This is a genomic window from Vibrio intestinalis, assembly GCF_025195085.2.
GTDB lineage: Bacteria > Pseudomonadota > Gammaproteobacteria > Enterobacterales > Vibrionaceae > Vibrio > Vibrio intestinalis.
This window is the reverse complement of sequence record NZ_JANAVY020000001.1, coordinates 749,731-807,401: the sequence shown is the minus strand read 5'-3', so window position 1 is coordinate 807,401 and position 57,671 is coordinate 749,731. Positions and strand designations below refer to the sequence as shown.

The following is a 57,671-nucleotide window of genomic DNA, read 5'->3' as shown; positions in this document are numbered from 1 at the left end:
TAGTTTCACAATTTCAAAGGATTTAGAATATTATTTCAAAGAAACACCACTGTCACATAATCAAATATTAACAGAAAATAGTGAAAGTATCAGAGTTCACGCATCAGTTGTTAGAACCAAATACTTAGATCAGTGGTTGAAAGGGTTTGGTGATAAAGTTTGGGATGTGGAAATACATTGTTGTGAATATGAAAAGAGTAATATTAATTGATGAAAGAAAGTAATAAACTATCTATATTGCCAGAAAGACCAAAATATAATATTGATGAACATTTGATTTTATCAAAAAATACATATTTATCATTGCAGGAGTGCATTGCTAAGTTGAAATTTCACAAGAAAATATATGAAGAGTGGGATTTTAAGTCAGTAGATCCAAATGGTTCATCATTAATAATTAATTTTTATGGGGAACCAGGAACAGGAAAAACATTAGCAGCTGAATCTTTTGCAGGGACATTGGGTAGACCTATTATTAAAATTGGTATCGCTGATATCGAAAGTAAATATATGGGTGACAGTGCTAAAAACATTCAATCAGTGTTTGAGTTAGCAAATGAAGAGCAAGCAGTATTATTTTTTGATGAAGCTGACACCATGCTCGGTAAACGATTATCGAATGTTACTCAAGGTACAGATAATGAGGTGAACTCCGTTAGAACTACCTTACTTATTGAATTAGAAAAGTTTGATGGAATAGTGATATTTGCAACAAATTTCATTAAGAACTATGACTCTGCATTTATCAGTAGAATCGGTTATCAGATTGAGTTTGAACTCCCTGATTTTGGAGCTAGAAAGTTGCTTTGGAATAAATTTTTAGTTCCAAAAATCCCTTTGGATGGAGTTAGAGAGAACATAATTGAAGAGCTTGCGAGCAATAGTGAAAATTTCTCTGGTCGGGACATCAGAAAGTGTTTACGTATTTCTTTACCTAAAGTTTTCCAAAGACAAGATAGTGAATTTAAAATTAATAGAGATATTTTAATGGCATCTTTATTTGAAGTGAAAAGTGCGAAAAACCTACAAGAGGTTAGACGTAGAAAAGTAAATGATGACAGCTCGATTGATAAAGCGGTGTCAATTTTAGGTATTAAACAAGATAAAAACGAGGAGACTAAGTGATGGGGTGGTTTAGCAGTTTTTGTAGTGGAGTAAGCCGTGCGGTTAGCTCAACTGTTAGTGCGGTAAAGTCTGGTGTGTCTAAAGCATGGGAAGCTACTAAATCAGTAGCGACTAAAGCTGTAAGTTGGATGGCAGAAAAAGCTGAAACGGTTGTAAATTCAGCAAAAAAGGTTTGGAAAACAGTCAAACCATACATACCAGTAGTACGAAGTGTTTTAAAAAAAGCTGCTGAATCGGCTCCTTGGCCTTGGTTAAAAGGTGGGTTGAACTTACTTGAGAAAGGCTTGCTTTTTATCGAAAATTTTGAAAATACAAAACTTGGCAAGAGAATAAGTAAAGCTATTGATCAAGTTATAAAATTCGCAAAAGATCTTCATAAAAACTTCTTTAATGACCAAGAATTAAAAGAAGCGAAAGAACGAGAAGACCTATTTAAAGAGGCTGAAGCTGCCGCACAAGGAAACTCCGAGGCAGAAAAAACCATAGCACTTGCAAAAATGTTAAATGCTTACGGAATTGTCAATCGAGAAGTTCATGACCTTTTAATTGAGAAAAGTGAACTACTTAGCTTTGAACATTATTTAAGGCTTCGTGCAACTCAAAAATTGTTACTTGAAATTGAAGATACGCTCAGAACAAGTCAAAGAATCGAAAACATTACGGAAGATGATATTTTCTTGATTGAAATCGCTAACGAGTTTTTATCAGAAACCCCTACACTGAGTGAACAGCAGGGGATAAAACTTGACGAGATTATTTATCAAAGAAAGAAAAAACGCCTGCTGCCATTTGTTTTTGAAGAAATGATAGCTGCTTGGTATAAAACGATTGAAGAGCTTGAAACTGATTGGAAAGAAAAGTCTAAAGAAGTTAGCAAGTTAAAAATTGAGCTTAAGCGATTGACAAACCAAAAAATAATTAGCGAGTTAGACCAACAAGAAATGACTCGTTTGAAAGAGCTTCAGGCTTTAGTACCAAATGAAGTTTCACGAGTAGATTTATTGGCAAAACGAAAAAGAGAGAGAGCGAGCTATGTTTATGCTGCTGAAGGGTTAATGCAGACCATAGAGAAGTCAGTTGAGGAGCTAGAAGCGGAGGAGCTAGAATTCTTAGTTGAAGATAGTGCTGAAATTGGCAAGCTACTTATTGATTGCTTGCAACATGGCGTTCAATGGGAAGAGCTAGAACAAGAACAAAAAGATATGATTCTTGATTATGCAAACATTTTTGAAGAAGCATGCAAAGAGCGAACCCAGAGTTTGCTTAAGGTAACAGCATAATGAATTTTTTAGAGTTTTTTATCCCAGATTTTAGTGAACCATTGCAAAAATTTTTTTCGTTTGGAATATTCGGCCTCCTTTTAATTACGGTTACATTGTTATTTATAAATGCTAAATCAAAAAATTGGGAAAAGAATTGGAACGGTAATCTAAGTTCTGATGACTCTTTATTAGGTTCAGAGCAGGGAACAATTTATGATATAAGTGAAGCTGTAGCTACTAAGTCTGAAAAAATATCGGAATCTATGCCAAGTTTTTTATTAATGATTGGATTGTTAGGTACATTTCTTGGTCTCGGTATCGCACTGAATGATGCTTCAGAAATCATTGGTGGTAAAGGTGGTTTATCTGGTCAAAATTACGATGATATTATGACCAAACTTAATGGCATGATGACTGGCTTAGGGACGAAGTTTAAAGCTTCTATCTGGGGCATTTCAGGCTTTATCATATTAAGAGTAATCAATGGGGCTTCTCAAGTAGATAAGAAGCGCCTTGATTGGTGTGCTGCAAAGATTAAAGAAGACAATGCAATTAAAAATAATTTGCGAAGTAAACACGAATCTCTACGCTTAGACCAAACGATTACAGCATCTGAAAAACTAGGTGATAACATTAATTCCGTCTTACTTGATGGTTTTGAAAAACAGGCTTTGGTTATGAAGCAAAACCTTGAAGTTATTGAAAAAATGCACCTACAAAATATAGAGCTAGGTTCAGAGTTCAAGCAATTGAGCGCTTTATTATCTAATGTTTTTAGTAACCTTAGCCATTTAAATGAAAAATTAGTTCAAGAGTCTGAAACTAACAATGAAAAATTAGATGATCTTGTATCAGGTTTATTCGAATTTAAATCTGAATGTTTAGATATGCAAAAGCAGAATGCTATAACTAGCCATAAAGTTGTTTCTGAGATTGTAAACCTAGAGAAAAGTTTAGTTACAAATGGCAAAGAGCACGTAGATTCTGTTAATCAAGGCTTCCAAGATATTTCACAGTGCTTATCAGGTATAGGAGTTGCCTCCCGAGAATCTTCAGAAAAAATAGTAGTCCAACTTAAGGGTTCTAGTGAAAAAACAGAAGCAAATCTACAAAAAATTAGCAAAGACTTTGAACGAGTAGCTTCAGCAACACAAGAAAGTTCAAAACAGATGAAAGAGTTCTCTCAATCAACTAAATCGAGTTTAACGACTTTAGGTGTTTCTAGTGAACGAATGGAAAAAGCTTCTGTTGGAATACAACAAGGTGCTAGCAAATTATCATCTGCTGTAGGTAATTTTGAAAATAATATCCGTAAGGTTATGAATAAAGTGTCTACCGATCTCGATGGAACAATCTCAAACATGAGTAATACTTTTACGGACTCGATGTCTACTATGGCGCAAGATATGAGTAGTTCAACACATGAGATTTCTAACGCTGTAAAAAGTAATGCTAAAAGTGTTGAGGCCACAATGGCGACAGTCAAATCCTCAATCAGTGACTCATTGAAGATTCAACAAAAATCCAGCGCTGAGTTCCAGTTATCAAGCCAAACATTGAATGAAACTATGGAAGAAGTAACAGCATTAGTTACCGACTTGAAAGAAAGCATTCAAAGTGGACTTAGTGCTGTGTCGAGAAGTGGTAAAGAGGTTAAATCTCTAAATCAAGCATATAAATCAATAAGCTCAACGGTTACTGAATCCTATGAACAAAATAAGTTGCTATTGTCAGAATTAAATGCGATTTGTTCTGAAATCAAAAGAAACAATGATACTAGTAATGTTCTAAAGTCATCTCTAGAAAATGGTCAGAAGCAATCCCTTGAAAAAATTTCAGTTCTAATTGGTTTGTTGAGAGATAGTAATGAAAATAAATCTGAACTGAATGAAATTAAGGAATTAAGAAAATCTGTTAGTGATTATTACAAAATGGCAAATGAAGAACGTAGATTACAACCAACCAAAATTAAAGAGGCTCTTTCATCGATCAACTCTCTAGAAAAAATATCCAACGATCTTGTATTAAATAATAGAGAGTTAAGGGGGATGAGTGATTCTTTACAATCTATATCCTTAAACATCGAAGAGTTATCGACAAAAAATATTAGAAATGATGTTGTACCAGCATGAAAGATAAGCCAAATGAATGGGTAGCAATTTCTGACTTGATGTCTGGCGTTATGGCTGTAGTTATGCTGTTTTTCATAGTTTCTTCAATAAAAGCGGCTATCGATAAAACGGTCATGAATCGTGAGATCAGTGATTTAAAAAGTCAAATCGAAGAGCAAGTAAAGACCGAGAATAGATTAAAGTCGTTAATTTCTGAAAACATGGAACAACTTCATGAATTTGACATTCTCGATAAAGCAGCCAAGTTAAGTGCTGAGCAAGAAAGAAAGCTCGATGAAATGCTTTATGAGCTAAAGGGAACCATTATCTCTAAAGATTCTAGACGATTTTTGAACTTTGACGTTGAAGAATCCAAGATAACTCTGAAAGATGGGGTCTTTTCAAGCGGAAGCGCATGTATTAACAGAAAAGCAAGTAATATTTTGCCTGAGTTAAATAAGGCTATAGAAGTTTTTTTTGTTAAATTCCCTTCTGGAAGGGTATATATTGAGGGGCATACGGATAATCAGCCTGTTAAGAATCCAGTTCTCGATATAGATAAGTTTTGCACTGTTTATGATGATAATTATACTTTGTCCGCTGCACGAGCTAGGGAAGCGAGAAAGTTATTGTTGAGTGGTAGTGACAACGATAATGAGAATAGAATTGTAGTTGCTGGCTTTGGTTCATCAACACCGATTGATGTGTTAAATCCATCAAGTTCAAAAAATAGGCGAGTTGAGGTGAGATTCATTTTAGACAATGTAAATTAATCAACTCTTACACAATAACATTTAATAGCCTCCTCAAGGAGGCTATTAATTATTTTTACTAACTATCGATGAATGGATAAACAGGGTCACCCCACAGCTCTTGGCTATTATCCATCATAATCATGATGATTGTAGGAATAATTTGTTCAAGTAGAGATGTGCAGTCTTTTAATTGTTGGCGGTTTGCAGAGCTGCCATAGGTTGCACCACCATGAATTATCTGGTTCCGCAGAGTGTAAAGTCGTGAAAACACGATTGATAGAACTAAAGCGGTATCATTCTTTCCAAGTGCTACGTTAGCTGTGACTTTAGCTTTGCTACGTACTTCTTTCCATTGATCTTCTGTAATTCTACCTGACTGGTAACTCCAATAGCTTTCGAGAATAAACTCATTCCCGAGGACTACTCGGATTGCACCTGAAAAGTTTTCCCATACGATTTTGTCTAATAGCTTCTCTGAATCAAGTTCAACAAGTTTTGCCAAGAATTCTTGGTAAAGCCCACGCTCTCCATAGTTGTTTTTTTGCTCGAAGTCTTGTGCATACGCTGAGTTAAAAGCGATCCATAAAAATGTAAACTTAGAATCGTCATCAGAACATTCTTCTGCTTTTTTTAGCCAGCTCAACGCTCGGTGAGTTCTTAAAGCCAATGCTGATGGGTAATTATCACGCTCGTCACGATGGCGTTGCTTTAATGCTGAAAATGTATTCATTGTATGATCCGATACTAATTTTTTGTCTTATTATGCAGAGCATCATACCACGATATCATGTTCACGATTAAGCACAGATGCCGACATGTGACACATGGTGTCGTACAGGCTGTTATAGTGATGTTAAAGCACAAACATAATAGGAAATGAGCATGATGATGAAAGTAAAAACATTGCTAGGGGCTGTGATTATTGCCTCATCGGTAAATGTGTATGCTGATGATATTTTGGACATCGATTGGACTGAAGTGACGAGGGCAGTGCTTATCAAAAGTTATTAGATGGAGTCCCTGTGTATGCTACTCAGCATAAAGAGTTAGATCAGCCATTGACTGTCGTAGATATTATGAAAATGTGAATTTAGTCTTATCGCACCGACCTAATGTTGATAGCGATATTTTTACTATGAGGCAACACTCATCTGAAGGGGAATTTCGTCAATCTCAGGTCACATATCTCGTTAAGCCGAATTCAGCAGGTAATCAGGAAATTGTGTTTGATGCATCCGTTTCGCTGTTTTCCAATGGTAGAAGAGCGGAAACTAAAAGCTTTAAGATCGATATTTCTACTTCAATAGAGGGTGCGATGCAAATGGCAGTAGAAGTGGACTCGGGAGCGTAGAAGTGCTTTAGTCAAGATATTGCTAATGAGCTTTCACTGAATTGTGTTGATACAGAAGGGCAGTATGTTGGTTATTTAGAATGGGGCAATATTCAATCACTGATGAATCGTTTCCATGCACAACAATGTGAGGCAAGGACTTTGACGGATTGGTATTTTGAGTTCGCTAATTTGAAAGTTCTTTAGTCATTACCAGGTAAAGAGTAGTAAGGACATCAAAGCTGGCAGCAGCTTTGATGTTTTCTACCACAGCAACTTAGTTGTACTAGTTTAGACCTGATCTGACAGTTACCCACTTTTCGACTCGGTGCCTGTCAGATTATATCTGGGCTAGATTCTTTTCAGTCCAGATTGACTTCCCATCCTCTAATGTTTCTATTGGCGTTCGACCACAGCACATTTTTCCTTGATGAGTACGATGATTGTTGTAGTAGTCCATCCATTCGTCCAGATCTTTCTGTAACTCTTCCATTGAACCATACAGTTTCTTTCTGAATGTCACTTGGTAGAACTCATTTAATATGGTCTTGTGGAAGCGTTCGCAGATACCATTTGTCTGTGGCGACATCGCTTTAGTTTTCGTGTGGTCGATATCATTGATGGCAAGATAGAGTTGGTAATCGTGCTGTTCAACACGACCACAGTATTCAGTACCTCGGTCAGTCAAGATTTGCAGCATTGGCAGCTAATGCGCTTCGAAGAACGGTAGAACCTTATCGTTCAACATGTCCGCTGCGGTGATTGGTGTTTTTGTCGTGTAGAGCTTAGCGAAGGCGACTTTGCTGTAGGTATCAACGAACGTCTGCTGATAGATGCGTCCAACACCTTTAAGGTTGCCAACATAAAACGTGTCTTGAGAGCCGAGATAGCCTGGGTGCGCGGTTTCTATCTCACCACAAGCCTCGTCATCATGTTTCTTGCGCTCAAGGGCTGCAACTTGCTCGTCCGTTAGAATGATACCGTTTTCAGCGACCTGTCTTTCTAAGGCAATAAGGCGCTTTTTGAAGTTTTCTAAGTCATTACGAAGCCAGATTGAACGCACGCCACTTGGAGAGATAAATATACTGAGTTTACGTAGCTCGTTGCTTGTTCTAACTTGCCCGTGAGCTGGGAAGTCGATGGCGTACTTGAGAACGGCTTGTTCTGTTTCACTATCGACACGATTCTTCAGGTTTGGTGTTCTTCGACTTTGATTAATCAGAGCATCAATACCGCCAATTTCGACTAGCTCTTGATAGCGGTAGAAAGTGTCTCTAGAGACACCCATAACCTTACAGGCTTTTGATACGTTGCCGAGTTCTTCTGCAAGATTGAGAAGGCCAGCTTTGTGTTTGATGATTGGATTGCTAGTATGAAGCATGAGAGTTACCTCTTATTGTCTTTGATTACAGATTCAGCACCTTTAATCAAAGTGGGTAACTCTCTTCTTTTCAAATTGAAGTGTCAGACCTAGTCGGAACTAATACAACTCATAGTTAAACCGCTTGCTCAGCAATGACATCGGTGAGGTGCAATTGGGTGATTTGTGACTCTCGAAGTCTGACTTTTAAGCGCTCACATATACTGAGCAAGTCACTAACTTTTTCTGTGATACGGACTTGTTCATTTAGAGGAGGAAGGGGTAAGTGCATTTCACCAACATCACTCAACCTAAAGCTATTTTTAATACCTCGTTGTGGAGCATCAAACTGATATTTAGCTAGTGGAGATCTCATAAAATCAGGGAAGTATTTTCCTTGGCATTCTGGCATAAATCGTAATAAGCACGTATGTTGGTTTATGTATGCTTCACCAAACTCTTCAGGAATTAATCCCAAGTTACCGACATCACCTGTTATGGAAATTAATAGATCTCGCGCCTCCAATTTAGTTCGAGAGCCTTCGCTCCCTTTAGGTGGGCGTACAAACCTTAAATTGTCTAAACGCAGCTCGTAGCTGCCTCGGGATAAATTGCCCATGGTGACAAATAGAGCACCAGAGTCAGAGTAATATTTAGCCCAATCTCGAGAACCCGATGTAGTAAATAGAGCTACATCTTGAATTCGACACCACTCCCAACCATTCGGCAGCTCAAACGGTTTTTCATCTTCACTAATCGGTGGCAACACTTTTTGTTTTTTGATTTTCTTCTCTTTGACTAACTGTGCTTTTTCTTCCGCAATTCTTTTCAGTAACTTAGCAGCAGGTTCATCGCTTGGATCTTGCGGAACCAACTTCCCCATCACTGCCAGTTGTAGGATGGTTTGCTTGAGCTGGTCGATGCTTTCTTCAGTAGTGAATAAAGTATCGAAATGCTCACTGATTCGCGCCCAGTTTTTCATTAACTCGTCAGCATCGGCAGAGTTGGTGAGTGTGTCCAACAGTGTTGTTACCAGCACTTGATGCGCTTCGATACTGGTTTCGGTTTGTTGCTCTAGCTGGTCGCAGAGCGCCATTAGCTCATCGACTTTGGCTACGATACGGTGTTGTTCGCTCGTCGGAGGAATGGCAATGATCGTTTCTCTAACCTTATCAGCATTCAAGTTCATTACAACGGCTCCTGCTGCGCTATCTTTGAATGAACTAACAATGAAAGGAGAAGATAATAAATTGTATAAATAGTCTTTGTTCAATGATACTGGTGGGCTAATGCGGAGCCATCCATCGTGGATACAGCCTTCGATTTGGGTGATATAAGGGCGTCCAAAACTCATGGAGTTAGTAAGTAAGAAATCACCAGGGAAAACCTTTCTTGTCTTAGATAACCCTTCAGGGCGTATCTTTTCTGCTGCATGAGTAATATATTTTCCACCAATTTGGGTATCACCAATTTTTATCCAATTCAACCCATTAGGCGAGTCTGTCAGAAACGATTTAATAGGTCGTGGTGAACCACCTCTTTCTATTTGACAAACACTTCCAAGAAATGACCAGCTCCAACCGATTGGCAAGAGAAAAGGTTTTTCAACATCGCTAATATCAGGAAGGTTCTTTTCCTTTCGAATTTTTTTTTCTTTAACTAATTGTTCTTTTTCTTCTGCAATGCTCTCAAGCAACACTGAAGCAGGCTCATCATTAGGATCTTGAGGAACAAGCTGGCCTCGAACCGCTAACTCCAGAATTAGCTCACGCAGCTTTTTAACGCCATACAGTTCTAGCTTCTTACTGCTGCCTCTACCAGAGGTCGATCTGGTCTTAACTGCTGAAGTCCAAATATCAATATGCTCGGTGATCAGGTTTTCTACAGCCATTATTGTTCTCCACCTTGCTTTTTACCTTGAATGGTAGAGCTAAGAGCATCACCGAGAATGTCTTTCAGTTGGTCACGCAGTGCTTTAATGTCTTGCTGTTGCTGCTGATAGTTTGCCAGCAACTCTTCAGGGTCATGGCTGACGACTTCGTCTTGATACGGGTTTTTAATATCAAGGTTAAAATTGCGCTCGATAATATCCTCAATCGACACTTTCCAAGCTTGCTTGGTCTCGATGCGGCTAGCGAATCCATCTGCCTCGTTACCCCACCAATCGATCTCTTGCTGGAACTCTTCAAACTTCATCGGTTTGGTTTTGCTGTAGTTCTTCACGCCTTCTGGGTAAGGGTGCTCATAGAACCACACTTCTTTGGTCGGTTGGCCTTTGGTAAAGAACAGAATGTTGGTCTTAATACCTGTGTATGGATTGAACACGCCATTAGGTAAGCGAACAATCGTGTGCAGGTTACACTCTTCTGTCAGCATCTTTTTAATTTTGGTTTTTACACCTTCACCAAACAAGGTGCCATCAGGCAACACCACACCAGCGCGACCATCTTTATCCAATACTTCCACAATAAGCTGCAAGAACAGATCGGCGGTTTCACGAGTTTGCATTTCGGCAGGGAAGTTCTTTTCAATCCCGTCTTCTTCTGTGCCGCCAAACGGTGGGTTAGTCGCAATCACATTGATATTGCTGTCCCAGTTTGAAAGCGGCTTGTTAAGCGTGTTGCCATGCTTGATTTGCACAGGGACTTCGATGCCGTGGAGCATCATATTGGTGATGCACAGCAAATGTGGAAGTTGTTTCTTCTCTACACCATGGATTTGTTTTTGCAGCGTTTGGTGGTCGGCCGTGCTTGTCACGTAGTTCTCTTTGACGTGATCGAACGCGCAAGCCAAGAAACCGCCCGTACCGCAGGCGGGATCCATAATTTGTTCGCCTAGCTTTGGATCCAGTCTGTTGACGATAAAACGAGTCACCGCGCGAGGGGTGTAGAACTCACCCGCATTACCTGCGCTTTGTAGGTCACGGAGGATTTGCTCGTAGATGTCACCGAACAGGTGGCGTTCTTTAGAGTCAGTAAAGTCGATCTCGTTGAGCTTGTTAATCACTTGGCGCAGCAGTGTGCCATTTTTCATGTAGTTGAAGGCATCACTAAAGGCTTCTTTCACCACGAAACCGCGTGGGTTGGTGTCTTTGGGCGCAGTAAGGTTTTTTAACGTCGGGAATAGGTCATCATTGATGAATTCCAGCAGCTCATCACCTGTAATGCCTTGGTTATCTGCCGCCCAGTTACGCCATAGGTACTTGGCTGGGATGGGTTCGCGGTAATCATCTAACTCGAACTCTAGCTCTTCCTCTTGAGCATCAAACACTTTAAGGAATAAAAGCCACGACATTTGACCTAGACGCTGCGCGTCACCATCAACACCTGCATCTTTACGCATGATGTCTTGAATTGACTTGATAACTGAACTGATTGACATGGAGTTCTACTACTAACTGACTGAAAAAATTGGGGCTGATTATAGCAGAAATGGATCGAAGAAAATGAACTTATCGCTATGAAACTATGTTTGTAATTGTGGTTTAATAATGAATCAGTGATATAAATGAAATAATAAAAAATATAACCAGGTTGTCTAGAAAATGAAGGTTGAGTGTCCCCATTGTCACACTGACAATGTTATTGAATATGCAGAGAATATCTCGTGTGAGAAGTGTGAAAAAAGCTTCAAAGGCTTTAAATTTAGTAAACGGAAACTGGTGTCTGCCAGTACGGCATTGGTCGTGGGCGTGGTTGGTGGTTATAAGGTGAATGGTGCTTTTGATGAAGAGCGTTACCCATTAGAAGTAGAGTATGCCATCGTCGATACCTGCATAAACTCGTCAAAAAACATGGTGTCGGTGAGTTGGTATGAGAGTAAGCGAGAAACGTGTTTATGCGCTCTTTCACAAACGGAAAAGTCTGTGCCGTATTCCGATTACAAATCTGATCAAAACTTGTTTTTGAGTAACTTCAAGCTGAATGCAAGAAGTTGTTCATAATAGAAAAATGAGGCAGCTAGACTGCCTCATTTATATCTAATGTGCTTAGCGTTTAGGTGTGTTGCCACGCCCTTTGCCTGAAGGCTTGCCAGTTGTGCTAGGGTAGTTTGGATTACCTTTCGGCGCAGTCTTTGGTGCAGAACTTGGTTTTGCCATGATGGTTACTCCTATTTACCTTGTTTTTGGTTGTTGGCAGCAGCGCGTTGAGCGCGAGCCGCGAATGAATCTTTAGAGACTTGTCCGCCATTTTGTTTTGCTTGATTCGCTTGAATACGAGCAGCGGCTTCAGGGGTCATTGGTGCTTTGTTTTTAGACATAATATTTTCCTTTTCGTTTATGAATGATTGTCTCCGCTGAGACCATTGCATAGTAACTAGTAGGGTAGGGACAAATGGGGACAGCCCAAAAACAAAATCAAATTCGAACCATGTTGGATGCCTTAGGCTGGAGCCATAAGCAACTGGCCGATGTTCTTTACGAAGAACTTCAGTGTTCTGAATATGAAGACATAGAAGATGCTTCCCCTCAGGAAATTCGGAAGTTTAGAGAGGCTCTCAAGAAGCATTTGCAAAGAGAATCAACACCAGAGAGTCGGCTAGAACAGTATGTGAAAATCATTTCGGAACATCCAGATTTTGTTGCATTGGGGTTGGATGTCGTGGTTCCAAAATACGTTAACCATAGATGCTTGAATGAGGATTCGCTTGTAGGGTTAGCAGAGATATCCAGTTGGCTGGATGAAGATAAGAGCCGTTAAAGACGGATGCGTTTGACGTAGAATTATTCTTTCTGACTTTACTAATAAATTATCGTTATTAAGAGGAGCGCAGGATGTACAAGGGGCATTGGTATGATGTTGTAGGGAAAGAGAGGACAGATCTTCGAGCAATGAGTCTCGACTTCGACTCATTAAAGTCGGCTGTCGATGAAGCAATGAGCGTTTTGCCTGATACACGATTGATCGTAATTAATGAGAATTTAGACTGGGGTCTTATCTCTATCGAGGAAACCAAGCGGATGCTAATTTGTAAGGACTAGAAAGTTACCTTGCTATGCAGCTAAAACGAACTTTGTTGCTTTCCTCACTGTTTGATTTATAAGCAGCCCGTATCATAAAGCGTCTATGATACTTAAAGAGGTGCTTTGCATGACTTGCAGTTGTTGTAACAAACGTTTGAACGTAGGAATGATACACAAGAGAGATCCCCACACGGGCCAAAAATTTAAGTCCTGCCCCCATTGCTCTGATGCAAATGGAGGAGAGCATGTTTTTCATCCCTACCCATCGTCCTTTGGCAAAACTCCTGCTAGAGTGACGGCTAGGAACCCCGAAGGCTACCAGAGCTACTGTATCGATTGTCGCCGCCTAAATAAAGGTGAGCTATCTCATACATATATGAATGGAAAAACGTGCAGTAGTCTTGTTTAGGAATCGAATGAATTTATCCCAAGATGATGCAGTAAACTGGCTATCAATGCTCGATTCTGCGAGCGTTGATTTGCTAATAACAGATCCTCCTTATGAATCTCTAGAGAAACACCGAAAGATCGGTACGACAACAAGACTTAAAGTCAGTAAGTCCTCAAGCAATCAATGGTTTGAGATATTCCCAAATGCAAGATTTGAAGAGCTACTGCGTGAAGTTTATCGTGTGCTCAAGAAGAATGCACATTTCTATCTTTTCTGCGATCAAGAAACGATGTTCGTCATTAAACCGATTGCGGAAAAAGTCGGTTTTAAATTCTGGAAACCAATTATTTGGGATAAGGTTAGTATTGGTATGGGTTACCATTACCGTGCTCGACACGAATACATACTGTTTTTTGAAAAGGGCAAGAGGAAGCTTAATGATTTGAGTATACCTGACATATTGACTCATAAACGGGTCTATAGAGGGTATCCAACTGAAAAGCCAGTAAGTCTTTTAGAAGTTCTGGTCGCTCAAAGTAGCAGAGAAGGCGAGCTAGTTGTTGATCCGTTTTTTGGCTCTGGCTCGACCTTGGTTGCAGCTAAGAACTTGAATCGTCAGTGCAAAGGAAACGATATTTCCTCGTCTGCCCATGAGCATATTCGTCAGCGTTCGGATTTGGAACCTAAAAGGCGAATACAGTTAACGGCTACCTGAAGGTAGCCGAGTAGCAATGTGGGGTTGTGGGGATTAGGCTGATTGATAAATTTCAGCTTCCAATTCAGAAATTGCTTCTAAATACTGCTCTTTTCCGCCAAAGCACTTTTTGACGATTTCAGCAGGGCGTCCCATCTCGTCAAAAGGCTTAACTTTGAGTACATGAATATTCTCAATCTCTTGAACGCCTTCGTCTGCGTACTTGTCTAGTAGGTTGCTCAACACCTGCTGAGCCGTTTCACCATACTTAGTGAAGTAGTTGCGCTTTTTGACATTCTCAGCACGTTCTTTCCTGGTGAGTGCAGGTTGGTCATACACGACATGACAAATCATGTCGAATGGGTCGAGGTCTTTGCCGACTTCTAGCTCTAACGCTTCCCAGATGATGCCTTCCTCTGCCAGTTCATCAATGATTGCTTGCTTTTTATCGGCATCTTGCCAGCGCTTAACAAAGTCATCCATTGAGATGAACTGTTTTGCCATCGTCTTACGGGTATAGTCTTTGAACGATTCGGTTACGAGTTTACCGTCGGCATCGTAGTATTGAACACGTTCGGCAATGGCTTTCACCGTTACACCGTTGACATGGAACTTTCTAACTCGGTTTTCATCCTGCCAATCATCATCGGAATTGCTAGCACCTGAAGGAGATGAACTAGAGTCGTATGGAGCTTCTGGTTCTTGGATGCTTTCAGGGTCGATATCTTCCCCTTCAAATGGATCATCTTGTTCAAGTTCATCCTCACCATCGATGATCTCATCGAGTCCTTCATCGGTTTCAAAGTCTTCTGGTTTTGTCTCTTTAACTCGCTCAGGGACACCATCAAAGCGCTCATCAGCGAACAGTTCTGTCGCTTTTTTAAAGTCGAGAATGGTAAACCATAGCTTTCCGTAACGATCATCAATACGAGTACCACGACCGATGATCTGCTTAAACTTGGTCATCGACTGAATGCCCTGGTCAAGAACAACCAGTTTGCAAGTTTTTGCATCGACACCTGTTGTCATGAGTTCTGAGGTGGTCGCGATAACAGGGTAAGCCTTTTTGGGGTTGATGAAGTTATCAAGCTGAGCTTTGCCGATTTCATCATCACCTGTAATTTTCATTACGTATTTTTCATTCTTAGCAACTTGCTCAGGGTTGCAGTTAATTAGCGCTCGACGCATACGCTCTGCATGGTCAATATCATTACAGAACACAATGGTCTTAGCCATAGGGTCGGTACGCTTGAGGTAGCTGGTTATGGTCTTTGCAACAAGCTCTGTTCGCTCATCGATGACCATGGTTCTGTCGAAGTCTTTCTGGTTGTAGATCCTGTCTTCGATAACTTCACCATGTTTATCGACTTGCCCTTTGGTTGGTCGCCAACCTTGTAAATCTACATCGATATCCACGCGCACAACTTTGTAAGGGGCTAAGAAACCGTCTTCAATGCCTTGCTTTAGAGAGTAGGTATAAATGGCGTCGCCAAAGTACTCGGTGTTAGACACGATATCGGTTTCTTTCGGTGTCGCGGTTAGTCCTATTTGAGTCGCTGAACCGAAATACTCAAGAATCTCGCGCCATGCGCTGTCCTCAGCGGCACTACCACGATGGCACTCGTCAACGACAATAAGGTCAAAGAAATCTGGATCGACTTGTTTGTATGCTTTTTGGTGCTCTTCTGGGCCAGTCAGAGCTTGATACAGCGCTAGGTGGATTTCGTAAGCGGGATCGACGCTTCTCCCTGTGACTTTGGTCATAGCGGTGCCAAACGGTTGGAAGTCGTTGGTCTTGGTTTGATCGACCAGAATGTTTCTGTCCGCCAAAAACAGGATGCGTTTTTTGGCTCGGGACTTCCATAGTCGCCAAATAATCTGGAATGCAGTGTAAGTTTTGCCCGTACCCGTTGCCATAACCAAGAGTACACGGTTTTGTCCTGCTGCGACCGCCTCCACAGTTTTGTTTATCGCCTGTAGCTGATAGTAGCGCGGAGACTTACCGCTACCATCATCATGGTAATCTTGAGTAATAACTGGAAGGTGCTCGGTTTTGTAGCCTTTCCAAACGCAGTACTTGTCCCATAGTTGCTGAGGTGTCGGGAAGTCTTCAAGTCGAATTTCAGTTTCGAGTTGAGCTGGGTTGGTCTTGTCGTGGAAGATAAAACCGTCGCCATTTGAGGCAAAGACAAAAGGGACTTCAAGTAGGCTGGCGTAATCTAGACCTTGTTGCATACCTTTGCCGATTTCATGCTTATTCGCTTTTGCTTCGACAACGGCTAGAGGCATGCTCGGCTTATGGTAAAGGACGATGTCCGCAGACTTAACTTTTTTCCTCGCTGCTGCCTGACCACGAACAATGACTTTACCGTCACGTAGTTTTACCTCTTGACGGATTTGAGACATATCATCCCATCCTGCATCTTTGATAGCGGGAAGAATGAATTTCGTGATGATGTCGGTTTCAGATAGCTTTGATTTATTGATTGTCGATTCCATGCGATTAGCCAGCTCAGTACAAATGCATTTCATGACTATACCAAAGGATGCATAAAAGCAGAAAAGATACTGACTTATCAGTGAAGTGGATGGTGTTTTTCTAAAATAGGCAAAGAAACTACACAGGTAGAAATCTACACTGCGAGAGCAGTGTAGTTTTTCGTGAAAAAGCTTAAGGGCTTAAGCCTCATCTATTCTAACAAGTCTGGACGGTCTACTGGTAAAAGATCAGTTACCTCACAATCGAGAACTCGAGCTAGCTGATAAAGCTTTTCAACTGTGATTCGAACGCCACCTCTTTCTACCTTACCTAAATAACCGCGACTAAAGCCCGCCTTGATACTTGCATCGGAGCTGGATAGTCCGATTTTAGTTCGTTTATCAATGATATTTTGAGCTATTTCTTTCGCTAAATTATTCATATCGTTACATGACGAAGTTTTTTTTCAGTTTACATCAGTCATTGAATTGACTCCATGATAATCACTTGACTTTAATGTTGGTGAGTAATATATTACCCACTGCGGGCTGGGTAATATATTACTCATTTAATAAGGGCAGTATATGAGAGTGGGTACTAAAGAGTTGTACAAGATTGGTTTGGAAACTCTTCAGCATTATGAACAAGAAGAATACTTCAGCCTGTTTAGTTACCGAAAACTACTGAGGCCTTTTCTTGAGGCGCATTACTGTATTGATGAACATATTGAGCGGTTTAATAATCAGTCTTATCGTATTTTGAAAATACTCGAACAAGAAAGAAAGGTTGTGCGATTAAGTCCCCCTCGAATAAATAACGCTCAATTTGTTGCCGTCGGGGGCAAAAAAGTCACACAAGAAAAGCATAGAGTCGGCCAAGGGTATTTAGAGCCAGAGCCTGTTAGCGAAGAGCGACAATACCAAGAGCAGCTAAACACCAAAATCGTTGAAATTAATGTTCAAATAGTCGCACATAAAGAACTGTTGGATCTGTTTCCAGTTCATGGTGAACATTTGAACAACGAAATAGAAAAGCTAGAGAGTGAAGCATTACTTACTGAATATAAAAAAGAAATTTTGGAGAAGATTATTAGTCAAGATAGGCGCTAAGCTTGTAAAAAGGGTGGTTCTTAACTCGCGGTCTGCACTTTAGGAACCAGTTCGTAGTTGGACTCTCTTTGTAGTCATTCCCATGCGTGGGAATGAGTCAGCGGTTCGATAGTGATTTGTGAGGTGCTATGGGATCTTGCTTTAATTTGTGGGGGAATTTTCTCTGCTTTCAATGACTAAGCTTTGTTCGGCTGCAAACGCTTCGAGAATTGAGTCTACGATGTCGACGTAGTAGGTATAGCGACAGAAAAATCTAATATGAGTCTTATTGCTGTTAATGATAGCGCGAACATTATTCATTCCATTGTCTATAGAAAATTGATCTTTGCTAGACTCACTCTGAACAGCGCGTTGCCCATTAAATTTCGTTTTAGACAGGTTGTTTAACACCTCCCTAATGTTCATTTGTTGAGTAATTACCAACGCATTACTACATTGTTGCATCACTGTCTCCTAAAGTTTCGACTATAGGTAATATAGTATATCCATTCCCATGCGCGGGAATGGATCATCGTGATGTAGAGTTACTTACTCCTATTAGTACGGTAGCTCTGTTGTTTGTTCTTCGAGCCATAATTCAATCGTGTCTCGTTTCCAGCCCACAACTCTTGGACTGATTGAACAAGCCGCAGGGAGACGGCCTTCTTTCCGCCATCGCCAAACAGTAACTTTGCTTATATTTAGGTATGTAGCTAACTCATTTATTCTTATAAATTTTTTATTATTCATTTTATTAAGCTCTTATTTTTGTTATTGCTTGATGTAATCATACGAAAGAGTCTGTACTCTTCGTAGAGTAAGTAAAAGACACAATAGGGTTGACATGGTGGATGAGTTAGCTGCGCCTATGTTACGCAAGCAGTTGTTGAAGAATTTAGAATCATTAGAAGAGCAAGCTAAGATTGAAGGGAAACGACTAACTCAAAAAAAGAACGTAAACGGTATCTCGATATTAACTGCATTAGAAGTTGAGCTTGATCAAGGCGTAGCCGCAATTTTGGCTCAAAACATATCATTTTTAACTTCTTTCGTGGGAAAACCACCCGCGACAGTAAAAGAGTTTGTTCGGTTTGCTGGGGGGCTTAGTAATACGATTGAAAAGCTCATGGACTATAGGACTGGTGATAAGCCCTTGTTGCAACATCAGGAGTCAGCAGTAATAGACTATGTTGATGCCATTGAGCAAATGCTTGTCAAAGCAAAGGGGTTTACTCCCCAAAAGCCATCGTCTGACAAATCCAAGAAAGATTATACTGAACAGGCTTTACCGTTCTGTGCATTATGCTTTAAGCGAGTGAATCAGTCACCTTATTACTGTAAGGATCATCACTCTTCTAGGAGTGCTTTAGCATATAAGAAAGCCACAAGAAGATTGATTTCTGCCGTCTATCGCCATAGTGATGATGAAGATGCGCAAAGTAAGCTAGAAGACTATAAACAAGGTAAAGAACGCTTGGATGCAAGAACTCTTTATTCTTGGCTTAACTTATTCTCAGTAGAGCCGCGATTGGTGATGTCTGAGCTACTCAAACTGGATCGAGACAATGCAGGCTGGCAAAGCCATGCGAAAGCTATACTGGCATTTGCACGGGAGCATTACCCCCATGCTTACGAGCAAATTAATGTTATCGACAACATTACTTCTTGCTACGACGATTGGATTGTAAACGTTGCAAGGGTGCTAGGAGGGGACGTTGAGGCAAACTTGTGGAAAATTAAGGATGCTCTGATCTGGTTAAAGAGTGCGAATAACATTCAAAAATCGTTGACACTCCTAAACTGTATACGCAGATATGAAGCGTTTATGATAGTTAATAATTTCCCCGTTTTAAGTGGAGCTAAACAAGGCACCAATCCTAACATAGCGAAGCGTGAACAGTTGAAACAGCTATTAAAAGAAAGAGATGATGACCCATCTCTTACGATGAATGAGATTGCGAGAATATTAGGTGTGTCACGAACTGCTGTATACAAATTGAAGAATAAAATTATTTAGCATTAGAAGGTCAACTATAATAATTTGATTGTCAAATAGGTAAATAACTAAATGTATTAATGCTGGCAAGCAGCATGATTTTTCGTGGAATAGTGTCTCTATTAAATGCCTTGAGTTTTCTTGTTTGAATAATAATTGTTTTTATATTGTCGTTTTTATTTATTGGTTATTAATCCTTGGAACTAAATAAGGCTACATTCCCTCAAAAAAATATGTTATAACTATTATGACTGTTATAACTATTATAACGGTTATAGCTTTAATATAAGGAGCAAGGCCGAAAAATTAAAAATAAATGAGCAAAATTTTCTCTTGTTGATTTTTTTTCGTTGTCACAGAGCGCAATTGCTGTGTCGCAAAAGACAGTTTTAGTGCTTCGTGTGACACTTTTTTATTTGTTTGCACGTAGCGCAAGCTTTCGTGCAGAGAAGTTTGTCTGCTTCGTCTGCAATGTGATTTTCGTGCATCAAAAAATTTCGCTTTGTAATTCAATGATTTTCTGGTTCGCTGTAGCTGTCTTCTGCTTCTGGAAAGCCTTCGTCCTGCCTATCGATTTGTATTGTTGTGGGGGATATAAAGGTTAAACTCAGGACTAAAATTTTCAGAACAGTGTTCAAACATAACTTATTTTTTCATATTTAAAAAAACAAAAAACAAAAAACAAAATTTAATGTAGTTATGAATTTATGAGAACAGTGTTCTTGATAACCGCGATAATTATTTAATCTGACCTTATCTTCACAGAATTTATTGAATGCATATTCCCCATCATTTCAAGTGATACCATATCTATTTAAGAGAGCGGTTAGCTAGGCTACAGAGCTGTGCTCTGTAGATTTTCTATTAAGAGTGAACATTGCTCTACTTCGTTAGTCAGTTAATCCTAGCTTAGATTCAATAGTCTAAAAAACTCTCAACTCATTACTTTATGTATTCTGAACTGACCAATTCTTCACACCATATGAAAATCATTAATGAATAAAAACGCAATACGGCACACATTCACTGCGCCGAACAAAGGCTACTTTGATCTACGCTAACACGAAGAATCTTAAGGCTATTCAATTACTTCTAGGTCATGCTAAGCTGGAAAGCACGATTGAATACCTTGGTGTCGAGATTGAAGATGCGCTAAGGATTTCAGAGAGTTGTGAGACGTGAACAATTTGAACTCTTATAGCAAGTGATGCTGTGGCTAAATTAAAACCATTACAATAGTGGCTTTCCGCAGTCATCTCGATGCTTATATCGTTCAAAATTACAAAAGGAAATACAGTGGACGCAAACGCCCTGACAGTACTAGCCATATTAGTGGCTGGATATACACTGCTCGCTGAAGAGAAGCGAATTGATTTGAAACTGAGGTTCTCATGGGTTGACAAGTCAGTAATTGGTTTTTTGGTCATCACTTTACTCTACAGTATTTACCTTCCTGTGTTGGATGCTATTGGCCTAGCCTTACCGCTAAAATGGCTATGGGGTTTTGATGAGAAGCTCACAGCGTTTACTGCTATCGTCGCGATCTTACTTTACCTAGCTTTGAAGCTTGGAGGGAAGCGTCTTCCTAAAACAAAAATTTTTGATTGGCAGAAAGAATCAAGTCATTTACTGAGAAACCAGAAATTCGAACAGTTGGCGTTCTTGATGGATAAGTACCATCATCAATTTATCACTACTTTTCAAGACCATTGGTTCGACCGAATTCGCACTAAATTACTAGCACCTTATCGACCATCTATTAGAGAGCTTATTGACTTAGAACCGAGCGATGAACCTGATGATAGTTCAATGAGTAGTCGCTTCAAAACAATTCTTGTTAATCTGATGAAGCCTTTTGCGTTAGCAATGTCGTATTGCTTACCCGAACACAGCAAATACAAAGAAGATGTATCCTCAAGTATCTCCGACGTATTTAAGTCCCACCTTTTTGTAGGGCATTTAGCTCAAACACAACCATTGCTTTGCGCGAAGTTTACAACCGTTGGTTTCAGAGCTGATGAAGAGTTTAACACATTATTTTTGAGAGAATTGATTGCCAATAGATCCAGCCAACTTTACCGAGAACTTCGAGATAACCAGAATTGTTCTTACACAGGTGAGTACTACATTGATGATTCAAATCCTCTATTAAGCTTCTACTTCAAAGACATCGAGATTGCTTCTCAAATTGGAATCTGGAAGCCCATCGGAGATTACACGCTAGAATTTATCAAAAAACAAAAAGGCGATGACAGTTATTATAATCAACCCTTCTCACATACCTATTACGAAGAAGAAAAATGGGTATGCCCTATTTTCGTCAGTATTCACTTCTTCAACGTGATGATATCAAGAGCTATCCATACTGGCCATCAAGATCATATGTGGTTGATGTATTTAGAAAAGTATGTAGAACAAATACTAGAAAACTATATGCCTAGCTCTGATGTAGACAAAGACCGTGAGTTCCCAACTCGCTTCGACTATCTCATCTATCAATCGTTAGATGCATTGAGGGACTGGGTTGGCGCAGCCACATACAACACTGATGACAACACCAAGGTTCAACTCGACGTCAACACTGTACCTATACGCTGGGCGGCTTCTACGCTAGGTAGTACATTTTATACTTTAGTTAAGTCGAACAAGCTTACCGATAACCAATATGTGTACTATCTAGAGATGATCGTCAAATTAATCAAAGAGCTGGATGCCTCTAGTAACAAAAGGCTTAGCAAACTTATTGTTAATAATGCGATTAAGCAGTACGAGCACTCATCCCCAGATATAAATGTAATTGATCCTATGGTTAGGTACTACTCACGAGTTGACCATGTTCTCAAGTCAAGAGAATCAACTTTTGAAAAACTGGTTTCAGAAGCCCTCGGTACTCCTTTACGCTAACTATGTTTTTCCAACGGAACCATTTATAGAGGTGTAAGGACAATCACTAGAGAAGACTCAAAGTCGCTTTTGTCCTGAAGCAACCTAGAATTTATTTCTAAATACTCACTGCCAATGCATAGATATCACCAACGCCACATGAGTAAAATTTGAGGAAGTCACGATTAACAGAAAATGTGAGTTTGGCAGTCGAAGCTGATAATGGGGCAAAAGTGATTTAGGCAACTAAGAAGGATCTCTTCTGAGTTGCGAACGATAGTGCGCTCTTGAGTTTTAGCATTACACCAGATATCGCAAACAATGTAGTTGGGCTATTTACGACTAGTCTATTTCACTAAGTCGTTTTACATAAAACTCTTGGAGGATATGTGCTTTGGACAGATTTCTGACTAACTTCTGCTCATATACTGTTTGGAGTATAAAAATCAAATATACTCTGTGGGGTATATTTGCGCCATATACTTTATGGGGTATATAATGCATACTATCTTCATATCTAACTAAGGATATCATAATGCTAGTCAACACACCGACAGCCCTCGGCAATGCGTTACGCGAAGCCCGAAAGGAAAGCGGCCTAAAGCAAACAGATCTTGGTCTGCGACAAGCAACAGTATCTAATTTTGAAAGCAACCCTGAAAAATCCACGATAGAAACATTGTTCAAGCTCCTGTCTATCAATGGACTAGAAATGCATATTGTGCCGAAAGGCAAGCACATTACTGAAACTAAAGGGGCTGTTGACGAATGGTGAATCGACTTCATGCTTACATGAATGGCGTAAAGGTTGGGGTACTTGAAAAGCGCACAAACGGCGCACATGTTTTCACTTACGATTCGGGTTGGGTTTTAGCACCAAATGGTCGTCCTATCTCGCTTTCTATGCCTCTCAGGAAGGATGCGTATACTGGCAGTGAGGTTATTAACTTCTTTGATAACTTACTGCCAGATAATCAGCAGATACGAGATAGAATAGCTGCTCGCTATAAAGCAGATACTAAACAGCCATTCGACCTATTAGCTAAGGTTGGTCGAGATGCTGTAGGTGCTATCACGCTAGTTCCAGAGGGCTTTGATGTAGATGATCATCGAACCATAACCGCAAAGGCGTTATCCGAAAAGGAATTGGTTAGAATCCTAAAGGGATATATGGAGGACGCTCCTTTGGGGATGCTGAAAGAGGAAGATGATTTTAGGATCTCGATAGCGGGAGCGCAGGAAAAGACAGCCTTACTGTTCTACGATGGAAGATGGATGCTACCACAGGGAATGACTCCAACTACGCATATTATCAAGCTGCCAATAGGTGAAATTGTTTCTCAGAACAATGTTATTGATTTGTCTGCTAGTGTAGATAATGAGTTGATTTGTATGAGGCTAGCAAAGGCGTTCGGCATTCAAACGGCAAACTGTGACATTATTCGTGCTGGTGATGTTCGTGCCTTGTCTGTTGAGCGATTTGACCGAAAATTATCTTCTGATAACAGCTATTACTTGCGCTTGCCCCATGAGGATTTTTGCCAGGCAAAAGGGATTCCCTCAGCTAGAAAATATGAAATTGACGGTGGTATCGGCATAGAAGAATCTATTGATATTTTGCGATACTCATACGAAATCAACGATACCGTTACTTTTGCGCGTTCTCAGATATTGTTTTGGCTACTAGCTGCCATTGACGGGCATGGAAAGAATTTCTCTGTAAGTATAGCCGCATCTGGTCGATATCAGCTTGCACCACTGTATGACATTATTTCGGCACATCCACTGACAGGTGGGCGTGGTTTGAGTGAGCGTAAGATCAAGATGGCAATGAGCTTACGTGGCACTAGTGGTCGAAAATGGAAGTGGCACCAACTTCAACCGCGCCATTTCGAAGATACCTTTCACACTATGAACGTCCCGAACATAAGGCGAGAAAAGGTTCGCTTATTGCTCGATGAGTTTGAATCGACGGCAATGGAGGTGATTGATTCTGTCGGAAACTCGCTACCAACTGATATCAATGAAAGCGTAAGAGATAAGATATTTAACGGTGTCTTAAAGACCGTCAAGAAAATTCAATTGACAAAAAAATAAATCAGTATTTAAAGAAAAGCCTCACAGTCGTGCAAGTTATTGCACGACTGTTTTGATATTTTTGGGGATGGTCAAGCTACCGCTCGCTTTGTTAGTTGTCAGCCACGCCTGTAACTCGAAAGGGCAATGGCTTGGTTGTGATTGAGCTATCGAGTCTTTCTTGGCAGTTATCGTAGATAAAATTAGTTGTATTAGGAGGTAAGGCTCTTTTTCTTCCAAGGAAGCTCTCTCTCAAAAAATACTAGCTTATAATCTTCAAGGCGTGAATTGAGCGCCTTTTCCCATAGTTCAAGTCCCAATCGTTTTTCATCAATGTACTCATACATATCATAGTGCCTACCAGATACATCATTGATAGCATGCCCCTGTATACGATCACGGTACTCTTTGGGAATCTTGATTTCCCCTCCCAATGTTTTTACTGTTCTCCGAAAGTCCCTAGCGACAAAAGGCCTAATTTTTGTAACTTTTTTGTAAGTTAGCAGTGCTTGAGCAATAGTGTTGGTAGGCATATGTTCATTTGAATTTGTTTTCTTAAAGAAAACAAATGGGCTACCAACAGTAGCCGTTTGTTCTCTGATTTCTTCTAGTATTTGGATTGCAGAGTTAGTCAGAGGAAGCATGTGATTTTTCTTTGTTTTTTGGAAAGCTTCGCTGACAAGAACAGTTTTTTGATCAAAATTTATGTGCGACCATTTGATCGTTACCACTTCGTGAGGTCGTTGCCCTCCCAGGTAAAAACAAAGCCTTAGCACTTGTCTGGTTTGGTATGCAAGGTTTAAATCATCAAATCTATGTTCCATGTCATAAAGTAATTGGGTTACTTCATTCCAAGATAGGAAGTGTGAACCAATTTTTTCAGGTTGTTTTGGTATTTTCGATATCGGATTGTGGTCAAGAGCGAATTTGGTTTCTCTTTTTCTGAATTTAGGGTTATTTTCGTACCCTAAAGCGAAGTTGAATGCCGCATGCAGAATGGAGCGAATTTTATTACTCTTGTCCACAAATCCTTCTTCAATTGGGATTGCTAATATGTCCAAAAAATCTTCAGTTTCAAAATCTTTCGCCTTTCGATGTATGTCGAGATGAGGGAACACATTTTTCACTATGAGCTGATATTCGTCTTCGTGACTACGATTTCCATCATCTTGTTTGTTCTGCTTATGGAACTCAATAAGTTGCTCAAAGGTGCCTAATTGATCTTTTTCACGTTCTGCTATTTTCTTCTCTTCAGACTGCCTTTCTAGCTCATTTTTTGGATCTAATCCTTTAGAGAGCATTGTACTGTACTCGTTAGCTAGATCACGTGCTTTAGATAAAGTTAGAGCAGGGAACTTACCTAAAGTGATGAAAACTTCTTTCTTCTCTTTATGGTATTTGAACTTGAAGATTTTAGATCCTGCGGGAGTTACTTGAACAGTTAAGCGCCCAGTTCCTCTTTCGCCTGTACTATCTGGTTTATAGTAAGCAGTTTTTTTTGCAGGAAATGCTTCTATCTCTTTTACAGTTAACATATTAGTTACCTTGAATGAACTGCTATTAGCTAAACTTCGTAGTCGGCTATGTAGTCGGGTTACTGTTTAGTCTAGTGTAGCCAAATGTAACTATAAGTGATACTGTTATCTTATTGACTGTCATTAAATTGTTGATTTTAAATGGCAATGTAACTTTAGGTAATTGTGTGTAATCCTGTGACTACATCACTTCTAAGGATGTGGTCATAGGTTCGAATCCTATAGGGCGTGCCATTTATTTAGAAAGCCCCGATAGCTCATTGAGTTATCGGGGCTTTTGCGTTTTTGCCTACCTAATTAGTACCTGATTCTTTGCTAGGTAGGTGAATGTATCGATTTTAACTTACTGAATTATTCAGTTCATTCGAGTAATAAAGGTTTGCTCGTCATCCACAAAAGCCACAAAGCCTCCGTGGTAGATAAACACTCGACCACGCCCTTCAACTAGGCAGGCAAGCTGTGGGTTTAAATCTTCTTCGTTATTCTTACTTTGAAATGTGCCGGTATCGGTGATGACACCGTCGAGGCTAGGCAAATACCCATATTTGCGGTTGGCTTGATCAATTAGGCTCAGTTCACTGGCAATAGAGAAGTAAGAGGGGATCGCGCCAGCATCTTCGATAAACATGGGTTTCAGTTCTTCAAAAGCGGTGATTACTAGCCAGTCGATGCCGTTAACGTGATGGATAAACATAAATTATAAATACCTAGTTTCTCGGTAATTCTGATGCAGGAAGTCTATCACTATCAACAGAGAAGGTCGCAGAGATTTAGTGTTGAAAGGAAGGAGTCCAGTGTTTGGAGAGGGTATTCACTTGGCTAGCTTGAAACGCGTTTTTGCCCCAAAATCACTTAGATTTAACACTCTACACAATTAATATGTCGTGCGATAACTGAAATCGTGAACGCTCTAAGAACACACAAAGCACCGTTAAATATATAACGACTACATCCCGACACTTAGATATGGGGATGTTTCTAGTTTCCACTCCTGTCTCCTAAAAAAGCACCACCAGTAACAAAAACAAGCTCATTGAAACGCAGCGCTCCTCTGAAAACTGACAACGACAAACCGAAAACTCGCTCTTGCTACCTATAACAAAAAATTATCAAAATAATAATCTATCATAATTTAATTTTTCGCATTACTCACCTTATAGTTACGCCATAGCTTGGAGCGAGACTCCACGGAAAAAATTAAGAAACTGCAGGTGCGATATGAAATTCCTACACACAATGATTCGAGTTGCTGACCTAGACAAATCAATCGAGTTCTACACAAAAGTACTTGGCATGAAAATTCTAGAGCGCCACGAGAACACTGAATACCGTTACACACTTGTGTTTGTAGGTTACGAGCAAGGAGGTACAACTATCGAGCTTACTTACAACTGGGATACTAACGAGTACGACATGGGTAATGCATTTGGTCACCTAGCACTAGGCGTTGAAGACATTTACTCTGCATGTGCTGACATTAAAGCACTTGGTGGCAACGTATCTCGTGAACCAGGCCCAGTACTTGGTGGTGACACTCATATCGCATTTGTTAAAGACCCTGATGGCTATGCTATCGAGCTTATTCAACTTGAGAAATAAGACGAATTTAGCTAGTCATTATTGAGGATATAGAAGATGAAAGACGCATTATTTCAACCGCTTCAACTTGGTTCAATTTCCCTAAAAAACCGTATCGTAATGCCACCAATGACTCGCTCTCGTGCGACTCAACCCGGTAATGCTGCGAACGACATGATGGCGGAATACTACGCTCAGCGTGCATCTGCTGGCCTAATTATCGCGGAAGGTACGCAAATCGCACCAAACGCTCAAGGTTACGCTTGGACTCCGGGTATCTACTCTGAAGAACAAATCGCTGGTTGGAAAAAAGTGACTGACGCTGTTCACGCGAAAGATGGCAAAATTTTTGCTCAGCTTTGGCACGTAGGTCGTGTTACTCACCCTGCTAACATCGGTGGCGAGCAGCCTATTTCATCTTCTGCGCTGAAAGCTGAAGGTGTAAAAGTGTTCATCGACGATGGCAGCAATGCTCCAGGTTTCGTTGACGTTGTAGAACCACGTGCAATGACAAAAGAAGACATCAAAGTTGTTGTAGAGCAATACCGTCAAGCCGCGCTTAACGCTATTGAAGCTGGCTTCGATGGCATCGAATTGCACGCAGCAAACGGCTACCTTGTAAACCAGTTTATCGATTCTGAAGCAAACAACCGTACCGACGAATACGGCGGTTCAGTTGAAAATCGTTTACGCTTCCTTGGTGAAGTGGTTACGGCAATCTCTGAAGCAATCGGCTCTGACCGTGTAGGCGTTCGTCTTGCTCCGTTTACAACACTAAATGGTGCAGTAGATGCAAATCCTGTTGAGACTTATACCGCAGCAGCTGCACTACTAAACACACTAAACGTGGTTTACGTGCACTTTGCAGAAGTTGACTGGGATGACGCACCGGGCACACCAGTTGAGTTCAAAGCCGCAGTACGCGAAGCTTACCAAGGCGTGCTAATTTGGGCTGGTCGCTACAACGCTGAAACAGCGGAAGAAGCGCTAGCAGGTGGCACTGCAGATATGGTTGGTTTTGGTCGCCCATTCGTATCAAACCCAGATTTACCAGCACGTATTCAAAACGATTACCCACTTGCAGCGCACGATCCTGACACGCTTTTTGGTGGTGCAGAGAAAGGTCTAACCGACTACCCTGAGTACCAAGCTTAACCTTGATATAGCTTGGCAGATTTGACTGCCCAACTAGAACAGCCCCCGTATATAGCTCCTTGTTCTTTAAATTTAGGCAAGGGGCTATTTTTGTTTCTAAGAGTCTATATGTCGTAATTTTATAAAGTCTAGCAATCCATATACCCTTCTTTCTATTTTTGAGGTTCGCATGCGCGGCGAAATACTTTTACTCATCACTACATTACTGGCTTAATGCTACAGCCATTTTGTTTGAATGATATTCGCAAACTTTCCACACCTGTAGTTATTCATGACTTGCTAATTTAGTAAAGCCACTGAAACGTTTCAGTCCAAAAATGAGCTAAACGAAAAATCGAGTATCGTAGTAATTAAACCTATTTCCTATCATGATTCCTTCTATCCCTAAAAGCGCCTTTGACGGCGCTTTATGAAGTGTTTATCTGCTGTACCAGCATTCGAGCACTAAAAAATCGGCTCTTTCTTGTCTTTAAAATAGAACACTGCGCTAACGGCGAAAAACAGAAACGCAAAGTAATACACAAACGATGATAAAGAGTCTAAGAACGCGATGTTGGCCTCGATTTCTTCTGATGTGTAGTTTTGCGAAAGTAGCTTGTAGTAGTAGGCGTAAAGTATACCAATCGATCCATAACCGAGGTTGAACATTAAGCCTTTGAAACTGAGTACGGTGGCTCTGTGGTGTGATTCGGTGTTCTTGTTCAGGTGGTAGCTGATGAAAATGTTCATCGTCATGATGATAAATACCATGATGAGCGCAGGTATCACCCCGTAGATTGACCAACCTAGGCTTATCCAATAATAGGTTGTAATACTTGCCAGCCCCATAACCACAATGAACGCTTTTGGCGCCATTTTTTCAGCCAATCTGCGGCTTTGTCCGGCTAAGATGATTTTAAGCAAGCTCACACCTGCACCTATCAAACCGATGTAAATAATCGGAACATTGATGGCGGTGTAATATTGGCTGTTCATAGTAAAGAACATGCGCGACGTATGCTCAAACAAGGCATAGAACAGCAGGATGAAGAGAACGTGAGGGGTTGAACTTATCCATTTGCCAGTATTAAGCGTGAGCTTGAGGCTGGCTAATGTTGTCGCCACTTTACCGCTATCTTCCGGTAATCGCTTTTTATCTTCCTTCATGTTAAGCGCGGCATAAATGGCAATCAATGCCACAACTAGAGTGGCATACACCGGAATGCGCATGATTTCTTGCGTGCTTTCTGGCGCTGTGAACCCTAAAGACTGGTACACACTTGCCATGAAGCTTACGTCATACATGGCTGCGCCGATGAGCGTAACAAAAATACCAATGGTTGAAGAAAGGCGAAGTTGGATTTGCAGCACCCTCGGCCACAACTCTTCTTTGCCTTGATCTTTTAATGTGTCGTAGGCCAAGGCTTCGTCTGCGCCACTTGCCAAGGCCATCGCTAAGCCACTTAATATTCGGTTTATAAAGAACACGGCGAACACCAAGCTTGGATTACCTGTTGGCACAAAGGCGATCATGGCAATTTCAACAAACATCACCAGCGACGAAAGCACCACCAATTTTTTGCGGCCTAAGGTATCGGCAAAAGCGCCAGAGGGTACTTCGGCAAGCACTATGGTCGCGGCCCATACTACATTCAGCATCGCGAACTGAGAAAGGCTCAACCCGTAATCTAAGTAGAGTAGGGTGAATATTGGGTAATAAAAGCGCGCAAAGTAACTGCTTCTAAATATTAGGAAATTACGGACATTACCAATTTGAAGGATTTGTTTGAGCGTCATGAAGCGGTCTGCACTTTAAATAACATAAGTCGGTTCTTATTGTGTGGGAAGGCAAAGGGTTAGCCTTTGAAAAATCGCCGGATTATAGCAATAACTCAGCACTTTACTATCTACAAATGAGACTCAGTTCGTTAGTGGGTATTGTTGTCCAAGGCGTCACAAACCTGTTATCTCATTCTATCGTTTTGCTGTTGCTCACCTATTCTCCTATTAGGTGAATGACAACGAATAAGGATATTCATGGCTAGATTAACAATGCTTGCAGCCATTGCAGGGATGGCTTCATGGGCTGTGCTTGCTGACGCACAAATTGCAGACTCGGTTGCACCAGAGGCAACCAATGAAATACGCACAAAGAAAGCGGTTGAAGCAAAGCAATTTATCGTGACGGCTGCGCACCCATTGGCGGTAGAGGCGGGTTATCAAGTACTTAACTCAGGTGGTAGCGCGGCTGATGCGCTGGTGGCAGTGCAAACTGTGCTTGGGTTAGTCGAGCCGCAATCGTCAGGCTTAGGCGGTGGGGCATTTCTTGTCTATTGGGATGCAAAGAAAAAGGCGCTGACCAGTTTTGATGGGCGAGAAACGGCGCCACTAGCCGCGAGACCAGAGCTGTTTCAAGATAAACACGGTCAATCGCTTAAATTCTTTGACGCGGTTGTCGGTGGACGATCGGTGGGAACGCCGGGCACCGTTAAGCTGCTTGAAACTATGCACCAAAAATATGGTGATAAACCTTGGGCTGAGCTGATGCAACCTGCAATTCAGTTAGCCAATAATGGGTTTGAAGTGTCACCTCGTATGGCTACTTCTATTGCGAATGATAAGGCGCGATTAGCTCGCTACCCTGACACTCAGGCTTACTTTTTCACCCAAGATGGTGAACCGTTGCCACAAGGCTATAAGCTAGTGAACAAAGCATACGCGGAAACGCTTCAAACTATTGCTAAACAGGGTTCAGTTCCGTTTTATACTGGCAATATTGCCAAGAGTATCGTCAATAAAGTCACCGCGATTGAAGATAACCCCGGTTTGTTAGCGATGGAAGATTTCGCCACTTACAAAGTTATCGAGCGTGACGTGGTGTGCTCGGCTTACCATCAATACGATGTGTGCGGTATGGGGCCGCCAAGTTCTGGCGCGTTAACCTTGGGGCAAATACTTGGTATTTCCAGCCATTTTGATTTGGCTAAGTTAGGTAAAGATAACCCGACATCGTGGCAGATTATCGGCGATGCCTCTCGCCTCGCCTTTGCTGATCGTGGGCGCTACATGGCAGATTCTGATTATGTACCCATGCCACAAGGCTTGCTTGACCCAGAATATTTAGCGCAGCGAGCAGCATTGATAACGCAAGGGGAAGCTCTTGAATCCGCCGCTGCGGGCGAGCCGCCTTGGGATATGAAAATTGCTATGGCCGATGATGAATCCATAGAGCTACCAAGTACCACTCATATCGTTATTGTTGATGGTGAGGGCAATATCATCTCAATGACCAGCACTATAGAAAACGGCTTTGGTTCTCGTGTGATGTCCAATGGCTTCTTGCTAAACAACGAACTGACCGATTTTTCGTTCGCTTCCCATAAGAATGGTTTGCCAATCGCGAACAGAGTTGAGCCCGGCAAGCGACCTCGCTCCTCCATGGCACCGACCATAGTGATGAAAGAGGGCGAGCCTTATATGGCGATTGGATCACCGGGAGGTTCGCGCATTATTGGCTATGTGGCCAAAACCTTGATTGCCCATATTGATTGGGGAATGCCTATTCAACAAGCGATAGAAATGCCTAATATGCTGAATCGTTTTGGTACCTATGATCTTGAAATCGGCACCGATGCTGAGAAGTTCAAAGCGCCATTGGAGAAGATGGGATTCGAAGTTAACTTGCGAGATCTCAACTCTGGCCTTCATGGTGTGGTGTTCCAAGATGGGAAAATGACCGGCGGCGCAGATTCTCGGCGTGAGGGGATTGTGCTCGGCAACTAGCTACTCTTGGGGATATCTAGAAAGTTTAACTTTAAATTATTGATATTATTTATAAATGATAGGTAGAGCCTAACACCCAGAGTTTCAGGCGGTATAATCACCGACATTGAGTTATACCGTCTGAGACATTATGAAACTGACAACATTGGTTGATAATACCCGTTTAGATGAACGGCCTGATCTTTCTGTAGAGCGAGGGCTGTCATTTCATGTTGAAACAATGGGCAAGCAGCTTCTTTTTGATACGGGGAGTGGAAGTACTTTTATTGATAACGCTAAAGCGTTAGATGTTGATATAAAGCAAGTCGATATGGTGGTGATATCTCACCGACACCATGACCATTGTAATGGTACCAAGTATTTCACTGAGCAGAACTCATCTGCCAAAGTGTATCTTAAACAGAGTGAGAGTCAGGATTTCTATTTTCGAGCCTTAGGCTTTAAAAGTAATGTTGGTATTGATAAGGCGATGCTGCAAAGTGAGGCTCATCGTTTTATGTTCCTCGATCGTACTACAGAGATTGCGCCCAACATCCATGTCATTACCGAAATATGTAATAAGCATCCCAAGCCGAAAGGTAATCAATATCTGTACACAAAGACAGAAGCAGGGCTAGTGCATGACTCGTTCGAACATGAGCAGATTCTTGTGATCGAAGAAAGTGATGGTTTGGTGATATTTACTGGCTGTGCCCATAGTGGCGTGTTGAATATGATTGAAACGGTCATTGAGCGATTCCCTCAACATGATATCAAAGCAGTTGTAGGTGGTTTTCATCTCGTGGGACTACCTATTTTCAATAGCATAGGTGGCACTTCACAAGAGATCAGAGAAATTGGCCATCTATTGGCTCAGTATCCTATTGATATGTATTACACCGGCCATTGCACCGGAATGAAAGCGTTCCAACTTTTAAAAGAAAATCTTAGCGATCGTTTAGAGCTGCTGCCGACGGGCCGCGTAGTGACGATTTAGCAGCGGGAAGTGAGTTGTAAATCGTCGTCAGGTGACTCATTCAAAAATCATGAACTAGAGTCGGCTTGTTAGAGAAGAACACCTTAGAGAACCAAGATTTGTATTGCCATCCAAGAGAGAGTAGGTGCTGAGCGAGCCCTTTGTTTTCAATGATTGCAACTTCGACGCCTTGGTAGTGGTGCGGGTTGTGCTCTATATGGTCAATAAACGCGGTTAAGATGCCTTGCCCTCTGACAGACGGGGCGAAATGTACCGAGACAATTGAAAAGCGTTGGCTGCCAACAGCGCAGCGTACGTAGCAGTATCCGAACTCGGATTTAATGGTTTCTGAGAACTCAGGAAAAGGGCGATGTTGAAGGTTTTTAGCTAGTCTATCGTATTGATTACAAAGACAGTTAAGAAGTTTTTGCGCGTTTTTGTCCATACTGATGCACCTTGGTTGTGAGCTTCGGGAGCGATGTGTTTGGACGGTCTATTTTAACGCGCATCAGCGAGTGAAATTCGGTCAAGGTGAAGGGGATTCGTTGCCGGGTTTCATGCGTTTTTTCATATAAATAAGCAAGATAACCTCACTAGGTGAGAAAATTGGAAAGATTAACCACTGATTTTTCCTTGTTAACTGAGTTTATTTTTAATACGCGCGACTCACCGTTGAATGCCTGTTGAATGAATCGACGAGTATCGCTGTATAGCCAATGCTCGATTCGTCTCAACCTGAATCTTGCGTCATGTACGCGCGATCGCTAATGCGGTAATATTTCGTGAAATCAATCGTTCAGATTCCGTATCAGTCTTGTTTTGTGGGCTGGAGTAGTTCAGTTCTAGAGTCTAGAGCGAACAGCGGGGAGGGATATAAGGATACTTGTGCAGTACGTAAAAATTAAAGATTCGATAGTGGAGCAAATTGAAGCAGGCATGTTAGCTCCGCGGCAAAAGTTGCCAGCGGAACGTAAATTGGCTGAATCGTTTGATACTACGCGGGTAACACTGCGCGAGGCGCTATCGCTGCTTGAGGCGGAGGGACGCATTTATCGAGAAGATCGCCGAGGGTGGTTTATTTCTCCTCAGCCATTGCGTTACGATCCTAAGCAGAGAGGTGCTTTTTCTGAGCTTGCTCAATCGCAAAATAGAACACCGAAAACTGAGCTAATCAGTGCCAAAGCAATACTGGCGAATAAGCTCGCAGCGCGCTTACTTAAACTGCCGCCTTTTTCTGATGTTTACCAAATAGATCGCGTTCGTTATTTGGAAGATCGCCCTGTCGCATACGTTACTCACTATTCCAATCCTCAGCAGTTCCCAAACTTGCTTGATTTTGAAGTGATCAATTCTATCTCTGATGTCTATCACGACCATTTTTCTGTGCAGTATCAACAAACGCACTATCGCATTTCAACCAGTTCATTGCTGGGTGACGTTGCTCAGGCACTAAGAGCCACATCAGGCACGCCTTCACTTGTGGTTGAGCGTATCAATTATGATCAACAGGGTCAGCTAATCAGTTGTGATATTGAGTATTGGCGTCATGATGCCATCAGTGTTGAGTCGCTAGTCGAGCTTGGTTAAGGCGTTCTAGTTAAATAGCCCACCAACGCCGTTTCTTCTCATACAACTCTTGTATATCTACTGAGAGATAAGTTTGCATCGCTTGAATTAGAGCTAGATCGTCTATTTGACTCAAGAGTGTATTATTCAATTTGAACATACCTGCGTTTATACTTAGAGTGTGTGCCTTCTCATGCTGCAAAGTATTTCATGCTACATAGTTTTTAAGTGGGCTTACTTTCTTATCCCGCATTGAGAAGTTATAGCAATTTTATAGAGAGGCATCAGGAACTCTGGATGTTAATGAAAAAAATGGAAGCACCATTAGATATGCAAATTGGTGCTAGATTTGAAACCAAAAAACACGGCTACGTTCAGGTAGTGGAATATTACAATACCCACACCGTGATCGTTGCGTTTGAAAATACCGGCAATATTCGCTCCATCACGGCGGCTAAATTGCGCAGTGGCCAACTGTCTGATCGCTCTGTGCCTCCACAATCTTCTATGGTTGGTGAAAAGGTAGAATCAGTAAAACATGGTATTTTAACGATTGTTCAAGTTGAGTCTGACAATATCGTTGTATTGGAAAATGAGCAGGGTGATGAGATTCGTATGCTGCTACCAGCAGTACAAAAAATGAAAAAGGGCTTAGAAAATACCGATAAGCAGCCGGAAGAAACTGAAAGACCTACATCATTATCTGCACTTACGAAAAGAAACAAGAAAACGAAAGACGTTAATAGCCTTCTTAAGAAAATGCTTACAGATTATGGTAAGTAAATTTATTTAAGTACGGCAGTTATCATATTTACATCAGTTCATATACGCACTTCACACTTTAAAATTCCTTTCTAAAAACATACTAAAAATACGTCATTCTATTTCTAACCCCAAAGAGGTAATAACAATAGAATGCTTATAAAACTCGCTCAAATACGAGATCTCCATCACAAGGTCATTTTGGTTTTGTGATGGTGATCTATTCTGATTTGAAGGGTTTTGGATATGATTCTCTCAACAAACAAGAGCAATGAATATTTGCCACTTTGATTAACCCCTACAGAGATTACGAATATGAAAAAGATTATGGTTGTTTGCGGAAACGGTCTTGGTACTTCACTGATGATGGAAATGGCGGTAAAGGAAGTCGCAGGTAAAATTGGCTTGGAAGCCGAAGTTGATCATGAAGATTTATCATCAGCAGCATCAAGTAAAGCAGATATTTGGGTAGCGGCAACGGATGTAGCAAACCAATTAGCAGAAGCAGGAAAAGAAAATATTGTTAGCCTAGCGAATATCTTTGATAAGGCATCTATCGAAGAGCAATTAAAACAATTTATGTAAGGTAAATAATATGCAAAACTTTTTTGAGTTCATGCTCGGCTTATTAAAAGAGCCAGCAATCATGGTTGGTTTAATAGCTTTTGTCGGTTTGATTGCGCAAAAGGCTGATATTTCAACGATTTTAAAAGGCACAATTAAAACCGTAATGGGTTTCCTAATTTTAGGTTTTGGTGCTGGTGCATTAGTTGGTGCGCTAAATAATTTCTCAGTAGTATTTACAGAAGCATTTGGTGTAAGTGGTGTAATTCCAAATAACGAAGCAATTGTCGCATTAGCACAAGAAGCATTTGGTTATGAAATGGCACTTATTATGTTCTTCGCTTTTGTAGTGAACATTTTATTGGCTCGTTTCACTCCTCTTAAATATATTTTCTTAACTGGTCACCACACAATGTTCATGTCGATGCTGGTGGCAGTCATTCTGTCTACTGCGGGCATCAAAGGCACGGCATTGGTTGCAATTGGCTCAATGTTAGTGGGTTCACTGATGGTGGTTATGCCAGCGATTGGCCAAAAGTACACTGAAAAGGTAATGGGCACCGATCAACTTGCGATTGGACACTTCTCAACGCTGTCTTACGTAGTATCTGGCTTTATCGGTAGCAAATTTGGTGATACGTCTAAATCAACAGAAGACATCAACGTTCCTAAGAGCCTAATGTTCCTGCGTGATACGCCAGTAGCGGTAGCGACAACTATGGCTGTGTTCTTCATGCTAGCGTCTGTGTTTGCAGGTGGTGAGTTTGTTGAAACAGTATCTGACGGTCAAAACTGGGTTGTGTTTACCTTTATGCAATCTCTCGTGTTTGCTGGTGGTGTGTACATTGTTCTGCAAGGCGTGAAGATGCTGATTGCTGAAATCGTTCCGGCGTTCAAAGGTATTTCAGATACGTTAGTTCCAGGCGCTAAACCAGCACTAGATTGTCCGATGGTATTCCCAGTAGCGCCTAATGCGGTACTAATTGGTTTCCTATGTTCTTTTGCTGCAGGTCTTGTTGCTATGGGTATTCAAGGCGCATTCGGTTGGACAATAATTGTAGCAGGCGTGGTTCCTCACTTCTTCGTTGGTGGCGCGGCTGGTGTTTACGGTAACGCGACAGGTGGTCTACGTGGTGCGATTCTAGGTTCATTTACTCAAGGCTTATGTATCTCGTTCCTACCTATGCTGCTTCTTCCTGTACTCGGTGGCCTAGGCCTTGAAGCAACAACATTTGCTGACTTTGACTTCGGTGTTGTTGGTCTGATTCTAGGTTGGATTGTGTCATGAGTATCTTTAACCTAATCGGTGACAATGGCATTGTCATCACAGAGCAAAAAGAGTTAACGGTAGAGCAAGCGCTTGATATCACCTGCTCAAAGCTTTTAGAGCAAGGCAAAGTAGAGCCAAGTTATCTCGCAGCGATTAAGCAAAAGCATCAAGAGATCGGCGCGTACTATGTGCTAGCACCTAAGATTGCAATGCCACATGCTCGTCCAGAAGATGGCGTGAACCAAGCCTCTCTTCAGGTAACCGTGTTTAAACATGGTGTGGATTTACAATCAGAAGATAATGGCGACGTATTTGTTGCCATTACATTGGCCGCGATGGACTCTGATAGTCATATCCAAACCATCGTTGCTTTGTCTGAATTGTTCCAAAACGATGATGATATCACCGCGATGATTGAAGCTGAAAACACAGAGCAAATTGCTGCAATTTTGAAGAAATACTAAGCATCCTCTGAAAGATAAGATTTAGTCACCCCCTTATGTAACAAGCCCTCACACTGTGAGGGCTTTTTGTCGTCGATAAAAAGTTTAAAAAATTTTGCGGCTTTTGCGGTTTTTTACGTCCCTATCATATTTTGTGCAGTTTTTTACAATTCATATCAGCATAAGCGCGCTCGCTGCTCGCCTTGATATGTAAGGCTTGAGCGAGTTCTCGCTTTGATGTGGCTTTCTTCACATTTTTATAAATAGCGGAGTTCGTATGCTGCTTTTGCATACTCATAAAATTGAACGAAAATTATGTGCATGATACCGTTCGTCTCCATTATTAATCAGTTAGTTAATTAGTTTATATATGACTAGCTGAACTAAAAAATGTATAGCTTATTTGCTAGGGACGGCAAAGCTTTCAGGCGGTTCCTAGCGATTGTATGAATGTCAATTTAACAACTTTGTTAGGAAGAGTATGCAAGATCAAGGCTTGGCAAACTTCGAGAGTATCGAAGAGTTTAGACGTGCCTTTTTACCAGTGCATGAAGCGCGCGTAAAAGCAGGCAAAAATATTGAAAACAGTCAGAAAACTGTTGAGAACAGTACGAAAGTCGTTCAAGAGCACAGCGCTTCTCTTAAACGTACCCTGTCATCTATTGAGAGTTACCTTTCCAAAAACGAATCTGTCATTGATTCGTCCCTTGATGACTTGCGCCAAGGCGGTAAGCCTTCTTCCTCTTTGGAAAGTGAGCGTGAACATGCCCAAGCATTTACCAATCTATTAAGCCAAGCGCGTCAGTTGAGTGAGATTTCAAGCAAAACACCGTTAGCGCAAGACGTCGCTGAGCAACTTGCATCTTTCAGCCAACAGATCCCACAAGATTGGCAACAAGTTACGGATACTCTAGGTGAGATCCGTACATCGGAAAACGCGTTTTATAGCCATTATCAGCACCTGCTTGATGAAAAGAGAGCAGAAGAGCAACGCCAGCGTGAAGAAGAAGCGCGCTTGAAAGCCGAGGCAGAAGCAAAGGCAGAGCTAGCCGCTTCTCGTCGTAAGAGTCTACAGAAGAAACTGATGTGGACTGCGGCATTTATTCTCGTGCTAGCTGGTTTTATTCAGACTCAAATGGCTTAAGGTTTTCCGATGATTACACTAGATACAAAACTTAAAGAAGCGGACCTAAAGCGCAAAGAGCTAGGCCAACAGTTAAAACAAGCGCTAAGCGGCAAAGCTGATGGCGTACGTGAGGTAGTGAACTACCTAGAAGAAAAAGTATTACCTAATGCCCAAGTGCAAGCAGAGCAGGTGGTTGCAGCGAACCATCAAGACCTTGCTATTTCAGTGGGTAACATGCGTCAGCTATTGGCTCGTTTGCCTGCGCCATTACAGCCTTGGTTATCAGACGTGGATTGGGACAATTACGCGTTTGATCATAACTATCTACCGCGTAATCTTGTTGTGGGTATGGAAGACATTACCTATACCGATGGTCAAAATGCGGAACACGTTGTTAGCGTACCCAAAGAGATCCCATTTTATAGCTCTGACTACTGTTACTGCTTTTCTCAAGACGAGCATTCGGTTAGCAAAATCAATGCGTTTGTTTTCCGTCTAGCGACGATGCTACCGTATTCTTCTCAGTTTACTCTGATTGATCCAGTTAAGATGGGTCAAAGCTTCCCATACACTAAACGCCTGCCATTTAAACGTATGGTCGATAACGATGTTTCGCGTGTACTGGAAGAAATCCTGACGGATATCGTGCGTATTCAAAACAGCTACCTTGATAACAACACTGAACGTCTGGTTGATGTGGATGAAGAGATTTTAGGTAACGCGAAATTTGAGTTGATCGTGGCAAAAGACTTCCCGCAAGCTTATGACCGTCGTTCAATTGAGCTGCTGGCTAAGATTGCGAATACAGGCCCGAAAGCGGGCAAAATCGTGTTACTTGATCTTGATTCGAAAGCTGAGCTGCCAAATGGTTTGTCATTAAAGACCTTGTTCCCAGAAGTTCGTAATGTTTACAACAATGACAACCAAATTACTTGGAACCTAGGTAAAGGTTATCGAGATAGTGTGGAAAGCTCTGAGGTTATGAACGCCATTCTTGATGGCCTAAGCCGAGCTAAACCAAAAGAAACTAAGCTAGGTTTCTCTGATGTGATCTGTACTGATCCAAACCAGTGGTGGCAAGAGAATGCAACGGAAGTCATTTCTGCACCAATCGGTGGCTCTGGTAGCCGTAAAAATGACATCGAACTTTGGTTTGGTGAGCGTAACAAGCAGCCATCTTCACACGGTATGTTGGCAGCGATGACAGGTGCGGGTAAGTCGAACTTGTACCACGCGTTTATTCTTTCGATGGCAAGTCGTTACAGTCCTGAAGATGTTCAGTTCTATCTAATCGATGGTAAGCAAGGTGTTGAGTTCCAAAGCTATCCTAAACTGCCTCATGCACGCGTAGTTTCTCTTAACACGAGCCCGCAATTAGCGCGTAGTGTACTGCAAGAGCTATTGGATGAAATGAACCGTCGTAACGACATGTTCAAAGAGCTTGGTTTCTCAGACTTTATTAGCTACCGCAAAGCGGGTTCGCCAAACGGCAAGCTGCCACGCTTAATGCTAATCATCGACGAATACCAAACCCTATTTGAAGATGACAAAACAGGCCTAGGCTCGCAGCTGATGATTGCTATCGCATCGCAAAGTCGAAGCGCAGGTATCCACATGTTTGTTGGTTCTCAGAAGTTTGTGGTTCCGGGCATGTCTCAGCCACAAGCGACATTCAGTAACATCAACTTGCGTGTTGCCATGAAGATGAGTGGTGAAGAGATCACGTCACTGCAAGAGTTTGGATCTAAAGGTAAGCAGCTTATCCGCGGTTGTACGGAAACAGGCCAAGTGGTGACAAGCCACAACGGTGGTGTGGATGAAGTGCCATGTGATACAGGCCGCGTGGCTTACATTGAAGAGTCAGAGCGCCAGCAATTGCTTGATCAGCTTGTGGCTAAGTGGGATGAGCAAGGTGGTGAAAACCATACCGTATTGCTTGATGGTTCAGAGCAGCCTCAATTAACGGATAATGCTCAGCTGAATACTCTATTTGCTCATCATCAACAACGTCCAACAGAAGATGAGTGGATTCGTTACGCGAACCAGCCTCAGCACCTTGGTGGCCTAAACGAGAACGAATGGTACCCAGTCGAGCGTCCGTCTGTTTTCTGGCTAGGTAAAGAGATGAACATTCATGGCCAAGCGAAAGTGGTGCTGCGCCGTCGCGCTGGTGAACATATGGTGTTGGTGGGTGACAGCAATGAAGCTCGCCTAGGTATGTTGGGTTACATGGTGGCTCAAATGCCAATCAATGCGCTTAACGATCAATACCAAGTTCATATCTTAGATCGCAGCATTAAAGGCTCTCAATGGTATGGCGTAATGGCTGCAGCCAATGAAAAAGCGCTATCAAACAATGCGACTTTCTGCGAAACCTTCAAAGACTTTGCGCCTCAACTTGATGCGGTTGCTGCTGAGCTTGAAAAACGTCGTGAGATGGATGAAGAAGAGATGTTGGCTGAGCCATCAATCTTCGTGGTGATTAACGAAGCACAACGTGTGAAAGAGCTTGCAAAGCAAGACAATGCACACGGCATGAAAGTACACGCTGATGAAAGTGGCGCTCACTTTGCAACGCTGCTAGAGCATGGCTCGGAGTATGGTATTCACCTGATTCTAAGCTTTGATAATGTTCGCTCTGTGACAAAAGCCTTTGACCGCAATGACATTGAAAGCTTCCGTCATAAGATTGCTCTGCAAATGTCAGAAGAAGACAGCTTCCGTCTATTGAAAACTCGTGATGCAGCGAGACTGCAAGCGGATGGTAAGAAGCCAATCTATGCGCTTCATATCGATCAAATGCAAAACCGCCCGACTAAGTTTAAGCCGTATTGCTACACCCAAGCGGAATCGCTCGACAGCAACTTAACTCACCTAGCTCAGCTATACGCTAAGTGGAGTTAATCCATGTCGTTAGATCGAGTTGAAGAGCAAATCCCTTTGTTGTTGGGAGAGCTAGAAGCGCTCAGCAGCCAAGTGAGTAAGCAAATCGGTCTTCTAAGTGTTCAGGCAGAGAATACTCTGCCTGAACTATCAGAAGAGATGCAATTGCGTATGCAACGTGAGTTAGTGGAAATTGAAGACTTAGCAGGTCTGATTGCGAATGTTCGCTGCACTGAACTCAGCGATCAGTTGCAACACAAACTGGCGATCATCAGGAGTTATCTGCATGAATAAATTACGCCAGCAAGAAGCGTTGCAAGAGCTTACTATTGTCACCAATCAAACCCATACCCAAATCGAAACATCTGTAGACTCAATGCGCAGCCGTTGGGCTGCGCTGCGTGAAGATTACAACGGTATCGGTGCAGAAGATGTGGAATCAGAAATCACCACCATTCTTGCTCAAGCTGATCAGCTATTAAGCAAGTTGATGGATTGGCGTGACGCCTGTGATCCTAATTTCCAAAATCAGCAGACTGAAGAAAACTCCTCAGAAGCACAAAACGAGGAGGAACAATGCAACCAAGATGGTTAGTTAACCAACTGGAAGAATTGGATTACCAAACCGATTTTCAGTTAGAGCTTGTAACATCGTTACTCCACCAAGCTCAAGCCATGAACACCTTAACGCAAGATTACATTGGGCTAGCCAAGTCTGATGTGTTTGCTTGTTATGAGTTGTATGAGTCATTAGAAAAAGGTTATCACGCGGCATTAGAGCATGCGCAAACCCTCCATCGCCGAGTGGAAGAGCAGCTTGATCACGCAATCGAAACTGAGACATCAAGTACGATGAGCTTGGAAGATGCGCATAACTTGCGTTCGACTTGGAGCGAGCAAACAGATAAGGCGCAAAGTTGGTATGCTCGCGCTGACAGCCATTGTGATAGCTGTGAACGAGCTAGGCAAAGCGCAGAGCGCGACGACGATGCAGCACAAAGTCGTAAAGACCGCGCTTACAATGCTTTGCAAGTGGCGAGAAGCCGACCTCCAGTTCGAGTGTATCAAGGTAAAGACAGCAGTGGACGAGATGTCTACCGCTATGAGCCGCCAGATACACATGCCGAAGAGATGGCCTACAGCGCTGCATGTTCTCACGCGAGTCATTGCCGAACGGTCTATAACAATGCTGTTAGAGAGCTTGATGCTGCGATACGTGAACGTAATAAAGCGGTCAATCAGCTAAACGGTGCGCGCGCGGCTCTGTCAGATGCGAGAGAGTCAGTAGACCTTGCTGATCAAGCGCTGCAAGTGGCCAATGATGGTAAGCGTCAAGCGAATTATAGTCATGATTTCTCAACGCACTGCCTTCAAGTGTTAGAGCAAGTCAAATCGCTACTTGATGAATTCAAAAAGACATGTCAGCAGCAAACAGATACGGTTTCAAAGCTCGAAAGCGATGCCAACCAAGCCTTTTTGCAACTGCGTAATCTAGAAAACCATCATGAATCGATTCAAGGTGAAGCGTTCTCGTTAAAGTACACCCTTCAAGATAAGGTTTCTTTGCTAATCGCCTTTGATCAGCCTCTTAATCGTCGGTAATTTTAGAGTCAATTATGCCTTCATTTGAACCTAGCTTTTTTCGAACCACGCTGACTCATCTAGAGGAAGAGCGTGAAAATACATACTACTCCAAGTGCAACTTTGAAGAGCACTGGGAAACGCTGCGAGCACAATGGAATGATGCCGCAGGGCGCAATGTCGATACACGTAATATGACTGCGTTGGTGGATGTCTATGCGCAAGCTTTAAGCCAAAGCCAGCAGCATATCGAAACCACTAAGCAATGTGGCGATTTGTTTGACAGCTTACGCCGATTACTGATTGATGCCGCTCATCACCATGAGCAATACAATCGCTTGTTTGGTCAAGTAAGTAACCAAAGCGAAGAGCGTGATCGCAGCTTGCGAAGCAGTGAGAACTTAACCAAACAAGTTGAGGTGCAGCAAGAGCACATTGCCGATAAGAAACGTTCGGCCAACAGCCACGTCGGTAAAATTTAAGGAAGAAGCAGTGAAATTATTCCATGTTCTGTTGGGCGGCGTTGTGCTTGCTCTGGTTGGTTGTTCAAGCAGTGATAACCTCTCCAGTGGAACGCATCAAGATGAGGTAGCAGGGCTAACTCATCTGCCGATTGGTGCGGAAGGCCGTGTGTTAAAGCTTTCTTCATATACCCCAGCGCAAGTGCAAGATATTCAAAACGCCATGCAAGCGCGTGGTCTATATTGGACTGCGGCGCAAACTCCAGCTTATCTCAATGGCAAAGTTTGCCCGATTGATGTCTATGCTCACCGTGGTCATTACAACTACCCAGAAAATTCCTCATCCGCTGTTTTAATGGGCGCGATTGGTGGCTTTGATGGGGTAGAAATTGATGTGATGTTAACGCGTGATGGCTACTGGGTTGTCCACCACGATAGTTATACAGGTCGTGCTACTGGGCGATCGGACGGTAAGCGCTATCGTATGTCGCGTATCAAAGGTAAAGAGTGGAATACCTTAGTGGTACGAGACAAAGATGGTTACTTAACGGACGAACGAGCACCGTATGCGATTGATGCGTTTGAGCGTTGGGGAAGCAGTTATCAACTTGGTCAGCAGTTGAATATTGAGATCAAAGAAGATGCCGACATCGTAGAGCTAAATCAGTTGCTACGCATGGCTCGCGAGACGCTTCCTCGTGGCAGTTACTTATTTAGCTCGCTCGAGTTTGACGTATTGAAGAAACTGCGCGAGCTCGATAAAAGTGTTTACCTAGGTTACGTATGGGAACCTCACCCAACTTCCATTGCGAAAGCGAAACAGACCGCCAGAAAAGCCGCGAAATCAGACGTGTTGTATCAAAAATACAATCGCCAGATTAACTGGGTATCAGACTATGAAGCGCGTAAGCGTTCGCGCAGCAAGTCGCAGAAATACTCAGCGAAGACTGTGCGCAAAGCCCTTGGGGCAAACAGTGGATTACACGTCGACATTCGCAGTTTTGTTGGCGCATCGACTATTTACACTCGTTCTCATCAAGCTGGGCTAGAACGCGTTGCCACTTACAGCATCAATGGCACCGATTACCATCAAGCTCAATTGGCTTACTTGAAGAGCCGAGGACGCCAGTTGCCAGATGAAGCCATCATGGATACCTCTAAGTTCGAAGCCTGCCACCGCCTTTACCCTAACTTGGCGAACAAGGTGCGCTCTTACACACCGACGACCAACTATGGTCGAGCGATTATGCAGTTGCCAAATGACGCGGATTTTAATCGTCTTGAAGAGCAGCTGATGTATCTAGAAGACAATCACTATATTGCTTCCAATGGTCGTGTTCGCTTGATGAGCCGAGTCGCTCAAGCGCCAGTTAAGGTCAAATCCAAAGCGAGCAGTAAAACAAGTCGAACTTCATCGCAGGTTTTCATTCCAGCAGATGAAGAGCTGTCTCTTGAGGCGAAACCAATCAATATCGAAATTCCTAACTAAGAACTCAGTATGGCAACCGAAAAAACACAACAAGGCGGCGAGAAGCCGCCAAGAGCAAAACCTAAGTGGTTTGCGATTACGCTTTTTGTTATGTCGTTGTGCTACTTGATTCCAGAAGTAGTATTTAACGCAAAGTTAGTAGAAGTGGCCGGTGGTGGCAGCGTCGATGATCAGACGCTGCATCTGGTTGAACTGTTTGGTCGCACCATTTCCGGTATTGGTGTGACCTTATTGATCGCCGATATGCTGTTAAAAGGCCGTATGGTCAGTACAGTCTCCAGAGCGATAATGAGCTTTACGCTGGTCGCTTTGATCGTGTGGCCTACGGTGTTCTTTGGTCAAAAACTTCTTATCGACAAATTTCTAGTTGAACCATCGACATCTCAGCAGCGCCAAGAAGCCTTTTTCGCCTCCATTTTGCGCTCCAGTTTGGCGGCCAATGCAGTTCAGATTAAAGGACTTCCTTACGATTCTGAACACGCAACCTCACCAACCGAAATGACATTTTTGGCCATGATGGGTGGTTTGGTGTACGCCAATGATGAGTTTATCCATCACGTTGATGACAAAAAGCGCGAAATTCTAAATCGCTACATCAAAAACAGAGCGAATAGCCAGTTTGATGAATATTTTAGTGATTACAAAGAGATGCGTTCTGAAGTGTTGGGCTCTTACAAGGAGTACCAAGCGGGCGTCGATAAGTACAACAAAAATATGCGCCGAGTGCCGTCTATAGCTAATGAAGCGTGGGAAGACGTAGAAACACAAATCGCAAAAGGTTGGAAAGATTACCGTAACGCCGAAAAAGCCTACTTTGCCCGTGCAGAAGCGCGTGCTCAGAAAGTAGCGCCAAAGATTTACGATCACTTTGAAGACCGTAACCGCTGTATTGATCGTTACGGCGGCCGAAAGGGTAATCAAGACCGTCTACACCGCTGTATCACCGATGAAGATAAGCAGTATGCGCGCACACTGAAAAATGCAGGCATCCCATACAAAGAGATGGATTATTGGCTTAAGCGTGAAGTGCGCAGAACCAAAGGTGAAACCTCTCTGTCTGAAACTGCCATGACATTAGGTCTTTCTGCTGTGCTTGCAGGGCTAGAAATTGCTACTGGTGATGCGGGTAAACAAGATGTGCGTGAAGTGTTTACGAACGAGGTCGCTCACTATACGCCGCGTATTCTGGCGCTATGGAAAGATAAGTTTAAGCGTGAAACCGGCTACCCAATGGGCATCGGCAGTATTAAACAGTTCCGTAACCATTCTGTGACCGCGCAAAAAGTGCGTTCTCGAGTAGCGAAAGAGGGTATCCATCTTAAGAAGAGCTGGCGTGTTTCGCATATTACGACGTTTAAAAACACAGTTAAAACGAAAGCACGTAAAGAGATAAACGCAACTTGGAATCAGGAAATGGCGCGCCGAGGTATGGATATGAAGCCAAACCTGTCATGGAAGTCGTTCCAGAAGCATCCTCAAATCCAAGCGCGTATATTAAAGGCTATGGGTGAGCGTAACTACGTTAAACCTATGATGGCGGATTGGAACAACAAGCAGTTCTACAGCAAGGTTGTACAGGTCAACATCAAGCGTGAAACTCAATATTGGTTGCGCTATATCGAATCAGCTCGCTCCCAGTTTGAAGATGGCGCGCCATTGGCTGAAAACGGTAAATCGGCGCTGCGCTCTATCATAGTACCGCCAATTTCTATGTCGTTGTCGCTGCTGCTTGTGCTGCTAACTGTGGTGAAGTTGCCATTTAAGTTCTGGGCGCTGATTGATTACGATAAAGACTTCTCTCATCAGCAAAAGCCATGGGAAAAGTACGCTAGCCCAGTATTGTCAGCATTACTGATGATTGCTGTATTTGCGGTACCTTTGCTGGTGGGTAGTTCTAAGTTTACCGAAGAAAAATCGACCACCAGTTACTTCCTCGATAAGTTTGATGAAACTGTATCACCGGTAGGCTCAATCGCATTGAAATGGGTATTGCATACTCAGCCAATCGTGCAACCTATTGGCGCGAAGTTTGATGAAAATATGAAGATCACAGACTTGTTCAAAAATACCCTAGAGCATTCTATTGGTGAGATGGACAAGCTAGTGATGGCGAAACTGAACCCACCAAAAGCACTAGCATCAGAAGAGATGCGCCAAGGCTTTGAGGATCAGAAGCAAGCGATTACTCAATCAGGCCAGTTGGTTGATTTACCGTTTACCGTTACTACCAATGCGCCTAATGCTAAGATTCGCGTCATGAACATCAAGCCGCGTTACAAAGCGGGTATGAAGCTGCCATCGGGTAACTATCATGTTGAGGTGAGTGCGCCGGGTTACAAAACCAAACGTGTTTGGGTCGCCCACAGTAAAGGGCGAGCAACCCATCAAGTGAGCGTTAGCAAGAGTTAACTTAAGCCCCTACTGAAAAGTAGGGGCTTTTTTATTGAGCGCGCTAAAAAATGCGTAGTGATAATTTTCACATTAGGCGTTGTTTTTCCTATTTAAAGACACAAGATCAACTAAGGTATAAAAATAGAAAGTAAAACTAATAAGGAAGAGTTATGGCCGACAATTACACGCCACCTAAAGTATGGACAGAAGATACCGAGAGTGGTGGTACATGGGCGAGCATCAACCGCCCAACCGCAGGTTCACGACATGAGAAAACGCTGCCAGTAGGTGAGCACTCATTACAACTTTACTCTATGGGCACGCCTAATGGTCAGAAGGTGACCATCATGCTTGAGGAGCTACTGGCGCTAGGTGTGACTGAAGCTGAGTATGACGCTTACTTGATTCGTATTGGTGACGGTGACCAGTTTTCTTCGGGCTTTGTAGCCGTCAACCCCAACTCAAAAATTCCGGCTTTGGTGGATCATTCACAGCAGCCGCCACTGAATGTTTTTGAATCAGGCAATATTTTGCTTTATCTAGCAGAGAAGTTCGGCCAATTGATCCCGCAAGACTTTGCCAAACGCACGCAGATGATGAACTGGCTGTTTTGGCTGCAAGGCAGCGCACCTTATCTAGGTGGTGGTTTCGGTCATTTTTACGCTTACGCGCCAGAGAAGTTCGAATATCCAATTAACCGCTTTACGATGGAAACCAAGCGTCAGCTTGATTTGCTTGATAAACACTTAGCCGATAACACTTACTTATCCGGTGATGAATACACCATCGCCGACATTGCAACGTGGCCATGGTATGGCAACCTAGTATTAGGCCGAGCGTATGACGCAGCCGAGTTTTTAGATGTAGAAAGTTATCCAAACCTAATGCGCTGGGCAAAACAGATTGATCAACGTGAAGCGGTTCAGCGCGGGCGTATCGTTAATAAAGCTTGGGGTGAAGAGTGGGAGCAACTAGAAGAGCGCCACAGCGCCGCGGATATTGACGCGGTGTTGTCTAAACGCCCTATATTGAAGTGATTTAGTGAAACAAACAGCCCTTTATTACAGGGCTGTTTTTCATTGGCTAAGCCTACGCTGGTTAGCATAGGTTTAGTAGGTAGTAGTGGGCGCTATCAATAGTACGGCACAATCAATACCGCATCGCTCAGGGCGTATTGAGCCGCAGCTTGTTCGCTAGACTGGCGACCAATTTTTGAGGCGCGCGGTAACACAACAAACACAACTTGTGGTGATTCCAACACGCGTTTTCCGCGCTCTAAATCTTTGTCTAATCGGTAAGCATCAATATAGATGGTCAAGACTGTGTCTTTATTATCGCGCTGGCGAACAAAGAAAGAACCAAGTTCATGCACCGCTCCCCAAAGGCTATTTAAAGTCTTCTCTTTGGCACTCGGCAAGTAGATGTCATAGCTGCGGTTGGGCAGTGTTTTGGAAACGCTGTTAATACTGACAGACATCCGCTTATTCACAAACTGACCGCCTTGAAACGGCTTTCCTTCTCTTTGTCTATCGTCGAAGCTTTTACCATTGCATGAGCGGGTCTGAGGCTTTTTCTGATTGAATCGATAAGTCGCGCAGCTAAACTCAGCCACTAATTGTTGAATGCCTTTAACCAAACTAGCCGATGCATAAGCATCGAGTTCATATTGGCTGATTTGGCCGACTTCGTAGAAAAGCTCGGGCGCAGAGTCCTGCCATTGAGAGCCATAAGCGAGAGGGATAAAGCGGTTATCTTCAATAGCCAGTTTAATTCTGTTATTGGTGTCGTAAACACGGGTTCCTTTGTCATCAATGCTTACCCAAGCCAGGTTGTTGTAGTCAGCGCTAACTTGAGATGCAAAAACCGCTAAAACGGTAAATATCAGCAAACGCATAGCCAGTCCTTATGTGCGTGTTTTTTAGGCAGTGTTTACTTTGGCATGAATCCAGTTAAACGTCTCGTGAAACGTTAGTAGATATGAGCTGAGCACTATATTTTTGAAAATTTCTGAAAATAGTTTGCGCATCTCTTTTAAACTTTCGTACCTAAAATCTTGTCAGCACCTCTGACATTCTAATCTCATCAAATTTTGAGGAGAGTTTTGATGAGACCTTTACTATTACCCATTTTAATTTCGACGGCATTGGTGGGTTGCAATGGCAGCTCAACTAGTGGTGATACTGCGCCAGAGCTTGGTGGGCAGATGCACACATTGACTGCGATTGATGGCTATCTTTCTAATGCCAAGATAATGACAGGAAATAATTGCACGATCGAACTTGGAGTTACCGATCAGCAAGGACAATATTCACTGACTGAACAGCAATTAAATGATGGTATTTGTGTGCGCGCGATAGCAGGGGAAACTGTCGATTTGAGTCGAGGAGTGGTGACGGCAGGTTTTGAACTTAAGGCCGCGGATAGTTTTGTTGTCTCACCATACTCCAATATGGTGGCAGATTATCAGCTGCAGGGGCAATCACTTGAAGATGCGAAACAAACCGTCGTGACTATGATGTCATCGCTGGGCGCTGATAGCAGCTTAGTGTTTGCAGATTATTTGCAAGTTGCTGAACAAGGCAGTGATTCGGCGCAAGCCATTGCAATGATAGGTGAGACGTTAGTTGATCATCAAAGCAGCACCATCGATCAGCAAGCGGCGATAGTAGAGGCTATCGTGAGTGATGTACAAGCAGTGGTTAATGATCCAAATACGGATTTCAATGAAGATTACGTCCCAACGGTAACGGTTAACCAAGATGGTTCTGTGCAAGTTTCCGCTAACCATAAACCAAGTTTGATTGAAGTAATGCAGCCAGATGATCAAATCGCGTGGCTTGGTTTGCCCTATCCTGCGGTGGATGTGTCCGAGTGGTTTCAAGATCAAGATGGCGATTCGCTGAGTTACGAGTTAGACATCGCTAATGAAGACACGACATTGGGTTTATCCATCGACCAAACTAATCTGCTGTTAGGCACACCAAACAAGATTGGTACATTTGACGTGTTTGTCGTGGCAATTGACCAGCATGGTGCGCGTTCCCATGCTGCATCATTTACTCTATCGGTACGCGACCAAAACAATGCCCCAGAGTTGAATGAGCAAGTCAAAAGTCAGCTACAAGCGATGTTGAATCAACAGAGCATCGTGCAAGACAGTGCGTTTAATCAAACGTTTCCATTGACGGGACTGTTTACCGATGCCGATGGTGACAATATCAGTTATAGCATTGGGTCTGTCACTAAGCCTGCGGGTTTAGATTGGCGTATTCAGGGCGAACAATTGATCGCAGAGGGTACTCCGACACAGATAGGCCAATATCAAATTGAGTTAGTGAGCAGTGATGGCTTTGAGCAAAGTGCTACCGTTTCTCTGAGCTATCAAGTGGTCGCTCCTGCAGCCGATTTACCACCAGTGTTAAATCCAAACAAGGCAACTGAAATGCAAGCTTGGTTAACCAGCCTAGCTTGGCAGGAAGGTGTATACATCAAATCAAGCTTCGATACTTCTGGGCTATTTAGTGATGAAGGCCACGTGGCTATTAAAACTAGCGGCTTTGGCGTTGAAGGCATGATGAGTTGGATTGATGGGAATGAGCATGTGCATTTTGAAGGTACGCCAACTCGTGAAGGAAGCTTTTCAATTGATGTATTAGGTATCGATGAGCAAGGACAAACTTCAGATTTTAAACTTTACGGCAAAGTGAATGTGGCCGGTAACGGCAAACCAGTATTGGATTGGGTAGAGTATTCCAAAGTAGAGGCGGAAATCTCAGCATGGTCTTTGACTGTTAATGTGCCACTTACTACCTCCATTGATGTATCAGGCTTATACAGTGACCCAGAAGGGGACATTATCACACTCAAACCAAGCGGTTCGGATGTTGGACTGACTTACACCATAGATCAGCATGGCGTGCTGCACGTATCGGGTACACCGAATAGAGTATATGACAGTAACCCAATCTATATTTCGGCCAATGACTCAGTAGGTGCGACTGATCCAAGCCGTTGGACGGATGCACGCTTTGTGTTCCAAATTAACTGATGATACGCGCAGTGGTGAATAATTCACCGCTGCCCACTCTTCATGCGAGAAAAACAAACGGAATGAAGGAAACAGTTAACAAAACCGATCAGGTTGAATATGGCAAAGCGCTAGATTCTTGTAGGATAGAGCCCGACGAACTCATAGGGATCACTATTATGTCATTACAGGATATTGAGCACGCAACTCAATTGTTGATCGGTTGGCAAAGCCGAGATAAGCAAGCCAGCCAAGAGCTGTTTAAACACGTTTACGCAGATATTAAAGCAGTGGTTGCGAAACTGACTCAAACCAAGCGCCCAACAGATACCTTGTTGCAAGATAGCTCGGTTACTGAGCTTGCTAATGAATCTGTAATTAAGCTGCATCGCTGGCGACAAGATGAAGTACCGATGGAAAGTCGCCGTGACTTTTTCGAATACGTTCGCGTGTCAGTGTGGCATCTATTGTTTGGCCTTCCTCATTACAAGCTTGCCGATGGAGACGAAGAGAAAACGCAACTTATCGAACAGGTTGATGAAGCCATGCCGGCGAGTTTTTCGAGCCAGCATGAACTTAATCGAGATTTATATCTCGCATTAGAAGAGATGAGAGAGCGTTACCCGCGCCAATATGAAGTGTTCGAAATGAAGCATTTCACCATTACTAACAATAGCCAAATAGCCGAGCTGCTTGATATTTCAAAGCGCACGGTAGATAACGATTTGAAATTTGCCCAAGTTTGGCTGCAAAAGAGATTGAGATAGTTTTTTATGCCCCATTCCTTAGATGCGACAGATCTGTATTTGGAGTTGCTGGATGCAACACCAGAGCAGCAAAAGCAACGCTTAGCTGAGATTGCACAATTAGACCCTATGTTAGCGGCCGATCTCGCTAGTATGCTTGAAGTGGATGTCGATCAAGAGGAGGTGGAACTAGGGAATTATGTTTCCTTTGCTACCGCTGATGAATCCATCGTTGGCAGTGAAGTGATGGGGTTTAAGATTGTTGACCTGATTTCTGATTCAGGCGGCATGGGGCGGATCTATCGTGGTGAGCAAGTCGTCTCCAACTCCGATGGTGAAAGTCGCTCTCACTATGCGGCGATTAAAGTGCTACGCAGTGAAGTGATCAGTGCCAAGCAAATGGAAAAGTATTTTTTCCGTGAAGCATCCAGTTTGATTGAGTTAGACCATCCGCATATTTGTCGAGTGTTTGGTGTGGCTCAGGTTTCAGGCTTAGCTTGTATCGTGATGGAGTATATTGATGGAGTGACACTGGATGATTGGTGTCGGTACCAGCCTGAAATTAGCGACAAAACAGAAGTCGTGATGCAGATTTTGCGCGCCATGCGATACGCACACTCACGACATATTTTCCATGGTGATCTTAAGCCACAAAATATTCTTATTACGCCAGACAATAGCGTTCGCATCATTGATCTTGGCCTCGCAAAGCGAATTGAAGAATCTCAGCTGCAATCGGGAGAGCAGGCTTATATTCGCGGGTACTCAAAGCAGTGGTCGTCTCCGGAGCAAATCGAAGGTCGCTGGAGTTATTCTCAGTCGGATGTCTTTTCGTTAGGCCGCATTATTGAAGCGATTTACCAGTCATGTAATGACGAGTCACCTCTATTAAGTAAACTTCAACGCAAAGAGTTAGCGGCGATAGTTGCTAAAGCGACCCAACATGATCCGCTACACCGTTACTACTCAGCGGCAGACTTGCTAGCGGATGTGAGCCGCTTACATGATGGCTACCCAGTCACGCCATATCGCAAGGATGCTATCTATCGCTTTAGCAAATATTGTCGAAGACACCCTTGGCGTATCGGAACCTATGCCGTCGCCATCGCCAGCTTGTGTGTGGTTGCGACCTTGATTGTACGCAACAACATCATCTTGCAAAAAAAGCAGCGTTCCAGTGAACAGATCATCGCGCAGATGGAAAAAACACTCAGCAATAATTTGCCGTCTTTAAGCTATTACTACAAATCACAAACCGTCGATAAAATGTACCAGTCGGCGGCAGAAGAGTGGCTAAGTGGTTATCAATCGCTTGAGCCAGATGCGCTATTTGCCACAGGTGTAACATTGATTTCGGGGCTGTTTGATACTCAGCAAGTGGATTTAGCTGCCCAAGTCCTAAGTGCGATAAAAGAAGCGTCGTTGAGTAAGTCTCAGCAAAGGTCGGTTGATCAATGGGGGTTTCGACTCGCGGGGGCGCAACATTTAAAAACCAATTACATGTTAGGTGGTAGCTACGATCAGCAGAAGTATTTGTATGATAACCCAGACGAGATTGAAGCGGTCGAACACGACCACGCTAAGCTTGAGTACTACCTGAGCAAACTTGACGACGAAACGCTAACCCGCGACGAATGGCTGGTGGCCTATGATGCACTTGGTGTTATTCGACCGTTTGATAAGCAGCAACAACGTAATCGAATCAATTGGATTCTCAATAAAGTGGCGCAATTTGCTCGAACCAAACAATGGCAAGCGCAGACCATCGATCAGCAATTAAATTATCTGCAAGTTTACTCGATGAGCCAAGCCAATAATGTCATATTGACGACATTTATGTCGGGGGCATATGGTGATGAAAAGCCTGATATTATCCGTGATCGAGCGTTTGAGTTAGTTGCTAAGCAAGATTCTCTTTCTGTTAGCCAGCGCCACAAATTATCTTTTATCGCGCAAAGTGTGGCGAAAACGAGTGAAGAGAGCAACCTAGCAACTGACATGGTTATTGGGTTAGGAGACGTGACGGACATGGAGCCTACCGCGTTGCTCAAAATGACGCAGACGACCATGGACCGCTTTACTACGCAAGATTACCCAACCAGCGAGAAAGAGCTGGAAAGGTTTATGCAAAATATAGTGGATAGCTATAAAAGTAGCTCGGCACCTTTACTCATGGCAATTAACGCTCAAATGGAAAATGCGCTGCAGTTGGGTATGACTCAAAAGGCGAAGCAAATATTACAGATGCGTTATTTGCCGGAGATCACTCAAGATCTGGAATTGACCCAAAGCGGCACTTTGAACGCAGAATTTATGATTGCGGTGCTTGAGCGAGACCGAGGTGCGATAGCAAAAACGACACAAGAGCTGATGAATTTTAAAGCGAGGCAGGCAGAGTATTTATTGGCATTCACCGATAACCTAGATGACACTAAAAACTATTACTTTCACTCTAGCTACCACATGTTTAATGCCATGGCGGAGCAAGATTGGCCTGCGCTAGAAAGCCATGTAGAGCAGGTGACACAAAAGCCGTTAGAGACTAATTTGCTCGTCGCTTATTTGCGAATTTTGGCTGGTGAATCGAGCGAGGCAATGCCATACATAGGGGATATTGAACAGATGTACTCTCGCCAGCGAGAGTTTCATGACTTGCCGTTCCCTCTGAGAAACGATGCAATGAGTGAGATCTACTTTTTATTTGGGCGCAAAAAGCAGCCCAAGATTGCTCTCGATGGTTTAATCACCCAAGCTAAGATGTACCACTATGAAGAGCAGCCCAACAACGTTCACGCAGTTAAAAATATGTTGTTTCAGTTTGGGTTAACTTTAAGAGTAAATCCAACCATACAAAGCATAGAGCAATATAAGCAATGGCTGAGTCATGCTCCTGCTTTGGAGCAGTTGCCTGAACGCTATCAAAAGTACTATCAGCAGTTAGATAAAATTACCCAAACCGAGAGTTAAATTTACATTAGTGCGGCAGACATACTCGCGATTGAATAAGAACTTAATGACAGAAAACGCGCAAAAATAGCAGAAAGTTTTGCGCGTTTTTTGTTTTTTTACGTACCTAGCGAGCCTGCTTAGAATCCTTACACTTGCAGCCATCTGAACGAAAGTTGATTTAGTTCTAAAGTTTTAAGTCAGTAAATTGCTTAATGATAACTTTATAAATTAATCATGCAAAAAGTGATAACTGCGTCATGTAACATTCAGTGACATTTCACATTTTCGTTCCATAATAACTGACTGAATTAAAAGGATATGACTCGATGAAATTTCGTACGCTTGCAGTGACGCTAGCCTCAACACTTATCTTCTCAACTCCTTCTCAAGCATTTTTTGGTTCTGGACTTCCTAGTGATTCTGACTTGGAAAAACAAGCTGCCGCTGATCTCGCACTTTATCCAGGATGGAGAGTGGTCGATGTCGATTCAGGCAAAGAGATGCCAATTAATAAAGAATGGCTGTCTATACACCAATTGGGTCAAGCCCTAGGGTCTGAGAAGAGCGAAATCAAGCAATACCATCTTGATGTAGAAGTTGAGTTTGTTGGCAAAAAGCCATTGCTCGCGAAGATTGGTGTGGTAGACGACACCACTTACCTCACTTCAATTTTGCAGCCGGGTGAAAAAACGGTGCTATCAAGCGCGTTTATCAATGTGGATTACAGTGATAGTGATGACGAGTTCTTTACTATTGTTGAAACCAAAACCTTAGACAAAATGGTTGCGAGCAATCGTAAAGCGCAAAAGGACATGCAAAGTGGATACTACCAAGTAGTAGATAAAGACGACCTCGATGACGTGATGGAGAAAGCAGAGCTGTCTGTCTCGAAAAACACTGAGATTGTCAAACAACTGCAAGGTAAGCTTGATAGTGTAGATGCGTCGATTGCTAGCTTAAGTGAGCGTAAGCAAAGTCTATACGATGATAAAAAGCAGCAAAAACAGGCTTTAGATGAGCGTCAGAAGCAACAATCATTAGAGTTTAAAGAACAAGATAGAGTCGCTCATACTCAAACACTGAATGACAATAAAGCTCAGTTTAATCAATTGCGTGATCAGCTTAAAGCTAAAGCGAATGAGTTAAAAGCAGAAAAGAAAGCGACTGAAAAAGCCTTAAAAGCACATATTAAGCAACTGCATAACGATGCTAAGTCTGAGGCGAAAGCCCAAATTAATGAGGTTAAAGCGAAGTACAAGCAGCAAAAATCAGACGCTAGTGACAGCAAAAAAGAATCTTTAAACGCGCTAAAAGCGGAAGAAAAATCGCTACTGAATGCGAAGAAAGAGTCACTAGACAAAGATGCTTATAAAGTTGCTCGCGAGCAGATCAAAGCAGATTTTAAAGCTCGTAAAGAGGCGGTCAACCAGCAGTATAAGCAAGCGGTTGATACTCAAAGAGCACAGCAAGATACAGAGATTGCGGCCATTGAGCTAACGCGCGATGAGAAGCGTGAAGCGATTGATGCAGAAACTTACCCTGAGTTCACTGATAAGATCTCATTACTAGAGCAAGACTTAGAGATCAACGACCAAGATTACGATGCTTCTCGTCAAGATGAGAAAGCGCGTTATGAAGAGCTAGTTAACGAGTTTAAAGCTCATGAGAAGTCGTTCAAGGAACAACTTAAACAGGCAAAACAAGATTTTGATGCGAAATTCAAAACAGAATTCGCACAATTTGAGGCAGAGTCAAAAGCTCTGTATCAGCAAAAGAAAACAATTCGTAGTAGTAAGCTAAAAGCGCAGAAAGTGGTGGACCAATCACAGCGTTTTATTAGCATCGCTAAACGAATTCAACAGGCATAATCAACAAAACTAACAACGATTATTTGGAGTCAAAAATGAAGGGTACC

General features: G+C 42.5%; 50 protein-coding genes and 2 pseudogenes (2 of these 52 only partly in view). 39 read left to right on the top strand and 13 right to left on the bottom strand.

Annotated features, from left to right (window positions below; translation table 11 throughout):
* The 5 genes in view from MU515_RS03525 to MU515_RS03505 are tightly spaced (each overlapping or abutting the next) and all read left to right on the top strand, a layout consistent with a single transcriptional unit that may run on beyond the window.
* Positions 1 to 211, top strand: the 3' portion of a protein-coding gene (locus MU515_RS03525) for a helix-turn-helix transcriptional regulator (protein WP_151514592.1). Its footprint begins 770 nt before the window's first position; only the last 211 of its 981 coding nucleotides appear in the window; the start codon falls outside the window, past its left edge; it ends in the stop codon at positions 209 to 211.
* Positions 211 to 1,125 (top strand): ATP-binding protein, encoded by a 915-nt coding sequence (locus tag MU515_RS03520; RefSeq protein WP_151515126.1) that lies wholly within the window; start codon positions 211 to 213, stop codon positions 1,123 to 1,125. Before MU515_RS03525 ends, MU515_RS03520 begins: the two co-directional genes overlap by 1 nt.
* A complete protein-coding gene (locus MU515_RS03515; RefSeq protein WP_260258969.1) occupies positions 1,125 to 2,405 on the top strand; it encodes a hypothetical protein in 1,281 nt (426 codons plus the stop codon). The genes MU515_RS03520 and MU515_RS03515 overlap by 1 nt, the downstream gene beginning before the upstream one ends.
* Entirely contained in the window at positions 2,405 to 4,519 is a 2,115-nt protein-coding gene (locus MU515_RS03510) for a coiled-coil domain-containing protein (RefSeq protein WP_260258968.1), read from the top strand. The genes MU515_RS03515 and MU515_RS03510 overlap by 1 nt, the downstream gene beginning before the upstream one ends.
* Positions 4,516 to 5,271: an OmpA family protein gene (locus tag MU515_RS03505; RefSeq protein ID WP_198556792.1), complete on the top strand. Its 756-nt coding sequence runs from the start codon at positions 4,516 to 4,518 to the stop codon at positions 5,269 to 5,271. The genes MU515_RS03510 and MU515_RS03505 overlap by 4 nt, the downstream gene beginning before the upstream one ends.
* A 58-nt stretch (positions 5,272 to 5,329) precedes the next feature.
* Here MU515_RS03505 and MU515_RS03500 read toward each other — a convergent pair whose 3' ends face one another.
* Positions 5,330 to 5,983, bottom strand: coding sequence for a HEPN domain-containing protein (locus MU515_RS03500; RefSeq protein ID WP_151514595.1), 654 nt, complete (start codon positions 5,981 to 5,983; stop codon positions 5,330 to 5,332).
* Between the two features lie 152 nt (positions 5,984 to 6,135).
* Here MU515_RS03500 and MU515_RS03495 point away from each other — a divergent pair, with 152 nt between their 5' ends.
* Positions 6,136 to 6,264: a hypothetical protein gene (locus MU515_RS03495; protein WP_260258967.1), complete on the top strand. Its 129-nt coding sequence runs from the start codon at positions 6,136 to 6,138 to the stop codon at positions 6,262 to 6,264.
* A 124-nt stretch (positions 6,265 to 6,388) separates the two neighbouring features.
* Positions 6,389 to 6,604 carry a hypothetical protein gene (locus MU515_RS03490; RefSeq protein WP_151514596.1) on the top strand — a complete coding sequence of 72 codons (216 nt, stop codon included), beginning with the start codon at positions 6,389 to 6,391 and terminating at the stop codon, positions 6,602 to 6,604.
* A 319-nt stretch (positions 6,605 to 6,923) separates the two neighbouring features.
* On the opposite strand, the pseudogene MU515_RS03485 reads toward MU515_RS03490, so the two are convergent.
* The 3 genes and pseudogenes from MU515_RS03485 to MU515_RS03475 all read right to left on the bottom strand — a co-directional run bounded on the left by MU515_RS03485 (position 6,924) and on the right by MU515_RS03475 (position 11,324).
* A pseudogene (locus MU515_RS03485) lies at positions 6,924 to 7,964 on the bottom strand (IS481 family transposase).
* Positions 7,965 to 8,079: 115 nt separating this feature from the next.
* Positions 8,080 to 9,834 carry a restriction endonuclease subunit S gene (locus MU515_RS03480; RefSeq protein ID WP_151514597.1) on the bottom strand — a complete coding sequence of 585 codons (1,755 nt, stop codon included), beginning with the start codon at positions 9,832 to 9,834 and terminating at the stop codon, positions 8,080 to 8,082.
* Complete coding sequence (locus MU515_RS03475; protein WP_151514598.1) at positions 9,834 to 11,324, bottom strand: N-6 DNA methylase; 1,491 nt, start codon at positions 11,322 to 11,324, stop codon at positions 9,834 to 9,836. Before MU515_RS03475 ends, MU515_RS03480 begins: the two co-directional genes overlap by 1 nt.
* A gap of 163 nt (positions 11,325 to 11,487) precedes the next feature.
* Here MU515_RS03475 and MU515_RS03470 point away from each other — a divergent pair, with 163 nt between their 5' ends.
* Positions 11,488 to 11,886, top strand: coding sequence for a hypothetical protein (locus MU515_RS03470; protein WP_011079925.1), 399 nt, complete (start codon positions 11,488 to 11,490; stop codon positions 11,884 to 11,886).
* Between the two features lie 167 nt (positions 11,887 to 12,053).
* Here MU515_RS03470 and MU515_RS03465 read toward each other — a convergent pair whose 3' ends face one another.
* The gene (locus MU515_RS03465; RefSeq protein ID WP_017790133.1) at positions 12,054 to 12,203 is read right to left on the bottom strand and encodes a hypothetical protein; all 150 of its coding nucleotides are present in this window, start codon (positions 12,201 to 12,203) and stop codon (positions 12,054 to 12,056) included.
* A 74-nt stretch (positions 12,204 to 12,277) separates the two neighbouring features.
* Between MU515_RS03465 and MU515_RS03460 the strand changes: the two genes are divergently transcribed.
* Complete coding sequence (locus tag MU515_RS03460; RefSeq protein WP_151514599.1) at positions 12,278 to 12,643, top strand: elongation factor Ts; 366 nt, start codon at positions 12,278 to 12,280, stop codon at positions 12,641 to 12,643.
* Between the two features lie 679 nt (positions 12,644 to 13,322).
* A complete protein-coding gene (locus MU515_RS03455; RefSeq protein WP_069533382.1) occupies positions 13,323 to 14,012 on the top strand; it encodes a DNA-methyltransferase in 690 nt (229 codons plus the stop codon).
* Positions 14,013 to 14,045: 33 nt separating this feature from the next.
* On the opposite strand, the gene hsdR is transcribed toward MU515_RS03455, so the two are convergent.
* Positions 14,046 to 16,490 (bottom strand): EcoAI/FtnUII family type I restriction enzme subunit R, encoded by a 2,445-nt coding sequence (gene hsdR, locus MU515_RS03450; protein WP_270054913.1) that lies wholly within the window; start codon positions 16,488 to 16,490, stop codon positions 14,046 to 14,048.
* Positions 16,491 to 16,681: 191 nt separating this feature from the next.
* Entirely contained in the window at positions 16,682 to 16,912 is a 231-nt protein-coding gene (locus MU515_RS03445; protein ID WP_151514600.1) for a helix-turn-helix domain-containing protein, read from the bottom strand.
* Between the two features lie 142 nt (positions 16,913 to 17,054).
* Between MU515_RS03445 and MU515_RS03440 the strand changes: the two genes are divergently transcribed.
* Positions 17,055 to 17,579, top strand: a complete 525-nt coding sequence (locus MU515_RS03440) for a DNA repair protein (protein WP_151514601.1) — start codon at positions 17,055 to 17,057, stop codon at positions 17,577 to 17,579.
* A 537-nt stretch (positions 17,580 to 18,116) separates the two neighbouring features.
* Here MU515_RS03440 and MU515_RS03435 read toward each other — a convergent pair.
* The gene (locus MU515_RS03435; RefSeq protein WP_151514602.1) at positions 18,117 to 18,308 is read right to left on the bottom strand and encodes a helix-turn-helix transcriptional regulator; all 192 of its coding nucleotides are present in this window, start codon (positions 18,306 to 18,308) and stop codon (positions 18,117 to 18,119) included.
* Between the two features lie 97 nt (positions 18,309 to 18,405).
* On the opposite strand from MU515_RS03435, the gene MU515_RS03430 reads away from it, so the two are divergent.
* The 5 genes and pseudogenes from MU515_RS03430 to MU515_RS03410 all read left to right on the top strand — a co-directional run bounded on the left by MU515_RS03430 (position 18,406) and on the right by MU515_RS03410 (position 24,534).
* The gene (locus MU515_RS03430; RefSeq protein ID WP_151515128.1) at positions 18,406 to 19,575 is read left to right on the top strand and encodes a helix-turn-helix domain-containing protein; all 1,170 of its coding nucleotides are present in this window, start codon (positions 18,406 to 18,408) and stop codon (positions 19,573 to 19,575) included.
* A gap of 981 nt (positions 19,576 to 20,556) precedes the next feature.
* Positions 20,557 to 20,736, top strand: a pseudogene (locus tag MU515_RS03425) (tyrosine-type recombinase/integrase); the annotation flags it as partial.
* Between the two features lie 114 nt (positions 20,737 to 20,850).
* A complete protein-coding gene (locus MU515_RS03420) occupies positions 20,851 to 22,458 on the top strand; it encodes a hypothetical protein (protein WP_151514603.1) in 1,608 nt (535 codons plus the stop codon).
* A gap of 514 nt (positions 22,459 to 22,972) precedes the next feature.
* Positions 22,973 to 23,212, top strand: coding sequence for a helix-turn-helix domain-containing protein (locus MU515_RS03415; protein ID WP_065771554.1), 240 nt, complete (start codon positions 22,973 to 22,975; stop codon positions 23,210 to 23,212).
* Entirely contained in the window at positions 23,206 to 24,534 is a 1,329-nt protein-coding gene (locus MU515_RS03410; RefSeq protein ID WP_151514604.1) for a type II toxin-antitoxin system HipA family toxin, read from the top strand. The genes MU515_RS03415 and MU515_RS03410 overlap by 7 nt, the downstream gene beginning before the upstream one ends.
* Positions 24,535 to 24,725: 191 nt before the next feature.
* On the opposite strand, the gene MU515_RS03405 is transcribed toward MU515_RS03410, so the two are convergent.
* Together MU515_RS03405 and MU515_RS03400 are read right to left on the bottom strand one after the other, a co-directional pair.
* A complete protein-coding gene (locus MU515_RS03405; protein ID WP_151514605.1) occupies positions 24,726 to 26,048 on the bottom strand; it encodes a tyrosine-type recombinase/integrase in 1,323 nt (440 codons plus the stop codon).
* Between the two features lie 355 nt (positions 26,049 to 26,403).
* On the bottom strand, positions 26,404 to 26,742 hold the full coding sequence (locus MU515_RS03400; protein WP_260258965.1) for a cytosolic protein: 339 nt from the start codon (positions 26,740 to 26,742) through the stop codon (positions 26,404 to 26,406).
* 524 nt (positions 26,743 to 27,266) lie between these two features.
* Between MU515_RS03400 and gloA the strand changes: the two genes are divergently transcribed.
* Positions 27,267 to 27,647: a lactoylglutathione lyase gene (gloA, locus tag MU515_RS03395; protein ID WP_260258964.1), complete on the top strand. Its 381-nt coding sequence runs from the start codon at positions 27,267 to 27,269 to the stop codon at positions 27,645 to 27,647.
* Positions 27,648 to 27,683: 36 nt separating this feature from the next.
* Entirely contained in the window at positions 27,684 to 28,781 is a 1,098-nt protein-coding gene (locus MU515_RS03390; protein WP_260258963.1) for an alkene reductase, read from the top strand.
* A 444-nt stretch (positions 28,782 to 29,225) separates the two neighbouring features.
* On the opposite strand, the gene MU515_RS03385 is transcribed toward MU515_RS03390, so the two are convergent.
* Positions 29,226 to 30,557, bottom strand: a complete 1,332-nt coding sequence (locus tag MU515_RS03385; protein ID WP_260258962.1) for an MFS transporter — start codon at positions 30,555 to 30,557, stop codon at positions 29,226 to 29,228.
* Positions 30,558 to 30,812: 255 nt separating this feature from the next.
* Here MU515_RS03385 and ggt point away from each other — a divergent pair, with 255 nt between their 5' ends.
* Complete coding sequence (gene ggt, locus MU515_RS03380) at positions 30,813 to 32,543, top strand: gamma-glutamyltransferase (RefSeq protein ID WP_260259182.1); 1,731 nt, start codon at positions 30,813 to 30,815, stop codon at positions 32,541 to 32,543.
* Positions 32,544 to 32,673: 130 nt separating this feature from the next.
* The gene (locus tag MU515_RS03375; RefSeq protein ID WP_260258961.1) at positions 32,674 to 33,519 is read left to right on the top strand and encodes an MBL fold metallo-hydrolase; all 846 of its coding nucleotides are present in this window, start codon (positions 32,674 to 32,676) and stop codon (positions 33,517 to 33,519) included.
* Positions 33,520 to 33,559: 40 nt separating this feature from the next.
* On the opposite strand, the gene MU515_RS03370 is transcribed toward MU515_RS03375, so the two are convergent.
* Positions 33,560 to 33,943, bottom strand: a complete 384-nt coding sequence (locus tag MU515_RS03370) for a hypothetical protein (RefSeq protein WP_260258960.1) — start codon at positions 33,941 to 33,943, stop codon at positions 33,560 to 33,562.
* A gap of 440 nt (positions 33,944 to 34,383) precedes the next feature.
* Between MU515_RS03370 and phnR the strand changes: the two genes are divergently transcribed.
* From phnR to yghU, 14 genes are all read left to right on the top strand, one after another.
* Positions 34,384 to 35,085: a phosphonate utilization transcriptional regulator PhnR gene (phnR, locus tag MU515_RS03365; RefSeq protein ID WP_260258959.1), complete on the top strand. Its 702-nt coding sequence runs from the start codon at positions 34,384 to 34,386 to the stop codon at positions 35,083 to 35,085.
* 282 nt (positions 35,086 to 35,367) lie between these two features.
* Entirely contained in the window at positions 35,368 to 35,847 is a 480-nt protein-coding gene (locus MU515_RS03360; protein WP_260259181.1) for a hypothetical protein, read from the top strand.
* Positions 35,848 to 36,141: 294 nt separating this feature from the next.
* Positions 36,142 to 36,411 (top strand): PTS sugar transporter subunit IIB, encoded by a 270-nt coding sequence (locus tag MU515_RS03355; protein ID WP_260258958.1) that lies wholly within the window; start codon positions 36,142 to 36,144, stop codon positions 36,409 to 36,411.
* Positions 36,412 to 36,421: 10 nt separating this feature from the next.
* Positions 36,422 to 37,678, top strand: coding sequence for a PTS ascorbate transporter subunit IIC (gene ulaA / locus MU515_RS03350; protein WP_260258957.1), 1,257 nt, complete (start codon positions 36,422 to 36,424; stop codon positions 37,676 to 37,678).
* A complete protein-coding gene (locus MU515_RS03345; protein ID WP_260258956.1) occupies positions 37,675 to 38,124 on the top strand; it encodes a PTS sugar transporter subunit IIA in 450 nt (149 codons plus the stop codon). Before ulaA ends, MU515_RS03345 begins: the two co-directional genes overlap by 4 nt.
* A 460-nt stretch (positions 38,125 to 38,584) precedes the next feature.
* A complete protein-coding gene (locus MU515_RS03340) occupies positions 38,585 to 39,247 on the top strand; it encodes a hypothetical protein (protein WP_260258955.1) in 663 nt (220 codons plus the stop codon).
* Between the two features lie 9 nt (positions 39,248 to 39,256).
* A complete protein-coding gene (locus tag MU515_RS03335) occupies positions 39,257 to 42,133 on the top strand; it encodes an FtsK/SpoIIIE domain-containing protein (protein WP_260258954.1) in 2,877 nt (958 codons plus the stop codon).
* A gap of 3 nt (positions 42,134 to 42,136) precedes the next feature.
* Positions 42,137 to 42,406 carry a hypothetical protein gene (locus MU515_RS03330; RefSeq protein ID WP_260258953.1) on the top strand — a complete coding sequence of 90 codons (270 nt, stop codon included), beginning with the start codon at positions 42,137 to 42,139 and terminating at the stop codon, positions 42,404 to 42,406.
* Entirely contained in the window at positions 42,399 to 42,707 is a 309-nt protein-coding gene (locus MU515_RS03325) for a hypothetical protein (RefSeq protein WP_260258952.1), read from the top strand. The genes MU515_RS03330 and MU515_RS03325 overlap by 8 nt, the downstream gene beginning before the upstream one ends.
* Complete coding sequence (locus MU515_RS03320) at positions 42,689 to 43,714, top strand: hypothetical protein (RefSeq protein ID WP_260258951.1); 1,026 nt, start codon at positions 42,689 to 42,691, stop codon at positions 43,712 to 43,714. Before MU515_RS03325 ends, MU515_RS03320 begins: the two co-directional genes overlap by 19 nt.
* Positions 43,715 to 43,728: 14 nt before the next feature.
* Positions 43,729 to 44,175: a hypothetical protein gene (locus tag MU515_RS03315; protein ID WP_260258950.1), complete on the top strand. Its 447-nt coding sequence runs from the start codon at positions 43,729 to 43,731 to the stop codon at positions 44,173 to 44,175.
* A gap of 10 nt (positions 44,176 to 44,185) precedes the next feature.
* Positions 44,186 to 45,643 (top strand): glycerophosphodiester phosphodiesterase, encoded by a 1,458-nt coding sequence (locus MU515_RS03310; protein WP_260258949.1) that lies wholly within the window; start codon positions 44,186 to 44,188, stop codon positions 45,641 to 45,643.
* Between the two features lie 9 nt (positions 45,644 to 45,652).
* Complete coding sequence (locus MU515_RS03305) at positions 45,653 to 48,052, top strand: peptidase associated/transthyretin-like domain-containing protein (protein WP_260258948.1); 2,400 nt, start codon at positions 45,653 to 45,655, stop codon at positions 48,050 to 48,052.
* 152 nt (positions 48,053 to 48,204) lie between these two features.
* Positions 48,205 to 49,071, top strand: coding sequence for a glutathione-dependent disulfide-bond oxidoreductase (yghU, locus tag MU515_RS03300; RefSeq protein ID WP_260258947.1), 867 nt, complete (start codon positions 48,205 to 48,207; stop codon positions 49,069 to 49,071).
* Positions 49,072 to 49,166: 95 nt separating this feature from the next.
* Here the strand turns inward: yghU and MU515_RS03295 are convergent, their stop codons facing one another.
* Positions 49,167 to 49,928: a hypothetical protein gene (locus MU515_RS03295; RefSeq protein ID WP_260258946.1), complete on the bottom strand. Its 762-nt coding sequence runs from the start codon at positions 49,926 to 49,928 to the stop codon at positions 49,167 to 49,169.
* A 210-nt stretch (positions 49,929 to 50,138) separates the two neighbouring features.
* Between MU515_RS03295 and MU515_RS03290 the strand changes: the two genes are divergently transcribed.
* From MU515_RS03290 to MU515_RS03270, 5 genes are all read left to right on the top strand, one after another.
* Positions 50,139 to 52,082 carry a hypothetical protein gene (locus tag MU515_RS03290; RefSeq protein ID WP_260258945.1) on the top strand — a complete coding sequence of 648 codons (1,944 nt, stop codon included), beginning with the start codon at positions 50,139 to 50,141 and terminating at the stop codon, positions 52,080 to 52,082.
* A 158-nt stretch (positions 52,083 to 52,240) separates the two neighbouring features.
* Positions 52,241 to 52,828, top strand: coding sequence for an ECF-type sigma factor (locus tag MU515_RS03285; RefSeq protein ID WP_260258944.1), 588 nt, complete (start codon positions 52,241 to 52,243; stop codon positions 52,826 to 52,828).
* A 6-nt stretch (positions 52,829 to 52,834) separates the two neighbouring features.
* Positions 52,835 to 55,774: a serine/threonine protein kinase gene (locus MU515_RS03280; protein ID WP_260258943.1), complete on the top strand. Its 2,940-nt coding sequence runs from the start codon at positions 52,835 to 52,837 to the stop codon at positions 55,772 to 55,774.
* A 308-nt stretch (positions 55,775 to 56,082) separates the two neighbouring features.
* Positions 56,083 to 57,624, top strand: coding sequence for a coiled-coil domain-containing protein (locus tag MU515_RS03275; protein WP_260258942.1), 1,542 nt, complete (start codon positions 56,083 to 56,085; stop codon positions 57,622 to 57,624).
* 35 nt (positions 57,625 to 57,659) lie between these two features.
* Positions 57,660 to 57,671 carry the beginning of a TM2 domain-containing protein gene (locus MU515_RS03270; RefSeq protein ID WP_260258941.1) on the top strand. It continues 435 nt past the right edge of the window, so the window shows 12 of its 447 coding nt (coding positions 1–12); it begins with the start codon at positions 57,660 to 57,662; the stop codon falls past the right edge of the window.

Coding starts and splice junctions, on each gene's coding strand:
- MU515_RS03290 (WP_260258945.1), top strand. CDS start 50,139: ATGAGACCTTTACTATTACCCATTTTAATTTCGACGGCATTGGTGGGT.
- MU515_RS03330 (WP_260258953.1), top strand. CDS start 42,137: ATGTCGTTAGATCGAGTTGAAGAGCAAATCCCTTTGTTGTTGGGAGAG.
- MU515_RS03460 (WP_151514599.1), top strand. CDS start 12,278: ATGGGGACAGCCCAAAAACAAAATCAAATTCGAACCATGTTGGATGCC.
- MU515_RS03410 (WP_151514604.1), top strand. CDS start 23,206: ATGGTGAATCGACTTCATGCTTACATGAATGGCGTAAAGGTTGGGGTA.
- MU515_RS03275 (WP_260258942.1), top strand. CDS start 56,083: ATGAAATTTCGTACGCTTGCAGTGACGCTAGCCTCAACACTTATCTTC.
- MU515_RS03285 (WP_260258944.1), top strand. CDS start 52,241: ATGTCATTACAGGATATTGAGCACGCAACTCAATTGTTGATCGGTTGG.
- MU515_RS03470 (WP_011079925.1), top strand. CDS start 11,488: ATGAAGGTTGAGTGTCCCCATTGTCACACTGACAATGTTATTGAATAT.
- MU515_RS03320 (WP_260258951.1), top strand. CDS start 42,689: ATGCAACCAAGATGGTTAGTTAACCAACTGGAAGAATTGGATTACCAA.
- ulaA (WP_260258957.1), top strand. CDS start 36,422: ATGCAAAACTTTTTTGAGTTCATGCTCGGCTTATTAAAAGAGCCAGCA.
- MU515_RS03370 (WP_260258960.1), bottom strand. CDS start 33,943: ATGGACAAAAACGCGCAAAAACTTCTTAACTGTCTTTGTAATCAATAC.
- MU515_RS03335 (WP_260258954.1), top strand. CDS start 39,257: ATGATTACACTAGATACAAAACTTAAAGAAGCGGACCTAAAGCGCAAA.
- MU515_RS03510 (WP_260258968.1), top strand. CDS start 2,405: ATGAATTTTTTAGAGTTTTTTATCCCAGATTTTAGTGAACCATTGCAA.
- MU515_RS03480 (WP_151514597.1), bottom strand. CDS start 9,834: ATGGCTGTAGAAAACCTGATCACCGAGCATATTGATATTTGGACTTCA.
- hsdR (WP_270054913.1), bottom strand. CDS start 16,490: ATGGAATCGACAATCAATAAATCAAAGCTATCTGAAACCGACATCATC.
- yghU (WP_260258947.1), top strand. CDS start 48,205: ATGGCCGACAATTACACGCCACCTAAAGTATGGACAGAAGATACCGAG.
- MU515_RS03355 (WP_260258958.1), top strand. CDS start 36,142: ATGAAAAAGATTATGGTTGTTTGCGGAAACGGTCTTGGTACTTCACTG.
- MU515_RS03520 (WP_151515126.1), top strand. CDS start 211: ATGAAAGAAAGTAATAAACTATCTATATTGCCAGAAAGACCAAAATAT.
- ggt (WP_260259182.1), top strand. CDS start 30,813: ATGCTTGCAGCCATTGCAGGGATGGCTTCATGGGCTGTGCTTGCTGAC.
- MU515_RS03490 (WP_151514596.1), top strand. CDS start 6,389: ATGAGGCAACACTCATCTGAAGGGGAATTTCGTCAATCTCAGGTCACA.
- MU515_RS03445 (WP_151514600.1), bottom strand. CDS start 16,912: ATGAATAATTTAGCGAAAGAAATAGCTCAAAATATCATTGATAAACGA.
- MU515_RS03390 (WP_260258963.1), top strand. CDS start 27,684: ATGAAAGACGCATTATTTCAACCGCTTCAACTTGGTTCAATTTCCCTA.
- MU515_RS03465 (WP_017790133.1), bottom strand. CDS start 12,203: ATGTCTAAAAACAAAGCACCAATGACCCCTGAAGCCGCTGCTCGTATT.
- MU515_RS03455 (WP_069533382.1), top strand. CDS start 13,323: ATGAATTTATCCCAAGATGATGCAGTAAACTGGCTATCAATGCTCGAT.
- MU515_RS03440 (WP_151514601.1), top strand. CDS start 17,055: ATGAGAGTGGGTACTAAAGAGTTGTACAAGATTGGTTTGGAAACTCTT.
- MU515_RS03415 (WP_065771554.1), top strand. CDS start 22,973: ATGCTAGTCAACACACCGACAGCCCTCGGCAATGCGTTACGCGAAGCC.
- MU515_RS03475 (WP_151514598.1), bottom strand. CDS start 11,324: ATGTCAATCAGTTCAGTTATCAAGTCAATTCAAGACATCATGCGTAAA.
- MU515_RS03295 (WP_260258946.1), bottom strand. CDS start 49,928: ATGCGTTTGCTGATATTTACCGTTTTAGCGGTTTTTGCATCTCAAGTT.
- MU515_RS03515 (WP_260258969.1), top strand. CDS start 1,125: ATGGGGTGGTTTAGCAGTTTTTGTAGTGGAGTAAGCCGTGCGGTTAGC.
- MU515_RS03340 (WP_260258955.1), top strand. CDS start 38,585: ATGCAAGATCAAGGCTTGGCAAACTTCGAGAGTATCGAAGAGTTTAGA.
- MU515_RS03435 (WP_151514602.1), bottom strand. CDS start 18,308: ATGAATAATAAAAAATTTATAAGAATAAATGAGTTAGCTACATACCTA.
- MU515_RS03400 (WP_260258965.1), bottom strand. CDS start 26,742: ATGTTTATCCATCACGTTAACGGCATCGACTGGCTAGTAATCACCGCT.
- MU515_RS03375 (WP_260258961.1), top strand. CDS start 32,674: ATGAAACTGACAACATTGGTTGATAATACCCGTTTAGATGAACGGCCT.
- MU515_RS03505 (WP_198556792.1), top strand. CDS start 4,516: ATGAAAGATAAGCCAAATGAATGGGTAGCAATTTCTGACTTGATGTCT.
- gloA (WP_260258964.1), top strand. CDS start 27,267: ATGAAATTCCTACACACAATGATTCGAGTTGCTGACCTAGACAAATCA.
- MU515_RS03315 (WP_260258950.1), top strand. CDS start 43,729: ATGCCTTCATTTGAACCTAGCTTTTTTCGAACCACGCTGACTCATCTA.
- MU515_RS03305 (WP_260258948.1), top strand. CDS start 45,653: ATGGCAACCGAAAAAACACAACAAGGCGGCGAGAAGCCGCCAAGAGCA.
- MU515_RS03385 (WP_260258962.1), bottom strand. CDS start 30,557: ATGACGCTCAAACAAATCCTTCAAATTGGTAATGTCCGTAATTTCCTA.
- MU515_RS03360 (WP_260259181.1), top strand. CDS start 35,368: ATGAAAAAAATGGAAGCACCATTAGATATGCAAATTGGTGCTAGATTT.
- MU515_RS03495 (WP_260258967.1), top strand. CDS start 6,136: ATGATGATGAAAGTAAAAACATTGCTAGGGGCTGTGATTATTGCCTCA.
- MU515_RS03345 (WP_260258956.1), top strand. CDS start 37,675: ATGAGTATCTTTAACCTAATCGGTGACAATGGCATTGTCATCACAGAG.
- MU515_RS03325 (WP_260258952.1), top strand. CDS start 42,399: ATGAATAAATTACGCCAGCAAGAAGCGTTGCAAGAGCTTACTATTGTC.
- MU515_RS03280 (WP_260258943.1), top strand. CDS start 52,835: ATGCCCCATTCCTTAGATGCGACAGATCTGTATTTGGAGTTGCTGGAT.
- MU515_RS03405 (WP_151514605.1), bottom strand. CDS start 26,048: ATGTTAACTGTAAAAGAGATAGAAGCATTTCCTGCAAAAAAAACTGCT.
- MU515_RS03500 (WP_151514595.1), bottom strand. CDS start 5,983: ATGAATACATTTTCAGCATTAAAGCAACGCCATCGTGACGAGCGTGAT.